Annotated in this window: 50 protein-coding genes and 1 tRNA gene (1 of these 51 running past the window's edge); 18 read left to right on the forward strand and 33 right to left on the reverse strand. The window is 46.7% G+C overall.

Annotation, left to right across the window (positions count from 1 at the left end):
• On the reverse strand, nt 1-682 hold a 682-nt coding region (locus VM802_RS28990), incomplete at its 3' end, for a Fe(II)-2OG oxygenase family protein (protein ID WP_524537106.1).
• Nucleotides 683-1,030: 348 nt separating this feature from the next.
• The gene (locus VM802_RS28995) at nt 1,031-2,155 is read right to left on the reverse strand and encodes a Fic family protein (RefSeq protein WP_325537400.1); all 1,125 of its coding nucleotides are present in this window, start codon (nt 2,153-2,155) and stop codon (nt 1,031-1,033) included.
• A 225-nt stretch (nt 2,156-2,380) separates the two neighbouring features.
• Here VM802_RS28995 and VM802_RS29000 point away from each other — a divergent pair, with 225 nt between their 5' ends.
• Nucleotides 2,381-3,424, forward strand: a complete 1,044-nt coding sequence (locus tag VM802_RS29000) for a Fic family protein (protein WP_325537402.1) — start codon at nt 2,381-2,383, stop codon at nt 3,422-3,424.
• A gap of 116 nt (nt 3,425-3,540) precedes the next feature.
• Here VM802_RS29000 and VM802_RS29005 read toward each other — a convergent pair whose 3' ends face one another.
• Both VM802_RS29005 and VM802_RS29010 read right to left on the reverse strand, forming a co-directional pair.
• Nucleotides 3,541-4,389 (reverse strand): formylglycine-generating enzyme family protein, encoded by an 849-nt coding sequence (locus VM802_RS29005; protein ID WP_325537404.1) that lies wholly within the window; start codon nt 4,387-4,389, stop codon nt 3,541-3,543.
• Complete coding sequence (locus tag VM802_RS29010; RefSeq protein WP_325537406.1) at nt 4,389-5,135, reverse strand: hypothetical protein; 747 nt, start codon at nt 5,133-5,135, stop codon at nt 4,389-4,391. The genes VM802_RS29005 and VM802_RS29010 overlap by 1 nt, the downstream gene beginning before the upstream one ends.
• Before the next feature lie 144 nt (nt 5,136-5,279).
• Between VM802_RS29010 and VM802_RS29015 the strand changes: the two genes are divergently transcribed.
• Nucleotides 5,280-6,386 (forward strand): serine hydrolase domain-containing protein, encoded by a 1,107-nt coding sequence (locus VM802_RS29015; protein WP_325537408.1) that lies wholly within the window; start codon nt 5,280-5,282, stop codon nt 6,384-6,386.
• 51 nt (nt 6,387-6,437) lie between these two features.
• Here VM802_RS29015 and VM802_RS29020 read toward each other — a convergent pair whose 3' ends face one another.
• Nucleotides 6,438-6,956, reverse strand: coding sequence for a hypothetical protein (locus VM802_RS29020; protein WP_325537410.1), 519 nt, complete (start codon nt 6,954-6,956; stop codon nt 6,438-6,440).
• Between the two features lie 308 nt (nt 6,957-7,264).
• Nucleotides 7,265-8,365: an alkene reductase gene (locus VM802_RS29025; RefSeq protein ID WP_325537412.1), complete on the reverse strand. Its 1,101-nt coding sequence runs from the start codon at nt 8,363-8,365 to the stop codon at nt 7,265-7,267.
• Nucleotides 8,366-8,522: 157 nt separating this feature from the next.
• On the opposite strand from VM802_RS29025, the gene VM802_RS29030 reads away from it, so the two are divergent.
• On the forward strand, nt 8,523-9,290 hold the full coding sequence (locus VM802_RS29030; RefSeq protein WP_325537415.1) for a type 1 glutamine amidotransferase domain-containing protein: 768 nt from the start codon (nt 8,523-8,525) through the stop codon (nt 9,288-9,290).
• A gap of 56 nt (nt 9,291-9,346) precedes the next feature.
• Here the strand turns inward: VM802_RS29030 and VM802_RS29035 are convergent, their stop codons facing one another.
• From VM802_RS29035 to VM802_RS29050, 4 genes are read right to left on the reverse strand one after another with little or no spacing between them, the layout of a single operon-like run.
• On the reverse strand, nt 9,347-9,913 hold the full coding sequence (locus VM802_RS29035; protein ID WP_325537417.1) for a Crp/Fnr family transcriptional regulator: 567 nt from the start codon (nt 9,911-9,913) through the stop codon (nt 9,347-9,349).
• 42 nt (nt 9,914-9,955) lie between these two features.
• Nucleotides 9,956-10,675 carry a Crp/Fnr family transcriptional regulator gene (locus VM802_RS29040; protein WP_325537419.1) on the reverse strand — a complete coding sequence of 240 codons (720 nt, stop codon included), beginning with the start codon at nt 10,673-10,675 and terminating at the stop codon, nt 9,956-9,958.
• 48 nt (nt 10,676-10,723) lie between these two features.
• Nucleotides 10,724-11,455: a YoaK family protein gene (locus VM802_RS29045; protein WP_325537421.1), complete on the reverse strand. Its 732-nt coding sequence runs from the start codon at nt 11,453-11,455 to the stop codon at nt 10,724-10,726.
• 20 nt (nt 11,456-11,475) lie between these two features.
• Nucleotides 11,476-12,072: a class I SAM-dependent methyltransferase gene (locus VM802_RS29050; protein ID WP_325537423.1), complete on the reverse strand. Its 597-nt coding sequence runs from the start codon at nt 12,070-12,072 to the stop codon at nt 11,476-11,478.
• 150 nt (nt 12,073-12,222) lie between these two features.
• Here VM802_RS29050 and VM802_RS29055 point away from each other — a divergent pair, with 150 nt between their 5' ends.
• Nucleotides 12,223-14,232, forward strand: a complete 2,010-nt coding sequence (locus tag VM802_RS29055) for a hypothetical protein (protein WP_325537425.1) — start codon at nt 12,223-12,225, stop codon at nt 14,230-14,232.
• 6 nt (nt 14,233-14,238) lie between these two features.
• On the opposite strand, the gene VM802_RS29060 is transcribed toward VM802_RS29055, so the two are convergent.
• Nucleotides 14,239-15,354, reverse strand: coding sequence for a suppressor of fused domain protein (locus VM802_RS29060; protein WP_325537427.1), 1,116 nt, complete (start codon nt 15,352-15,354; stop codon nt 14,239-14,241).
• Between the two features lie 262 nt (nt 15,355-15,616).
• On the opposite strand from VM802_RS29060, the gene VM802_RS29065 reads away from it, so the two are divergent.
• The 4 genes from VM802_RS29065 to VM802_RS29080 all read left to right on the forward strand — a co-directional run bounded on the left by VM802_RS29065 (nt 15,617) and on the right by VM802_RS29080 (nt 19,134).
• Entirely contained in the window at nt 15,617-16,540 is a 924-nt protein-coding gene (locus tag VM802_RS29065; RefSeq protein WP_325537429.1) for a family 2A encapsulin nanocompartment shell protein, read from the forward strand.
• Nucleotides 16,527-18,212, forward strand: coding sequence for a family 2A encapsulin nanocompartment cargo protein cysteine desulfurase (locus tag VM802_RS29070; RefSeq protein ID WP_325537431.1), 1,686 nt, complete (start codon nt 16,527-16,529; stop codon nt 18,210-18,212). The genes VM802_RS29065 and VM802_RS29070 overlap by 14 nt, the downstream gene beginning before the upstream one ends.
• Nucleotides 18,213-18,404: 192 nt before the next feature.
• A tRNA-Met gene (locus VM802_RS29075) sits at nt 18,405-18,476 on the forward strand.
• A 193-nt stretch (nt 18,477-18,669) separates the two neighbouring features.
• The gene (locus VM802_RS29080; RefSeq protein WP_325537433.1) at nt 18,670-19,134 is read left to right on the forward strand and encodes a group II truncated hemoglobin; all 465 of its coding nucleotides are present in this window, start codon (nt 18,670-18,672) and stop codon (nt 19,132-19,134) included.
• Nucleotides 19,135-19,202: 68 nt separating this feature from the next.
• Here the strand turns inward: VM802_RS29080 and VM802_RS29085 are convergent, their stop codons facing one another.
• The 4 genes from VM802_RS29085 to VM802_RS29100 form a co-directional block, all read right to left on the reverse strand.
• Complete coding sequence (locus VM802_RS29085; RefSeq protein ID WP_325537435.1) at nt 19,203-21,665, reverse strand: BamB-related PQQ repeat family beta-propellar protein; 2,463 nt, start codon at nt 21,663-21,665, stop codon at nt 19,203-19,205.
• Nucleotides 21,666-21,734: 69 nt separating this feature from the next.
• On the reverse strand, nt 21,735-23,522 hold the full coding sequence (locus tag VM802_RS29090) for a RagB/SusD family nutrient uptake outer membrane protein (protein WP_325537437.1): 1,788 nt from the start codon (nt 23,520-23,522) through the stop codon (nt 21,735-21,737).
• A gap of 18 nt (nt 23,523-23,540) precedes the next feature.
• A complete protein-coding gene (locus tag VM802_RS29095; protein ID WP_325537439.1) occupies nt 23,541-26,939 on the reverse strand; it encodes a SusC/RagA family TonB-linked outer membrane protein in 3,399 nt (1,132 codons plus the stop codon).
• Between the two features lie 249 nt (nt 26,940-27,188).
• Nucleotides 27,189-28,265, reverse strand: coding sequence for a FecR family protein (locus tag VM802_RS29100; protein ID WP_325537441.1), 1,077 nt, complete (start codon nt 28,263-28,265; stop codon nt 27,189-27,191).
• Between the two features lie 219 nt (nt 28,266-28,484).
• Between VM802_RS29100 and VM802_RS29105 the strand changes: the two genes are divergently transcribed.
• Nucleotides 28,485-29,048, forward strand: coding sequence for an RNA polymerase sigma-70 factor (locus VM802_RS29105; protein ID WP_325537443.1), 564 nt, complete (start codon nt 28,485-28,487; stop codon nt 29,046-29,048).
• Nucleotides 29,049-29,173: 125 nt separating this feature from the next.
• On the opposite strand, the gene VM802_RS29110 is transcribed toward VM802_RS29105, so the two are convergent.
• The 4 genes from VM802_RS29110 to VM802_RS29125 form a co-directional block, all read right to left on the reverse strand.
• Entirely contained in the window at nt 29,174-30,745 is a 1,572-nt protein-coding gene (locus VM802_RS29110; RefSeq protein WP_325537445.1) for a RagB/SusD family nutrient uptake outer membrane protein, read from the reverse strand.
• 28 nt (nt 30,746-30,773) lie between these two features.
• Nucleotides 30,774-33,932 carry a SusC/RagA family TonB-linked outer membrane protein gene (locus VM802_RS29115; RefSeq protein ID WP_325537447.1) on the reverse strand — a complete coding sequence of 1,053 codons (3,159 nt, stop codon included), beginning with the start codon at nt 33,930-33,932 and terminating at the stop codon, nt 30,774-30,776.
• A gap of 622 nt (nt 33,933-34,554) precedes the next feature.
• A complete protein-coding gene (locus tag VM802_RS29120; protein ID WP_325537449.1) occupies nt 34,555-34,746 on the reverse strand; it encodes a hypothetical protein in 192 nt (63 codons plus the stop codon).
• Between the two features lie 88 nt (nt 34,747-34,834).
• Complete coding sequence (locus tag VM802_RS29125; RefSeq protein ID WP_325537497.1) at nt 34,835-36,862, reverse strand: alpha-ketoacid dehydrogenase subunit alpha/beta; 2,028 nt, start codon at nt 36,860-36,862, stop codon at nt 34,835-34,837.
• Between the two features lie 180 nt (nt 36,863-37,042).
• On the opposite strand from VM802_RS29125, the gene VM802_RS29130 reads away from it, so the two are divergent.
• Nucleotides 37,043-37,477 carry a MarR family winged helix-turn-helix transcriptional regulator gene (locus tag VM802_RS29130; protein ID WP_325537451.1) on the forward strand — a complete coding sequence of 145 codons (435 nt, stop codon included), beginning with the start codon at nt 37,043-37,045 and terminating at the stop codon, nt 37,475-37,477.
• A 151-nt stretch (nt 37,478-37,628) separates the two neighbouring features.
• Here the strand turns inward: VM802_RS29130 and VM802_RS29135 are convergent, their stop codons facing one another.
• The 4 genes from VM802_RS29135 to VM802_RS29150 form a co-directional block, all read right to left on the reverse strand.
• Nucleotides 37,629-38,240, reverse strand: coding sequence for a fumarylacetoacetate hydrolase family protein (locus VM802_RS29135; RefSeq protein ID WP_325537453.1), 612 nt, complete (start codon nt 38,238-38,240; stop codon nt 37,629-37,631).
• A 59-nt stretch (nt 38,241-38,299) separates the two neighbouring features.
• Entirely contained in the window at nt 38,300-38,878 is a 579-nt protein-coding gene (gene pth / locus VM802_RS29140) for an aminoacyl-tRNA hydrolase (protein ID WP_325537455.1), read from the reverse strand.
• A 74-nt stretch (nt 38,879-38,952) separates the two neighbouring features.
• Nucleotides 38,953-39,543 carry a 50S ribosomal protein L25 gene (locus tag VM802_RS29145; RefSeq protein WP_325537457.1) on the reverse strand — a complete coding sequence of 197 codons (591 nt, stop codon included), beginning with the start codon at nt 39,541-39,543 and terminating at the stop codon, nt 38,953-38,955.
• Between the two features lie 38 nt (nt 39,544-39,581).
• Nucleotides 39,582-40,532: a ribose-phosphate pyrophosphokinase gene (locus VM802_RS29150; RefSeq protein WP_325537459.1), complete on the reverse strand. Its 951-nt coding sequence runs from the start codon at nt 40,530-40,532 to the stop codon at nt 39,582-39,584.
• Between the two features lie 251 nt (nt 40,533-40,783).
• Between VM802_RS29150 and radC the strand changes: the two genes are divergently transcribed.
• On the forward strand, nt 40,784-41,491 hold the full coding sequence (gene radC, locus VM802_RS29155; RefSeq protein ID WP_325537461.1) for a RadC family protein: 708 nt from the start codon (nt 40,784-40,786) through the stop codon (nt 41,489-41,491).
• Between the two features lie 124 nt (nt 41,492-41,615).
• Entirely contained in the window at nt 41,616-42,602 is a 987-nt protein-coding gene (locus VM802_RS29160) for a Gfo/Idh/MocA family protein (RefSeq protein ID WP_325537463.1), read from the forward strand.
• On the opposite strand, the gene VM802_RS29165 is transcribed toward VM802_RS29160, so the two are convergent.
• The 4 genes from VM802_RS29165 to VM802_RS29180 form a co-directional block, all read right to left on the reverse strand.
• Nucleotides 42,599-43,282 (reverse strand): 2-C-methyl-D-erythritol 4-phosphate cytidylyltransferase, encoded by a 684-nt coding sequence (locus VM802_RS29165; protein WP_325537465.1) that lies wholly within the window; start codon nt 43,280-43,282, stop codon nt 42,599-42,601. The genes VM802_RS29160 and VM802_RS29165 overlap by 4 nt on opposite strands.
• A gap of 105 nt (nt 43,283-43,387) precedes the next feature.
• Nucleotides 43,388-44,437 (reverse strand): tRNA preQ1(34) S-adenosylmethionine ribosyltransferase-isomerase QueA, encoded by a 1,050-nt coding sequence (gene queA, locus VM802_RS29170; protein WP_325537467.1) that lies wholly within the window; start codon nt 44,435-44,437, stop codon nt 43,388-43,390.
• Between the two features lie 100 nt (nt 44,438-44,537).
• Nucleotides 44,538-46,286: an ABC transporter ATP-binding protein gene (locus VM802_RS29175; protein ID WP_325537469.1), complete on the reverse strand. Its 1,749-nt coding sequence runs from the start codon at nt 46,284-46,286 to the stop codon at nt 44,538-44,540.
• A 20-nt stretch (nt 46,287-46,306) separates the two neighbouring features.
• Entirely contained in the window at nt 46,307-47,077 is a 771-nt protein-coding gene (locus tag VM802_RS29180) for an AMP nucleosidase (RefSeq protein ID WP_325537471.1), read from the reverse strand.
• 89 nt (nt 47,078-47,166) lie between these two features.
• Here VM802_RS29180 and VM802_RS29185 point away from each other — a divergent pair, with 89 nt between their 5' ends.
• A complete protein-coding gene (locus VM802_RS29185; protein ID WP_325537473.1) occupies nt 47,167-47,616 on the forward strand; it encodes a type I restriction enzyme HsdR N-terminal domain-containing protein in 450 nt (149 codons plus the stop codon).
• A gap of 216 nt (nt 47,617-47,832) precedes the next feature.
• Here VM802_RS29185 and VM802_RS29190 read toward each other — a convergent pair whose 3' ends face one another.
• From VM802_RS29190 to VM802_RS29205, 4 genes are all read right to left on the reverse strand, one after another.
• On the reverse strand, nt 47,833-49,251 hold the full coding sequence (locus VM802_RS29190; RefSeq protein ID WP_325537475.1) for a Glu/Leu/Phe/Val family dehydrogenase: 1,419 nt from the start codon (nt 49,249-49,251) through the stop codon (nt 47,833-47,835).
• 49 nt (nt 49,252-49,300) lie between these two features.
• A complete protein-coding gene (locus tag VM802_RS29195) occupies nt 49,301-49,540 on the reverse strand; it encodes a CcmD family protein (RefSeq protein WP_325537477.1) in 240 nt (79 codons plus the stop codon).
• Nucleotides 49,537-50,199, reverse strand: coding sequence for a cytochrome c biogenesis protein CcsA (ccsA, locus tag VM802_RS29200; protein WP_325537479.1), 663 nt, complete (start codon nt 50,197-50,199; stop codon nt 49,537-49,539). The genes VM802_RS29195 and ccsA overlap by 4 nt, the downstream gene beginning before the upstream one ends.
• A gap of 143 nt (nt 50,200-50,342) precedes the next feature.
• Complete coding sequence (locus tag VM802_RS29205; RefSeq protein WP_325537481.1) at nt 50,343-51,011, reverse strand: heme exporter protein CcmB; 669 nt, start codon at nt 51,009-51,011, stop codon at nt 50,343-50,345.
• Between the two features lie 139 nt (nt 51,012-51,150).
• Between VM802_RS29205 and accC the strand changes: the two genes are divergently transcribed.
• Nucleotides 51,151-52,641, forward strand: coding sequence for an acetyl-CoA carboxylase biotin carboxylase subunit (accC, locus tag VM802_RS29210; protein WP_325537483.1), 1,491 nt, complete (start codon nt 51,151-51,153; stop codon nt 52,639-52,641).
• Between the two features lie 86 nt (nt 52,642-52,727).
• Nucleotides 52,728-53,213 carry a GtrA family protein gene (locus VM802_RS29215; protein WP_325537485.1) on the forward strand — a complete coding sequence of 162 codons (486 nt, stop codon included), beginning with the start codon at nt 52,728-52,730 and terminating at the stop codon, nt 53,211-53,213.
• 4 nt (nt 53,214-53,217) lie between these two features.
• On the opposite strand, the gene VM802_RS29220 is transcribed toward VM802_RS29215, so the two are convergent.
• Nucleotides 53,218-53,787 carry a thymidine kinase gene (locus tag VM802_RS29220; protein WP_325537487.1) on the reverse strand — a complete coding sequence of 190 codons (570 nt, stop codon included), beginning with the start codon at nt 53,785-53,787 and terminating at the stop codon, nt 53,218-53,220.
• Between the two features lie 89 nt (nt 53,788-53,876).
• Between VM802_RS29220 and VM802_RS29225 the strand changes: the two genes are divergently transcribed.
• Nucleotides 53,877-54,692, forward strand: a complete 816-nt coding sequence (locus tag VM802_RS29225) for a DUF8457 domain-containing protein (RefSeq protein ID WP_325537489.1) — start codon at nt 53,877-53,879, stop codon at nt 54,690-54,692.
• Here the strand turns inward: VM802_RS29225 and VM802_RS29230 are convergent.
• Nucleotides 54,662-55,924 carry a 3-deoxy-D-manno-octulosonic acid transferase gene (locus tag VM802_RS29230; RefSeq protein ID WP_325537491.1) on the reverse strand — a complete coding sequence of 421 codons (1,263 nt, stop codon included), beginning with the start codon at nt 55,922-55,924 and terminating at the stop codon, nt 54,662-54,664. The two genes, VM802_RS29225 and VM802_RS29230, sit on opposite strands and share 31 nt — an antisense overlap.
• Nucleotides 55,925-56,034: 110 nt before the next feature.
• Between VM802_RS29230 and VM802_RS29235 the strand changes: the two genes are divergently transcribed.
• Together VM802_RS29235 and VM802_RS29240 are read left to right on the forward strand one after the other, a co-directional pair.
• Entirely contained in the window at nt 56,035-57,174 is a 1,140-nt protein-coding gene (locus VM802_RS29235; RefSeq protein WP_325537493.1) for a DegT/DnrJ/EryC1/StrS family aminotransferase, read from the forward strand.
• The coding region annotated (locus VM802_RS29240) for a UDP-glucose dehydrogenase family protein (RefSeq protein ID WP_325537495.1) crosses the window boundary (this coding region is incomplete at its 3' end): on the forward strand, nt 57,171-57,671 show 501 of its 865 nt. 364 nt of the annotated region lie beyond the right edge of the window. The genes VM802_RS29235 and VM802_RS29240, both read left to right, overlap by 4 nt.

The following is a 57,671-nucleotide window of genomic DNA, read 5'->3' on the forward strand; positions in this document are numbered from 1 at the left end:
GGCACTTATAAATAGGGTCTAAAAGTTTTCGCATAGCCGGCGACATCGCGCCATGCGAACGGATAGAATACAACATTGAGGGCACTTGCTCTTCGTTGCGGAGGTACATGAAACTCAGAAAGTCCGCTGCATTGAACAGGAAGGCATCCTCTGTATGTACAAACAATTCTGTTTTTGAACCGGAACCCGTCTGCGAATAAGCCATATTCTCATCCGGAATGATAGCATGCAGAAGGCCGCCGCCTTTGCGTTGTGCAAAGTACTCCACCGGTTTGGAAGGTACCGCTCCATGTAAAAGCGAAGAGATAAAACCATATTCAACAACACGCGCAGCATCCAGGTCCCGCCAGTTAGACGGCGTTGGGCCCAGTTCTTCCTGATCTACCTCCACAAGCCCTTTCAGCACAATAGCACCGTACTGTTGCAGGGAAAAGTCGCTGCCCAGGTTGCTCAGCGTCCTCGCAATGCGTTCCGGTAATATCTTATATGCGTTGAGATGCAGCATGCTGACATACTCCGGGTTGTCGCAGCTACCATAAACTTTTTTCAGTGTTCTCCCGATCTCTGTGATCGCACGGCTTTCAGACCTGGTTACCTCTACTATGACTGGCGCCATCGGAGGATTAAGTGCTGCTCGTATATTCAAAGCCTGGGAAGCTTCTGTCAGGACTTCAGTTTTCATTTGCTGATAGTTAAAGATGAATGAATGAATCAGATGGGCATAATAAACCCATTGCCGCGTCACATAACAAAAGACAACGACGCTACAGTGAATTGATCAGATCCACATTTGTATAAATGAAACAGGAAGTTGATGATCAGTAGACGCATGTCCGGAATAAACGCACGCGCTATTCCGACAGGATAACTGAACTGGGTTTTAAGTATTCTTACGGCGGAGTATGTAAGAAGACATTAATTTCGATGTGGAAGCAAAATTATCAGAAAGAGGGTTCCGTCACTACTCGAAATGGGAAATTAATTTATAGATTACGGAAATAGCAGCAGGGGTATGGGATACAATGGTTTTCTATTTTTTGAAGAATGCTTCGTTGATACTATATGCGGTACTTCTTCCTCCGCCAGGTTCTTTATTCAGTATCTCACGGTTCACGAGGTCTTGTATATCGCGCGTTGCAGTGTCCTGAGAACATCTTGCAATTTTCGTCCATTTGGATGATGTTAACTTCCCGTCAAAACCATCCAGTAATTTATTCAATACTTTTTTCTGTCTGTCATTGAGCGATTGAGTCACAGGGTTTTCCCCAAACCTGGCTTTTCGTATAACCGCCACAAGTGTCTGATCTACGGTGCCTATTGCTTTGTCGAGGCATTCAAGAAACCATTGGAGCCATTCTGTGATATTAAGAGAACCTTTCTGTGTGTGCTCCAGTATTTCGTAATAGGCTTTACGCTCAGTCCTTATTTGGGCAGACATGCTGTAAAAGCGCCTGGTACTCTGATCTGCGCGGGCCAGTTGCATATCTGTTATAGCTCTGGCTATCCGGCCATTACCATCATCAAAAGGATGTATCGTTATAAACCAGAGATGCGCAATAGCAGCTTTGAGCACTGGGTCAATTTGAGATGCTGTATTGAACCAGTCTTTAAACTGCTTCATTTCATTATCTACCTTATCAGCATCAGGCGCCTGAAAATGTATTTTCCTTCTTCCCATAGCACCGGATATAACCTGCATAGGATCATCCTTGTCGTTATCTCTCCATTTACCTACCGCTATCTTGTACATACCGCTATAGCCCGTAGGAAACAAAGCTGCATGCCATCCGGACAAACGTTTCTTAGTAAGGGAGATTTCATAACGCTGGGTGGCATCCAGCATCATTTCTACCACACCATCCACATACCTGTCTGCTGGCGCCAACCCTGCCAGATCCATACCCAGATGACGGGCTATCGATGACCTCACCTGGTCAGGATTGAGTATTTCACCTTCAATTTCGCTGGATTTTATAACGTCAAGTGTGAGTGTACGTAGGGTTGCTTCTTCCTGTAGATTAAATCCCAGTACTTCCATCCTTCCCAATAACCGGCCCTGACGATGCCGTACGCTTGCCAGTAAAGGAGTGATTATATCTGCATCCCACCGAAAATGCGGCCACTGCTTCAATTGATATATATCTCCTTTACTCATCTCACTAATTTGAAGTGAATATAGGGCTTATTTCGCAAAGCCGGCATTTATTCTCCGCATTTTTGCGGAGAATAATTATATTAATCTCCGCAAATCATTACATCCCTAATCCAGAATGAGCCACAAATTATTGAGCTATATTTTTAATTGTAGCTCAACAAAACCTTAAATGTAGCTCAAAAAGATACTATTTTGAGCTACATTTGACATTAAAATGAGCTACAAATGAAGTTTGATTTAATAGAGAAGGAAATACTGGAGCGCGTTAAAGCCAATCCTTTACTTTCCTCTAAAGAAATATACGATGAGCTCAAATTAGAAATCGGGTATGCAACAGTTAAGCGAGTTTTAAATCAGCTTATTGCCGAGGAGCTTATAACCATCAAAGGGAAAGGGAAAGCTACGAAATATTTAATAAGCCCATACTATGAATTACTATATCCAGTTGACATGGATAGATACTTCGCGGAAGAGCAGGACGAGAGAAAGATTAAGGGCAATTTTAATTTATCCCTCATTACAGATGTACTTAAAAACGTTAACCTGTTTACAAAAAGGGAGCAGGAAATACTTCGGGCACTTCATGTAAAATTTAAAGGAAATATTGCGGAGTTATCTGTGACTGAATACAATAAGGAGCAAGAACGGCTTGCTATTGACCTCAGCTGGAAATCATCACAGATTGAAGGGAACACCTATTCCCTTTTAGAAACGGAACGTTTGCTAAAAGAAAAAGAAACAGCTGAAGGTAAACCGAAAGACGATGCCGTTATGTTACTAAACCATAAGGAGGCATTGAATTTTATTATTGCCAACCCTGACTATGTTGTACCGCTAACTGTTCGTGGAATAGAAGATATTCACAGTATTCTTATTAAGGACTTAGGCGTTGATCGGAATATCCGACAAAGGAGGGTAGGCATATCAGGAACAAACTATAGCCCCTTAGATAATGAACATCAGATCATGGACGCCTTAAACGATATGTGTTCTTTAATCAACGATAAAGAAGATATATTTGAAAAGTCTTTACTGGCTCTTGTACTGTTATCATATATACAAGCATTTGCAGATGGTAATAAAAGGACAGCACGTATCATAAGTAATGCTATATTAATTGCTAATCAATATTGCCCACTATCATTTCGGACAGTTGATTCTATTGAATATAAGAAGGCTATGTTAATATTCTATGAACAAAATAATATTAGTGCCTTTAAAGAAATATTCATAGGACAATACGAATTTGCGGTAAATACTTATTTCTAGCTAGTAGATCGTTGGAACTGGTAATTTACTTCCCATTACAGAAACAAATAGTATACATATAACAGACTTCAGCTCCCGAAGGGGTATTGAACAAACAATTATAAATTTAAGTACTTCTAATCCTGCAACATTACTTTCACCACTCTGAAACCCTGATTACTAAAGGATGCGCGTGGACTCACCCTTCCTATATCCACAGAATTAAAAAAGTGACAGGAATTCTTACTGCACCACCACGATCCTCCACGTGCATGGGCAGTTCTGCGGCCGGCAGCATCTGTAGCGAGGCGGCCTTCGCAGAATTCAAATACATTACCGTACATATCGTAAAGGCCCCAGGCATTAGGTTTAAAACTGGCTACCGGTGCGGTGTACATATAGCCGTCGCTGGTGTCTGCCTGCAGGTGATTGCGGCCGTGCCATACATTGGCGTAAGTTCCTATCTTATCTATTGCGCTGCCCCAGAAATAGGTAGTAGTAGCACCGGCGCGGGAAGCAATCTCCCATTCATCCAGTGTGGGGAGTCTTACCTTTGCCCAGGTACAGTATTCCTGGGCATCGTGATAGCTGATGGTAGTAACAGGATGATTCATTTTGGCTTCAATGCCGCCACGGGATATGCCGTTGGGGTAACGCCAGTTGGCGGTGCTGTCTTCCTTCCATTCAAATTCCGCTAACCCGGGCGTGAAAACCAGCGCATTCTTAAACCGCTCTGCATCCGTAACATAACCTGTTGCCTGTACAAATACCTGGAATGCAACGTTGGTAAGCTCAGTAGTCGCAATATAAAAACTGTCTGTTTTCAGCTGGCGCTGTGGATTAAGCAGATGTCCTTTCTGGCCGATGGTATACGTACCGGCAGGGATCAGCACGAAGCGCTCCACGGATTGCCCGTGGGCGATCCCTGCCGGCAACAGCCATAAAACGGCCAGGTAACGTTTATGTATATACGTTAACAGGTGCATTAGCGGGCGTTTTTGTAAAAATCAGTAGCACGCTGTATGATCAGCTCTTCATTGGCCTTATTGAAATCGAGATAAGCACGGTAGTTGGACTCATCGCCATTCGGTTTATCGCTATATAGTTTGCGGAAGGAAACTGACGACATAAACGGCTTGTATTCATTGTCTTTCATCAACAGCATCAGTACCGTAAGAATATCATGATCTTTTTTATCGATATTGTAGGTATCAATCAAAAACGGAATCATCTCTTTTCCATTGATCTGCACAATAGCGGATTTATAATTCACACCCATCCTCTTACTGCGGTTCACAGATTCTTTGATGAGTCCCATTACAGAGTCGCGGTTGCTTTGCAGGAACTTAACCTGGCGCTCGCTCCAGCTGTATTCATCAAAGTCGTCGGGCAGGAAGCCGAAGATCTTCTTATGCTCCTCCTGCAGGGGCGGCATGGCATCACAATTCTGGCTGAAACTTTCCGGGTTAATCATGTGATAGGTGAATTTCTCACGCAGCGAAAGCGACATATAATCTTTATTAGACAACTTCAGCTGATCAGTTTCATCGAAACCGGTTTTGTTGATAAGCGCTTTTACTTTCGCAAGTCCATAGGGAGGCGCCGTTTCTTTTATACGATACTGATGGTAAGCCTGACTTTCTTTACTGGCTTCTTTCCATTGGGTTTCTTCTTCCTGTGCAAAAAGGGAAAGGGAACTAAACAAGGTGACAGTGAGAAATAAGTATTTCATTGATATAAATATTTGCCGGCAAAATTAATCTTTAATTATTGATGACGGCATAACTCTTTCATCTGTACATAGGGGAAAACAGGTTCATAACCGTCGTATGCAGAGGCCTCCAACTACTATCCATAAACACAAAATCTTCACAACATGAAATATCTGTTTTTAATCATGCTTATTTCGTTATGCGCGTGCAGATCTAACGACAATAATCCTCAGCCATCAGGTGAAATACCTGTCAGCACACTTAAAGAGGCCCGCATCGACGAAAATAAAATTGCTACACTGCAAAAAGAAATCAGCAGCGGTAAATATAATATCCACAGCATACTGCTGTTGCGTCACAACAAGCTGGCATACGAACATTATTTCCCGGGAGAAGATGCCGTTTTCCCGCTGCTGCCGGTAGGCAGGGTGGAGCATGCCCATGACAGCCTGCACGATTGCATGAGCGTTACTAAAAGCGTGGTATCTGCTTGCATCGGCATGGCCATCGCCGAAGGAAAGATTAAAAGCATCAACGACAATATCTTCAATTACCTGACCGGATACGAAAAATATCAGACAGGTACTAAGAAAGATCTTACTATCCGCCATCTGCTCATGATGAGCTCCGGCCTGGAATGGCATGAGGATGTTGATTATAGAGATCCGGGGAACAGTGAGCGGCAAATGTCGGAACGATCTGATGTAGTTGACTTTGTACTCAGCTATAACCAGGTGGCCGCACCGGGTTCCACCTGGAGCTACAGCGGTGGTTGTACCATGCTGCTCTCTAAAATACTGCAACGGGCTACCGGAGAAAGAATCGATTCCTTTGCCCGTAGACGTATATTTGAACCGCTGGGCATCAGCAAATTCAACTGGGCTGTAAGAGAAGACGGCACCGTATGGGCGACTTCGGGGCTGCGGCTTCGCTCCATCGATATGGCAAAATTTGGTATGCTCTACATGAACAAAGGCCGCTGGAACAATCAGCAACTGATCCCCGTCAGCTGGGTACTCGAATCAACAAAGTGGCAGATCAATACAGACGATCCCATCGCCCAGGGTTATGGCTATCAGTTCTGGTGCGCCAGACCCACTATCGGCCAACCCGTGGATGTAGTGATGGCCGTTGGTTTCGGCGGACAACGCATCTGCCTCATTCCGTCTCTCGATGTTGAAATTGTAATGACAGCAGGCAATTACAATGAGCTCAGTGATACTTCTGATAAACTATTGGAACAATATATCTTCCCTGCCATTCAACCGTGATAGAAAATGAATAGCGCTGACCCAAAAGTAAAGGAATGCTTTTGGGTCAGCCTAAGTATCATCTATTTGCCGGATACAGGCAGATCTGTTATATAAATGCCCACGCACATATTTATGCCCGATTCGTCTTTTTCTGCGATCAGAAAAGGCCGCCTTATTGCCAGATTGCCATATAACAGGCGCCTCACTTCGACGCACAACAGGCTCACCTACAGGCTTTACAGCCCTCACAGGCCGGCATATTTCCATCAGTTCTGTAATGACAAGGTCAGGGTGTTTACCTGCCCTTAATGAAAGCAACGCCTTACCGGTCAACTGACGGTACAGCGCATGTTTTTTATGTTGCTGAGGTAACTGACGGTATACGCCGGAAGCCATCTTTGACGCTGTTGCCAGCAGCCCGGCATTTTCCATCGTTCTGCGGAAAGCGGGATCTTTCTTCACCCTTTTGCCCGTGAGAGAACTTTTAAGGCGAATATAATAGCTCCCATACATCTCGTAGATGCAAAGATGCTGAATAGTACCCATAAACGGCGGCTTAACGCCTGCACCTAAATCTATCTTTGCCATGGGATAAGGGTTTAAACAACAATGCTTTACCTAAATTTACCACTATCGTCTAAAAGCGCCAAGTTTTTAACATCATGCTTTCTCAGGCTTCTCATTCGATTCTCATAGGCATTAAAAGCGCATAAGGAACGAAGGGTTAACTTCCAGGCATCCCCCAGTCATCCCCCAGGCAAAGCCCACCCAAAGCCCTGTTAAAAGCGCACTCTAATAATTTCATCTAGTATCTCAATTACACCACGTTCCTTCCATCTTGACAAAGAAAAAGGCTGACTAAACAGGTCAGCCCCATACGCCTATCTTCCCTCTTATTAATCCGCAAAGGCATAATCTGTATATCCCACATGCGTACCCCCGAAGTAAGTATTGGGGTTGCCCTGTGCCAGCGGCAGATGCTGTTGCAGCCGGTGAGGCAGATCCGGATTGGCGATGAAGGGTCTGCCAAAACCGATCATGTCTGTCCAACCCTGTTGCAGCGCTTCTTCTGCACGCTCTTTGGTATACTTGCCCGCATAGATGAAAGTGCCGGAGAAAGCGGCTCTCAGCACCTGTTTGAAAGACAATGGCATGTGAGGCGCATCATCCCAGTCAGCTTCAGCTATGTGGATGTAGGCAACGCCAATATCATCCAGGAGCCGCGCAGCGGCCACGTAAGTTTCTTCCGGGTTGGCGTCTACTGCACCCTGTTGTGTGGTGAGCGGGGCTAACCTTACGCCTATACGATCTTTCCCGGTTACAGCCGTAACTGCAGTTACCACTTCCTTCAAAAAGCGAAGCCTGTTTTCCAGCGATCCGCCATATTCATCTGTGCGGTTGTTAGCACCGGAATCAATGAACTGATTGATAAGGTAACCATTGGCGCCGTGCAGCTCTACTCCATCGAAACCTGCATCCAGTGCATTCTGTGCGGCATAGGCATAATCATCTACAATATCTTTTATCTCTGCCACAGACAAAGCCCTTGGCATAGAATGCTGTACCATAACACCACCACCATGCTCAGGACTATTACCTTCCGGAGCTATAAATACCTTCACACCTTCCGCCAGCAATGCAGATGATGACACCGGTGGGCGACCACCTTCCTGCAGAGAAGTATGCGATACCCTGCCCACATGCCACAGCTGCGCAAATATCTTCCCTCCTGCCTCGTGCACCGCCCGGGTCACCTTCTTCCATCCCGCTACCTGCTCCGGTGTATAGATGCCCGGCGTCCATGCATAGCCCTTTCCCTGACGGCTGATCTGTGTGCCTTCAGAGATAATCAGCCCCGCTGATGCACGCTGGCTGTAATAAGTAGCCATCAGGTCTGTCGCCACATCGCCGTGTGTTGATCTTGCGCGTGTCATCGGCGGCATAACGATCCTGTTCTTTGTTTCAATCTTTCCGATTGTATGTTTCGAAAATAACATGTCCGTATTTTTTATGTACACAAAGTTCCCGCTACTACGCTCCTTACTAAAGGATACATGTCACTAAATAAACGTGATCTATGTCACAACCAGAAAGTGACCCATGTCCTTACGCCACATGCATTCATTCATCAACTTTGTTGGAGAAAATCATCATATGAAAAGGATATTCTCCATTATCGCCGCAGGCATCATCACGATCGTCTGCACCAGCGGAACCAAAGCACAAAACAAAAAATCAGCAATCATGAAAAAAGTATTGTTCGTTGTAACCAGTCACAATGTAAAAGGCAGCACTGGCGAGCCTACCGGCTTTTACCTGTCTGAAGCCTCTCACCCCTGGGAAGTACTGAAAAATGCAGGTTATGAAATGGACTTTGTAAGCCCACAGGGCGGCAAAGCCCCGGTAGATGGTTTTGATCTCACCGACAAAGTGAATAAGGAATTCTGGGAAGATAAAACCTATCATGCCAAAATTGAAAACACACTGAACCCTTCGCAGGTACACCCGGATGATTATGCCGCCATCTTCTATGCCGGCGGACACGGAGCAGTATGGGACTTCCCCGAGAATAAAGAATTGGCAGGCATTGCAGCTAAGATCTATGAAAATGGCGGCATAGTAAGTGCCGTATGCCACGGCCCGGCCGGACTGGTGAACATAAAACTGAGCAATGGGAAATATCTTGTTGATGGGAAAAAGATCAACAGCTTCACTAACGAAGAAGAAGTACAGGTAAAGCTGGACAAGGTGGTGCCCTTTCTGCTGGAGGATAAGCTGAAAGAAAGAGGTGCCCGCTTTGAGAAGTCAGGTTTATGGCAGCAGCATGTAACCAGTGACCAACGCGTAGTTACTGGTCAGAACCCGCAATCAGCCAAAGCAGTGGGCGAAGCCCTGCTGGCTGCGCTTCATCAAAACAAGTAGTATTAGATCATCCATATATCCGTTGCTGTTATAGCGGCAACGGATATTTCATTTCATCAGCTCTTATTCAGTCTGCTCAGCGTTTCCCTGGATACGCCCAGGTAGGAAGCAATCAGCGTCTTCGGAACCCGTTGGAACAGCTGCGGGTATTGCTGTAGCAACAGCTCATAGCGCTCTTTGGCAGTACTGCTCAGCAAAGACAAGACCCGTTGCTGCAATGCGATATAGCCGAAGAGCGTTTTCTTGCGGAAGAAATATTCCATCTTATGCAGATCGCGGCAAAGCCGCTCACGGCTCTCCATAGCCAGACACAGCATCTCGCAGTTCTCCAGTGCCACCACATTGATGGTAGCAGGCGTCTGCATCGCCAGGGCCTTGAAGTCTGAGATCCACCATTCTTCCAGTGCAAACTGTAATATATGATCCTTGCCTTCTTCGTCTGTCTTATAGGCTTTCAGACAGCCTTTCATCACAAAATACTCATCAAATACCAGGTCGCCCTCACGGATCAACGTATGGAACTTCCTTATCTTCTTCGGAATAAAATGTGATCTCACCTGCTCATATTCGCTGTCGGTAAGCGTTACAATCTGTTCTATGTGTTGCCGGAAAATATCAGTCATGATTACTGTAAGCCTTTGGGTCTTCAATATGCAGCAGCATTCTCACGGGAGGGCGTTGCTGTAGCCCGACAACCCGATCAGCCGTTTTACATCTGTGATAAAAATCTTTCTGCCCTGTGTGTGCAATATACCCGCCATCCTGAATTCTTTCAGGAAGCGCACAATGTTTTCGCTGCCCGTACCCACCATATTGGCAAGATCCGCTCTCGATATATTGATCGTAATCTCGCTGCCGGCCACTGTTTCGGCCTTAAACTTCTCCCTTAATACAATCAGGATAATGGCCAGTCTTTCCTTTACAGATCGCTGTGCAAATACAGAGATGCTGTTACTAAGCACTGCAAACTCGTGGCTCAGCGCTTTCAGCAGCCGCCGTGGCAACACCTGCGATTGCTCCACTACGTTCAGAAAATCTTCTCTGGGAATAAAGGTAATAGCGCATGCTTCCAGGGCGGCAGCAGAGTCAGTGTAGCGTTCTTCTGCCAGTACCGCATGATAGCCCAGCAATTCGCCGGTATTCGCTACATAGATGATCTGCTCTTTCCCTTCCTTATCTACCTTATACTTTTTTACTTTCCCTTTCTTAATAAAGAAAATACCCGATGCCACGGCGCCTTCACGGAAGATGCTTTCTCCTTTCTGGTAATGCTGTTCCAGCATATGGGCGTGCAGGCGCTCGTACTCGTCATCAGGAAGATTAGTGAGTATGGACTGTGATTTGAAGTTCCATTTATCAATAGGAAATAAGCCTGTCAAGCTCATAAAATGGCCATGTAACTGTGAACAAAACTGTACTAAAGGTAGAAAATATCAGGTATTTCCGGGCCTCATCTGCCGCAGCATACGGTAAAATCTTACCCGGAAGGTATCGTAAAAGATGGTAATAACCAGTATACCCGCGGGGAGATAGAAGGTTTGGTATTGGAGTTTCAGGAAAATGTATCCACCGAAAATACCACCGGTGAGAAAGAAGCAGATAATAACCAGACGAAGAATGATTTTCCGGTGGATAGAGCTTCTGTGCTGCAATGGCAGTGATACTACCGCATAAAGATCAATGCCGAGATCTGTGAACATGCCTGTAAGATGAGTGGTGCGCACCACAGAGCCCGAAATGGTTGATACCAGCGCATTCTGCATGCCCATTGCAAAAAGCAGGCTGCCGGCAAAATATTCTGTTTTGATAATGGAATGATCAAAAGTATGCCCGAACATCGCCACAAAAACCAATATAACAATCTCAATGATCAGCGGAAGCAAATAAGCATACTTCCTTCCCGGCGACAACCGTCCGATACAAAAGCTGGTAAAAAAGGCGCCACCCAGGAACAACAGCAACCAGAGTCCAACCATCCTGGCAACCCGGAAATCACCGGTGGCAAGCTTCTGTGCCAGCAGCGCTGCATGACCTGTTACATTGGTTGTCAATACCGAAAAAGCCAACAGGCCGGCAGCGTTTACCATACCCGCTGTGAGGCACAGTAACACTGCCAGTCGCAGGTTATGCTTATAGTTTCTCTTTCTTCCGGTATGACGCAGCATATAGTCTGACCAGGTGTAGGTTATCGTTTAATCCACATCTTCAGCATAAAATCCACTGAAGCATCCACCAGCTGATAACTGGGCGGCACCTCATCTTCGAGGCTGTGGAAAGTAACCAGCCGTGTTCCGCTGGGCTTATTATCCAGCGCTCTGGACAGGTATCGGGAATAATAGGTATATAAGCTCGTGGAATAGGCGATCTGCTTGTCAATATGTCCTTCGCTGGCAAGATTTTCAAAGAAGGCATTGTAAAAATAGAAGTGATCATATTCTTCCAGGTCAATCTGTGTGAAGTTGCCATGGATGAAATCCACATTCTGTGCACCTGTAGCTTCTCTGGCCGCCATGGCAAAATGATACAGCTCCCGGCGTTGCTCTATGCCACAAAAGCTGGCCTCCGGAAAATAATGCGCAGCTGTAAGACAGAACTTACCTACTCCGCTTCCAATGTCGAGTATCCGCGTGCCATTGCCTGAAACCAGGAACTGTGCTGCCCTCCGGGCTATTGACAACGGAGTCCAGTGCTGCCTTGATAATTGTTGTATACGCTCCGGGTATAGCCAGTCAAACGCAGCATCATTCAGATACCATCCTCTTCTCTCAGTAATTTTCTCCATGTATGGACCTTCGTAATAAACTACAAAGTTACGCCGGTATATCGCTCCGTTTGTTGATACTTTTCAATAGAAAAACTGAAAAATATCAATTTTAAAGCCGCATAATATTTTCTTTATCTTCACGCATAACTATTCCGAAGATCAAGACCGATGAGATATATTCTTTTATTGATTGCCATTGTTAGCCACTTTGTTTCAAATGCCCAGCAGCTACCTATTTCAAGCGTTTCACAAATTGCACAGTCACTTACTGACCAGCAGCTACTTACTCCTTACGGCAGGGATGAGCTGATCCGTTTTGCCCAAGGGGAACCGTTGCGCGCGTACGAAAACCTTGATACTGCAAAGCTATCGGGTTGCAAAATAAGTGTAATGATAGCTGAGTCGCTGGTAGATATGTTGCCGGGGTATACCAATCCTTCCAGGCAGCTGCTGGACGCTCTCACTGCTGCTGACCGCTACCCGCCTGATGAATATATAGAAAAACTGGCAGAAGAACGTTTTCTGCAGGAGCAGTTCCCTTGCACAAGAGACCTTTTTTCATTTATTGCCCATATTGCTTTCTTCTACAACGCCAATCGCGGCAGCGACTTGTCTTACGACAGCAGTAAAGCATTGCTGGTGAAGCGCTTCGGGAACTATTTCGGAAAAGCGATGATACCCTACCTTCAGGACAGCACTATCGAGTTTCACGTTGACCCTTTTACTGATACCCGTGAACAACAACAGGAAAGAGTGAATACCTGCAGGCCCTATCTGCAATGGCTATACGCTTTTCAAAAGAGTGGCCTCCTGCCTTCACTGGATCAGGCGATCACAGCATATTACAGTAACGGTGAAAATATTTACGGCAGCATTAGCTACACTGATATGGTGAGGCTGGCAGGCCTGCGCATCGCCTACCTGGATAAATACCCGTATTATAAAGAGCAGCAACTACGTATGCTGGACAGCCTCCAGGACGCTGGATTAATAGATGCTGCCGGGAAGGCGCAGATTATTGCCCGTTTCACGCCCAATACCTTACTTGCTTCTACAGACATATTCCCTTATTGCAGCACAGCTGTGCCGCTATGCTATGAAACGGATATAAAGCCATTCGACCTTATCCCCCGGGAAGATTACGGCCAGATAGATACCTCATCTCTCCGGTCATTCTACCAACTGGTCATGACCAAAGTGTCTCACGCACTGCTGCCAATAACTGTAACGGACATACGTACTCACAAGTTGCAGCCAGGTACAGACGGACAATATCCTTACCAGCGGGAGCTGGCGTTAGGCAGTTCTGCGAAGCTGCTGTCCGTAACGCTGAAGATCAACGACCGGATGTATAAGGAAGTGATAGATGAGAAGGAATTTGAATCCTGGATAAGGCCGGAAAATCTCCAGTTCCTGAACCATTTCCTGGAAGACCGCCACGACAACCGGCGCTTTTTCCTCATACCTTCCAGGATCTTCACTGGTCTTGAAAAGCAACAGGCCGATACAGTATACCTCGCGATGCTTACTGAAAAACAATGGCTGCTACTACAAACCCCCTATCTCTTTGAACGCGTGGAAGGCTGCTACAACGGTAGCCCCGGCGACTATGATAACGCCGTATATCCGGGGGACTATTATACAGTGCAGTCCCGCCTGAACAGGGAGCAGATAGATTCGTTCCTGACGCTTTGCCGTCAGCAGCGCATTATACAGGCCAGGGACACCGCATTCCAGCTCGCCGGCATCCGTGAGCAGAACCCGGTACTTTATCAGGATGTGTTGAAGTCCACCCCTTTCTTCTTCACCTCAGACAAACAAGCCAACAATATGCTGGCAAACGTGCAGCAAACGCTAAGAGCCTGCATCCCCGGGAATAAAATGTCTTTCAAAGAAATATCGTCTGCTGTTGACAAAGGCCGCATGGTATGGACATTTACATTTAACAACAAACCATACCGCTTCGTTGCCGGAGATGAACGGGTTATGTTTGATGAAGGAACACTGACAGATGCCATCAACAGGGCATTGACCGAAAATGGCCTTCCTTACAGGGTTTACGCACTACAAAGCAGTTACGAGTCAACGCTTGACGGAGAACGTTACCTGTTATTGAAACCAGCTGCTGCCAATGCACTGAAAGAAAAATACGGAAAGATATTCCATAAAGAAGAGTAGCCGTTGTTAACCGGCTACTACTTCGTCTCTTTGTTGTACAATATGATTGATACCGCTGTTGATCATTTTCTCCAGCAAATCATAACCTGCATTGGGCTTGTGATGTGCAAAGAAGCGTTCCTGCTGCGTAATGGGCTGCAGCCAGTAAAGATTCACGTCATCGCCGTAGAAGCTGGGCATCTCAATAACAGGTCCATTGTATACAGCTGACGAGAATATAATGCTTTCGTAGGGGGCTGGCAGTTCAGATGAACTGACCGTATGACCTTCCCCAAACCATGTAATTTGCGTCCACGGCCGGTCTGCTATACCAGACATTATTTCTGCAAACTTCATGATTTCCGCATCACTATAATCGTTCTTGTTCACGGCCATTGCCAGTTCCATCCTACGGAAGCCCGGCGCCTTGTCATTGTAGAGAATCTCTACCCAGGGCATCGGCCTGATCCCTACACCCATTGTGAGCAGGTATACGATATCGTCTTTCTCAAATTTGCCCAATGCCATAGGAGGCCATTGTCCTCCGTCGATGGAATAATACTGCTGTATTTTGCCGAACTGTGCTTCGTAGGCATTGATATATTGTTCCTGCAGTATGCTCCATGTCTGGCCGGCTTCGTTAGTCCATTCGTTCCAGAAGGCAGCTGCCTTCGCCACACGCCGGTGCAGTTGGTTTTTGCCGGGGGCGCCCAGCGGGAACATCGTGCCATCATCATCGGCGCCGGTGCAGTCAGCTGCATAGGCTACCGCACGTTCGTCTGAATACAGGGTCCATCCGGGAATGACGCCGAGCAGTGCACCATCGTACATTATAGCAGCGCCATCGCCTTCTTCCAGCCACACAATGGAAATGAGTTCGCGTTGTAGCGGTTCTTTTCCTTCGGGATGATTGCAGTATTTTGCTTCCAGCATAGGCGCCATGCCTTCTTTCATGGCAGCGGTATCCTTTTTTTCGGGCGCAGGTTGCAGGTTACGCAACCAGCACGGGCGCGGAGAATATTTACTGCTAAAAAGCTCTGAAGGATACAGATAAAAATAAGCCACTCTGTCATCCTGTTCCACCACCGCGTACATGGTACCGCGGTTGTTGGGTTGTTCTATCAGCATTACCGGATCTGTCATAATATTTTTGAATTTAGGTATTTTGTGATGTAGGAATTTTAATGCAGCGAAGATAAATCTGGAAATATAGATTGAATCATGATGACTCATTTTCGCCGCATAAAATTCCTACATCACAAAATACCTAAATTCCTAAATCACAAAAAAAGACTTAATTTAAATTATCATAGCACCTACCGATCGGCTGAGAGATATACCACCACATTCTCTTAAAGATTCAAGACTACAGCATTCATTACTCACATCAAAAACCGTCCCCATTATGGCTGAAAGCAAACAAAAGCCTAATCAGACAGCGCTCGGCGATGTAGCAGCGCGGCAACTCGCCATCGCCACCCGTACAGTGCCGCAAATGTCCACCATTAGCCCAAGGTGGTTGACCCGCTTGTTAAGTTGGATTCCCGTTGAGTCAGGTGTTTATCGTCTCAACAAAGTAAGAGATGAAAGTAATGTCGCCGTAGATTGTTCTGCCAGAGATGAAAGAGAACTACCGCAAACCTACGTGGACTACATTGAAAGTCCGCGCGAGTACAACCTCAGTGCAGTAAACACTGTACTGGACGTGCATACCCGCGTATCCGACCTCTACAGCAAACCGTATAACCAGATTAGCGAGCAGCTGAGGCTGATCATCGAAACCATTAAGGAACGTCAGGAAAGCGAACTTATTAACAACAAAGAATATGGACTGTTGCACAGTGTAGTACCTTCACAGCGCATCACGCCCCGGACCGGCGCCCCTACTCCTGATGATCTCGATGAGCTGATTACCAAAGTGTGGAAGGAACCAGGGTTCTTCCTGCTCCATCCTGCAACGGTAGCTGCTTTTGGCAGGGAATGCACACGCCGTGGCGTACCTCCTCCTACGGTATCGTTATTTGGTTCTCAGTTCCTGACCTGGCGCGGCATTCCACTGATTCCTTCAGACAAAGTGCCTATTGAGAATGGCAAGTCCAAGATTCTTTTATTACGTACCGGCGAAAGCAGGCAGGGCGTGGTGGGCCTTTATCAGCCTGATCTTCCGGGAGAACAATCTCCTGGCCTGTCCGTGCGTTTCATGGGCATCAACCACCAGGCCATCGCTTCTTACCTGGTATCGCTGTACTGCTCCCTTGCAGTATTAGTAGACGACGCTATTGCAGTACTTGATGATGTAGAAACAGGAAAGTATCATGAATACAAATAATTTTCAACCGGAAGGACTGCCGGATGAAGCAGCGCTGGAACACCTCGCCAATGAGTTGTTCCGCGCCATGCAGACCGGCAACAGCACTTCTGCGCCATCATATGCTCCCACTACGCCCACTGGCAACGGCGTATCACCGCAGCCTTACAATGGGCCTGCTCCCATCCGCGACCCTCTGCTGCAGCAAGGGAGTGTAACGGATGTAAGACAGGCGCCTACAAGCCTGCCTGATCCGCACTTCGCCGGCAGCGGCCTGGTACCCGCATCTGTGGCCGGTAGCGGCATATCACCTTCCGCAGCGCAACAACCGTATCCCGGCATCCGGGAAAGCAGCCTCGAACAGGAGTTGCAGAAAGCGCTGAAACAAATACACACACCGCTGTTCTCAGGCCAACTGCCCGGACAAAGCCCATCGTATTATTTCCTGGATCATTCCGCGCTCTCAGGTATCCCAACGCCGCCGCTGGATATAAACAGGATCAGGGCCGACTTTCCGATACTGCAGGAGCATGTGAACGGCAAACGGCTGATATGGCTCGATAATGCAGCAACTACACAAAAGCCCATACACGTTATTGATCGCATCAGCCATTTTTACAAACACGAAAATTCCAACATCCACCGTGCAGCACACGAGCTGGCAGCGCGTGCTACAGATGCCTACGAAGATGCCCGTGAAAAAGTACGCGCTTTCCTCAACGCATCTTCCGTCAACGAGATCATTTTTGTAAGAGGCGCTACCGAAGCCATCAACCTGGTGGCCAAAAGCTGGGGAGAGCAATTTCTGCAAAGCGGAGACGAGATAATCGTCAGCCATCTCGAGCATCATGCCAATATTGTTCCCTGGCAACAGCTGGCATCACAGAAAGGACTTTCCATCAAAGTGATACCTGTAGATGACGACGGACAAATCATCTTAGAAGAATATGCCAGGCTGCTCGGTCCCAAAACAAAGCTGGTGGCCTTTACACAAGTATCCAATGCACTGGGCACCATCACGCCCGCACAGCAGATAGTGGAAATGGCACACCAGGCTGGCGCTAAAGTATTAGTAGACGGTGCTCAGGCCGTATCTCATATGCGCTCAGACATGCAGTCGCTAAACCCTGACTGGTACGTATTTTCAGGGCACAAAGTATTTGGCCCCACCGGCATCGGAGTGCTCTATGGCAAGGAAGCTTTGCTTAATGAAACACGTCCCTGGCAGGGCGGCGGTAATATGATCAAAGATGTCACCTTTGAACATACCCAATACCAGCAAGCCCCCGCGCGCTTCGAAGCTGGCACCGGTAATATAGCTGACGCTGTTGGACTAGGCGCCGCCATCGACTATATAAATCATATAGGCATTGAGGTTATCCACCAGTATGAGCACTACCTGTTGCAATATGCAACCAGCCTGCTAAAAAATGTCCCGGGGCTGCGCCTTATCGGGACCGCGCCTGATAAGACGAGCGTGTTGTCCTTTGTAATGAAAGGACACTCCACAGAACAGGTAGGAAGTGCACTTAACCAGCAAGGTATTGCTGTGCGTTCAGGTCATCACTGCGCACAGCCTATTCTGCGCCGCTTCGGCGTGGAAAGCACCGTGCGCCCTTCACTGGCGTTTTATAATACCTGCAGTGATATTGACGCACTCGTGCAAACGCTCTACAGACTTGGATCTGTGTGATGGATTTGATGGCGTGGATAAACGAAGATAGAAATTGAAAGGGCTGTTTAGAAATCACTCTAAACAGCCCTTTCAATTTCTATCTTCAGTATCTTACTTCATCTTCGCTCACCAGAAAAATCAAAATAATCATAAAAAAATCACAGCTAAGATTTGGTGGTTTAATTTATTTACCTACATTTGCAACCTCATTGCGAGGTAGAGCAGAGGTAGCTCGTCGGGCTCATAACCCGAAGGTCAGTGGTTCGAATCCGCTCCTCGCTACAAACAAAGAAGTCCTGGACATACGTTCAGGACTTCTTCATTATAAGCCATCGCAGAAAAGACAATATTTAAATTCTCTCAAAAAATACTAACTTCTCCCCGCTAACAATAGGTCACAATCAATCTTCTCTCATCACAACAATTACGGAAATCAATATCAGTCACAGTCCAAACATTCATTTAAATCACCGTTATGATTCCATCACTCTACACCTGGGCCGGTGGACAAGCAGCCCTGGAAAACCTAACAACAGTTTTTTATGCTAAAGTGCTGAAAGACGAGCTCCTGTATCCCGTGTTTAAGAACATGAGCAGCGAGCACACGCGGCATGTAGCACATTTCATCGGAGAAGTTTTCGGCGGCCCCAAAACCTATACGGAGGAAGATAAAGGCAGTCACGCTAAAATGGTAGCGCACCATTTAGGAAAAGCCCTTACGGAAGCCCAGCGCAGGCAATGGATCAAATTGCTGCTCGACAGCGCCGACGAAGTAGGTCTCGCTGATGATCCGGAGTTCCGCTCTGCACTGGTAGGCTATCTTGAATGGGGTAGCAGGATAGCAGTGCTGAATTCCAACTCCACAGAAAATCCGGTGAAAGAAGATGAACCTATGCCAAAATGGGGATGGGGCGAGCCTGGCGGCCCTTATCAGCCGTAAATAGGATTTAGTTGTCAGGATTCAGCTGTTAGTAATCAAACTAAGAACTAAATCCTGACAACTAATCACTATATCACATAGGCGTTCACGTTACCCGAAAAGTCAGCTACATACAACATCCCGTTATATACCGCCATCTCTGCAAATACTGGTGCGCCAACATTTACACGCGACAATACTTTCCCGTCTTCTTTATCGAGTACATATACATATCCGTCTGAAGCGCCCACGAATATCCGGTTGCCGGCACAAAGCGGCGTGGACTCAATAGTTGCTGAGGATGGCGTTGTATAGGGCGCCGTATAGAATAAGGCTTCTCCCGGTACAAAGCGCCATGACAGTTGCTTCGACTGCTTGTTATATGCATACATCCCTTCAGAAGCTGTACAGATGATAATATGCTTATCTGTGACAAGCGGTGCAGTCATTGTTTTCTGCGCAGCCTCTGTTGCAATGCTGTCGATCGTTTTGCCGGTAGAAGGTTCGATAATGTGTAGTTTATTAATCCCATGAACGTACAGGCGGCCATCGTAGAAAGCAGGCGTACCACTGCGGAAACGGATACCTTCATCGCTGCGTTTCCATAACAGCTTACCAGTGGCGGCATCATGCGCAAACAGGTGATTCCAGTTAGAAGATGTTACCAGCAGGCCATTGCTGATGGTCATAGCTGCGGGGGTCCCCTCTCCGCCGGACCAGTCGCGGTTAGTCCATTTCACAGCGCCGGTGTGGATATCAAACGCCTGCAGATAGTTACCCGCACCAGTGTAATAAATACCCTGCTGTATAATACCCCCCGAATTGTAGGATGGTAAATCTTTCAATGCACCCTGGTGCTGCCAGCGGAGCTTACCGGTAGCGGCATCCAGCGCATAGGTCATACCTTCTGCATCGGTGGCCATCACAATGCCATCATTGTAGCTGATGCTATGCTTGATGGAATTGCCGGTGGAATACTGCCACAGTTTACGGCCAGTAGCGGCATCCAGCGCAGTGATAGCACAATGCCTGTTACCTTCATCGTCAATGGTAGCAGTGAATATCCTGCCGGCTACACAGATGGGAGACGATTTCCAGATATTACCACCTATGTTGGAAGACCAGGCCAGCCGCGGATCTTTCAATGCAGTATAATGAATCACCCCTGTGCGCTGCGCATTCTGCAATACTTCCGGCCACTCCTGCCCTGCTACCGCAAAAATCTTTGTTTTGGCAAGCGTAAATGTATCACGGCGGAAAAGGACCTTACCCGTACCAAGTGATGCCTCTACCGTTGACGTATACACGTTATTCTGCCAACCAGCCGGAACAGCGATGGCTGCGCTCCAGTTCCAGTCGGTGCGTGGTGCGAGCGACACTTGCTGCAGGCAGTTACCTTTCTTATCATACATGCTGAACAATACCGATTTTACAGGAGAACTGGTATGATAGGTATTCACACTCACCAGCATTTTATCCTGCTCAAAGGCGACACCGGCCGAGGATGGAGACACCTGCACAATATGATCAGATACATAGGTATAGCGGCGTTGTACAAACGAAACACCGTTTTTGTCCACCCCTATTGCATCGAAATTGGAGGCGGAGTTGTCGATACCTCCGTCAGGCGCAGGAGCAGAGCACAAAGAGCGGATACCACTGTTGCCATGCGTGCGGGCAAAGTTGATATGCCAGTGACCATATATCCAGGCTTTCAGATTGTGGTCGTTGAGCCGGATGCTGTCTCCCCTGCCGGTACGGATAGCAAAAAGGGTATCATAGGTAAGCAGATCGTGATTAAAGATGATAACTGGTTTAGCTGGATCCGTCTGTGCCAGGTCGTTCTTCAGCCAGCTGACAACATCGTCAGCTGTGTAAGATGGCTGATAATCTCCATAGCGCATAGGTGTTGCAATGAAGTGCGCAGGACCCGCCTCAAAGGAATAGAACACCGGGCCAAACAGCGATTCGTATAGCGCCTCCCCATAGGCGCCTTTCACGAGATCGTGATTACCAACACAGTAATATACCGGCACGCCCATCGTCTGGGTATTCACATGTTGTGCATGGAACTGTAATCCTTTCTCATAGCAAATATCACCGGTATGCACAATGAAATCGGCGTTCTCGTTGCGCGCATAATCTTTTGCTTCCGTGATCCAGTTATTGAACTGATGGGTTTCCGTATCAGTGAGACGAACAAATTTTGCAGTTGATGACGATGCACGTTTTACCGGTTGCAGACCGAAGTTATAGACATGAACGGCGGTATCTGTTTTGATGTAGAAGTTTTTTGTAAAACGGTAACCAGCCGGCGTCGTGATAAATATAAACCGGGCCTTTGCATGGCCCGGCAGGCGATAATCACCATTACGGTCTGTAACAGCCACCTGCAAACCATCAGACACCCGCACGCCGGCCTGTCCGTTCTCCCCGGTATCGCAAACACCATTGGCATTGTTGTCAATAAATACTTTACCGGAAAATCCCTGGGCTTTGGTCATGTGCGAAAAGAGAAGAGCCGTACACGTTAGCAGCAGTAATTTTTTCATAAAAAAATTTTGAAATAAAAAGTCTTACCCGGTTAAACCCCGGGTAAGACACCAGATATAATCAATACACTATTGTTTCCAGCCGTACAGTTGTTCCAGCTTAGGATTCAGCACGGTTTGCTGCAGCGGGATCGGACGGTAGTAATATTTAGGTTCGATAAACTCACGGCCATTGCGGTTAACAGTGAACATGATGTGACCGCTCGTTCCATTCTCAAGGTAGAAGTTATTCTCTTTACCATCTTTATCCGCCAGATAGAAACGGGACATTTTAGCCCTCACATCCGCCGGCAGTCCGGCGATGGAAGATGTATCGCTGGGATTGGGCAGGATAGCAATATCAGCGTTACCGTCGCCACTCATATCAATACCCCCAAATGCTGGCACATACATACCCTGTGGCATTGCCTTGAGGTTGGAACCGGCATACCATCTGTTCAGATCGTTCAGACGCAGACCTTCACAGGCCAGCTCTACCCGGCGCTCACGACGGATTTCCAGCAGCACGCCTTTATTAGGATTGTTGATGTTCTTATACTGTGCATCCAGGAAAGGATCTACAGCTATGCCCATAGCAAGAGCGGGCAGTTGTACACGGCTACGCAATTGGTTGACCGTATTGTCCAGATCAGTTTGCGTGATTGTTCCCAGCTCTGCTTTAGCTTCAGCCAGTGTCAGCAATACTTCCGCATAACGGTATACCGGCAATCCTGTATAGTTAGCTCCCCAGCCCTGGCGCTGCTTCGGATCGCGGGGATAGAACTTCAGCTGATCATAGCCCCCCAGGTTAGGTTTGGGAATGTACAGGTTAGCATCCTGATTAGTAGAGAATCCGGGATAGCTAACGGTTTCGGCTAAACGCGGATCGCGGTCTTTGAAAGTAGCTACGAAGTCCAGCTTATCCCAGTTAGGTACAGAAGAGAATGGTTTGCCATCTTTTGTCAGGTAGCTGTACACAAGGCTCTGACTGAGCGACCATGTCCAACCGAGTACAGAGTGCGTATCGTTACCTACACCCAGGCTCTGTGGATAATCTCGCCACTGGATGATCTCAGGATTACCTGCCAGTGTGGGGCCACAGAAAAGTGCGCGGTAGTCTTCACCACCTTTACCGGTAGAGTAGATGCGGTATTTACCACTGTTCATGATCTGCTCACAGGCCCATACAGCTTTGTTAAGCAGCGCATCCACATTCTGCTGAGGCGCTTCCGGATGGTATTTCCTGAAGGTGCCTTCAAACAGGCAGAATCGGGCCATCAGTGCCAGTGCAGTGTATTTGTTCACACGGGTACCGTTACCGGCATCTGCTTTAATGTTCTCCGCAGCGTAGCTCAGATCAGCCAACATGGAATCTGCCACATTGGCGCGTGGATCACGTGCTTTATACATAGATTGGTCTACATCACTCAGTGCTGTAGAGTACCAGGGCACATCACCATAAGTAGCTATTTTACTGAAATAGAATCTCGCACGGAAGTAGCGTGCAATACCAATATAGTGTTTAATAAGCGCTTCATCGCCCTGTGTTTTGCGAACGTTATCCAGCATGAAGTTCACACTGCGGAGCTGCGACCAGTTGTCCCAGCCACCTACCGTGGCAGGCGTAATGTTCTTTTGTACCAACAGTTCCATAGTACTACCAGGATAGTTCGAGATATTGTCGGAACTTTCATCATTGGTAGGTGCAGTTACCTGTTTGTCGTACAGGCTATTGATGTAAGTATCCAGGTCTTTCGGCGTATTAAAATAAGCTTCCGGAGAAATTTCCGTCTGCGGGTTGCGCTGCAGGAAATCCTTGTTACAGGAAGACACAACCGACCCCAGTGCGAGTAATATGAAGAGCTTCGTATTTTTCATGTTGCACATTTTAAATCATTAAAGGTTCAGGTTCAGGCCAAACGAATAAGTCTTCTGATACGGATACAGGGAACCTTCCAGTCCTTCAGGATCGATGTTTGCCTTGAGATGCGAAATGGTAAAGAGGTTTTCAGCGCTGAAGTAAATGCGGAGACGCGTGATCTTTGCTCTCTCTGTTAGCGTCTTAGGCAATGTATACCCCACAGTCAGGTTCTTCAGGCGGGTGTAGGCGGCATTCTGCAGATACCTTGTCTGCGGAGCGCCCAGCTCAGAAGCATCTTCTGCTATATATGACTTCACACGGGGGAAGTAAGCATTTGGATTCTCCGGTGTCCAGTGATCCAGGTTGTGTTCCTGTATGTTTGTCCACGGCTGTGCATAAACGCCCCAGAAGTAGTGGTTGCCAGCGTTGGGATACCAATCTCTTTTACCAATACCCTGAATGAAAGCGCGGATATCAAATCCTTTGTAAGAAGCAGTAAGATCGATACTATATGGGAAACGCGGCATGTTGTTACCGATGATCCTTCTGTCACCGGGTTTGCTGAGTGTGTTATCACCGTAATCAATCACATGATCACCATTGAGGTCTTTGAACTTGAGATCGCCGGCATAGAATTTATAGTTCTGGTCATCAGAACCAACTTTACTTTGATTGTAGTATTCATCTACTTCTTTCTGGCTCTGGAAGAAGCCTAGTGTTTCAAAACCCCAGATATCGCCTACTTCCTGACCTTCGTAATAGTTACGGTTGGCAGGATCAGTGGCGTCTATGTTAGCCAGTGTTCCTGTCGGGTTGGCATAACGGGTAATGAAAGAGCGGCTGTCTGCAAGAATAAATCTTACGCCATAGCCAAAATCATCTTTCCCGATCTTGAACTGATCACGCCACATCAGACTCATTTCCCAACCACGTGTTTTCAGGTCAGCAGAGTTTGTTGGCGGAGGAGGAGCACCGAAAACAGCAGGCAGTTCACGGCTCTTGGCAAACATACCGAGTGTATAGCGGGTATAGCGATCGTAGCTAAACGAAAGTTTTTCTTTGAAGAACGACAGATCGATACCACCGTTGACAGTTTTAACAGATTGCCAGGTATAAGTGTCCGTAACAGGTTGAGGGTCATATACAGCTACCGGCTGTGCTCCATCCAGCACAGTGGAGATATTCTTCCTGTTCATCAGCGGCATGTAACCGTAGGCGCCCCATTGCTGATCGCCGAGGGAGCCATAGGAGGCACGCAGTTTCAGGAATTCCACACCTGCATCTTTTGCTCCGCTGAAGAACTTTTCCTTAGACACCACCCAGCCTGCAGATGCGGATGGGAAGAAGCCCCAGCGGTCATCTTTGCGGAAACGGGAAGAACCATCATTACGGCCGTTCAGCTCTACAATATATTTATCATTGTATGTATACCCTACACGATAGAAAATACCTCTCACCGCCCAGTCCTCAAAGCTCTGTTTCTGGGTGAGCGTACCAGTGCTCAGCTGCGGAGTGGGATAATCAGGGCTGATCAGATTCTGGCCCCTGGTCCAGAAGTTATTCCAGTAATGATATTCCTGGTTGAAACCCGCCAGCGCGCGTATATCATGCTTTTTATTGAGTACTTTATGGAAATCAGCATAAGCATTATACACATTGTATTTCACTTCAGTACTGCCATTCATTGCCCATGACTGGTTACCTCCGGTATATTGTAAAGGCTGATTGGGGCCTGTACGGTAAGCCACCGGCAAGCCGAAACCACTATTGGTATTATTGCCTCTGCGGTAGGTAGCATCAGCCTTCAGGGTAAGCAGGTCTTTCACCAGGCCCAGCTCTGCAAATACAGTGGTCATAAATTCACTCCAGGTGTCAACTCTGCGGCCGCCGCTCTGCAACATTCCTAACAGCGCAGCACCATCTGAAGTCCATGTTCCGTCCGGGTTACGGGGAACTGACAGAGAAGGCGTACGGTTGGCATTATGGAAGAAGAGATAATCGTTGGTACCGGAAGGCTGATTATAGGTAGTGTTGCTATACATGGTATTGGTACCTAACTTGAAACGGTCGTTAAAAGTATAGGTAGCTTTTGCACGCATGTTATATCTCGTATAAGTATCAGGATTATATCGCAGCATACCATTGAACGACATATATTCTCCGGAGAGATAGTAGTTGAGCTTTTCGTCACCGCGGGAAATGCTCAGGTTCGCAGTATAGGTAGGTGCCGATTTCTGATACACCTCGTGCAGCCAGTCAGTAGTGCCGTAGTAGGAATATTTATTTTTATCGTTCGGATTCACGATCACTCTTGGCAGTGATGGATCTTCCGCAAGACGTTTAGCGTAAGCTCTTTCGGCATCGGGATACAGGTCATATAAAGGAGTGGCGGCATCGTGCTTGTACTGCATTACAGTCAGCGGATCGGTAACCACTTTGGGCACCAGACCGAGTGTACGAACAGAATAGTTGGTATTCGCACTTAACACAAGACGTCCGTCCTTACCGGATTTGGTAGTGATCAATACCACGCCGAAAGCAGCGCGGGCGCCATAGATAGCTGCGGAAGCAGCATCTTTCAGCACGGTTACGCTCTCCACATCCGCAGGGTTCAGGCGTGCTACTTCTTCATTAGTGAAAGGAATATTATCAACAAGGATGAACGGATCACCGCCATTGATGGAGGTCATACCGCGCAGGTTGAATTTAGCGGCGGAAGATACACGACCATCAGAATTGGTGATGTTCAGGTTGGGAATAAGCCCCTGTAAACCCGTACTGATATTGGTGATCGGTCTGCTTTCCAGCTCTTTCCCGGAGATAGCGTCCACGGCGCCGCTGAGGTTGACCCTTTTCTGTTTGCCATAACCTACTACTACTACTTCATTCAATCCACTGGCATTGGCTTTCAGGGCGATATTATAGGATTGTCCGTCTTTGGCGGTCATCTGCTGCGCTTCATATCCCACATAAGAAAATTCTATAATAGCATGATCCGGCACTTCCAGTGAGAAACGGCCTTCTGCATCAGTTTTAGCACCCTGTGTGGTACCTTTTACCAATACAGTAACGCCAATAAGCGGATTGCCAGCTTCGTCTGTAACGCGGCCTTTTATTTTCACATCAGCCACCACATCGCCAGCTTCCACTATCACTACAAGGTTGTCTTTCATTACCTTATAGCTCAGCCTGGTGCCAGCCAGCGCCTGATCCAGTACCTCCGGTACCAGAGCGTCTGTCATCCTGATAGCAATCTTTTTATCAGGGATGATCGCATTCTTGTACAGGAAAGTGTAATCACTCTTCTGGCCGATAATGTTGAGGAGCTTACCAATATTAATACTGCTGTAATTAACACTGATCTTCTCCTGGGAGAATCCATGCGCGCTCAGTTGTAAAAAACCAGCACAAAGCAATACGGAAGTTAGTTTCATACGCAGTAATAGTTTCCTCGTATTCCGCCGCGGAATATTCGAAAGCCACCAATAGCTTTTTTTCATAAATTTGTTTCGTTAGGTTAAATAATTGGCCATTACCAGATCGTGGTGAATTGGTTTAAGTTGTTTTAACCAGCAATTCAGAAGGGGAATGTTGCCGCATTTCCCTTTTTTTATTTGCTGATCACCATAAAATTTTTGTGTGATAACTACCCTATCATAAATAAGTTCATATTAAAAAGGATACTACCATATGTATACAGCATTCTCTTTTTCATTCACTTCATAATGAAACCCAGACATCAGCTGCAATGCCCGCAAAACCTCATCCAGGCCTTGTTTTTTGAATGCCCCGGTAAACACCTCCCGTTTGTATTTGTTATTCCTGAAAGTCACGGTTACATCAAACCAGCGCTCCAGGTCGTGTGACAGCTGTTCGAAAGTGATATTGTCAAATTCAAAACGATCCTTTATCCATGCGGTTTCTGGCTTTGCCGCTTCCGCAGGATTTTCGCCGGCGATGTTTTTCACCGGCGTAACTACATAGTCAGCCAGCTTTTTGTTGATGGACACAGGTTTTTCATTATTTAAAGCGATGGTTAGTTTTTGTTCCGGCTTCAGTTGTATCACTCTCATTTTATGGTTGTTTCCTTTCTCCGGGAAACTTACTTCTACTTTGCCGCTTAGCAGTGTGGTTTCAACGATAGCATCTTCAGCATACGCTTTTACATTAAATACGGTTCCCAGTACCTTGATATTCACATCTCCCGTCTGAATAGTGAAAGGATGGGCCGGATCATGCTTTATATCGAAATAACCTTCCCCGGCAAGGGTTACCGCGCGCTCTCCCTCCAGGAAACGGGATGCGTCATATTGAAGGCGGCTGCAGGCATTCAGTACCACCGTGGAGCCATCAGGCAAAACCATAGATGTTTTGGAACCGGTTTTAGTCACTACTTCGTTACGGTAAGTTACCTTCCCAGGTTGTTGCAAGACGCTGTAAACCGTTACCAGAACAGCAATACAAGCCGCAACACCGATTATCATTCTCCAGGGGACCACCCGCTTTACCACCGTCGGTGCGGCAGGTTGTTGCATCAGCTGTTCCATGCGCTGCCATCCTTCGCTGTGCAAGCGGTTCTCTTCTTCCGCTGAAAAACCATTACTGTCTTGAACTGTATCGATATCAGTTACAATATTAAAGGCATAATGCTGCTCAGGAAATTGCATCAGCAAAATGTCCAGTTCTTCCAGTTCGGCAGCAGTAGCCTCCCCGGATACCTTCCTGGCCATCAGTATATTTATCCGGTCGCGTTCGATCATTTACTTTTTTATCCGTATTTCATGGGAAGGACGAAAGGAATATTAAAAACCCCCAAAGCCTCCCAAAAAAATTTTATAAACCATCGTAAAAGCATAAATACTATTAGTATTCTCCCAAAAACTATCAGCATTAAAAAAACAAGACAGATAAAATATTTTGTTAACTTTAGCTTAATCTGCGTTATTTATTATTGCAACCAATATCAGTGGCTTACCGGGATGGATCAGTGTACAATCAATGAGCTATTCAAAAACATCTCAGCGAACAATGACCAGGCAGCCTTCAAGGCTTTCTACAATCATTTTTTCATAAAGCTGTTGCGCTTTTCCTTCACCGTTACCCGGTCAAAAGAGGTAGCAGAGGAAATAACAAATGATGTTTTTATGCATTGCTGGCAAAAAAGGCAATCATTGACGGACGTAAAAAATCCGCAGGTATACCTGTTTGTAATGGCGAGAAATAAAGGCATTGATTACTTGCGAAAACAGGCAACATCCAGGCAGGTTCCTTTACCTGAGAATGACGATAAGATAGAGATATCTTTTGAAAGCGACCCAGAACAATTAATGATCACTGCTGAGATGGTACGCAAAATGGAATTCACTATCCATCAGCTTCCTCCCAAATGCAGAACGATATACATACTGATAAAACAGTACGACCTGAAATACAAAGAAGTAGCCACTATATTAAACCTCTCCGTTAAAACGGTGGAAAATCAACTGGCAATTGCCATGAAAAGGTTAACACAAGCCGTGAACTTCACACTCGAAAAGATTTAGGGATTTGTTTATTTTTTTATGTAGCTATTTTAAATGCAGCGAAGATTAATAATTGTTGTTCAACATAACAAAATCTTCGCTGCATTTAAAATAGCTACATAAAAAAATAAACAAATCCCTAGATATTAATACCCCTCGTTCTGTGGCTTCAGGTTAGGATTGTTCTTCATTTCCGATACCGGCAGGGGGAACAGCAGGTGTTTCTTTGCCAGCGTAGCGCCAGAGTTCTTGTTTACATGGCCGATGAATTCATCAAAGCCGTTGTTGTCTTCATTATATGCTTTACGCAGACGAACCATGTCAAACCAGATGATACCCTCAAAGCACAGTTCATGCCAGCGTTCACGCCAAACTGCCTGTTCAAAAGCACTCTGTCCCAACCCCGCAAGGGCAGGCAGGTTAGCCCTTTTACGTACAGCATTAACTGCGGTGTATGCATCAGCATTAGCATTACCATCTGCACGGTTTTGTGCTTCTGCATAGATCAGCAATACTTCTGCATAACGGATCTGCGGCAGGTTCAGATTACTTACGCCTGTACCTTTCACGCCTTGTGTGCCGTGGCATTCCCTGTCGAAATGCTTGAAGATATAAGGTGCGCCCAGCGGGAACGGATCACCCATACCATCTACATAATAAGAAGTGAAGAAGTATTGCTGCTCGTCTGTACGCTTGTCTGTAGGTTCAAATTTTTTGAACGACGCATAGAATGAAGGAGATACGATCTCACTACCGATACCACTTCCCTTTGCAGAGATGTTCTTGGGTAGAGAGTTGTTGGGCAGCATTACTGTCTGCAGTGGGTTCTCAGCCACACCGTTCAGGTATTGTACTTCAAACAGGTGTTCAAGTTTATTATTATTGGATGTTTTATGAATGTCATTATAATCAGCAAAAAGACCAATTTCGTTTGTATGCGCATTGGCATAATCAATTACTTCCTTTGCCTTGTCTGCCGCCAGTTTATAATATGCCTGTCCTTTGTTAAGCGGGAAGCCGGCCATAGTAAGATATACCTTTGCCAGCTGTGCTTTGATAGCAGCGGTGCTCACTCTGCCGGTGGCATCCATCCAGGGCAGTCCGGCAGCTTCAGCAGCTTGCAGGTCTTCTACGATAGCCTTATATACATCTTCCGTAGTGGCACGGTTAGGAGAAAAATCCGGCGATTGAGGCGTCTGTGATTTGAGTACCAGCGGAACATCTCCCCATAATCTTACCGCATAAAAATAAGCCCAGGCACGCAGGAAACGCGCTTCGCCCATTACACGTTTTCTTCTGTTCTCATCCATCGGGTTGATACGGGGCACGTTGTCCAGCGTCAGGTTCGTTTGTGCAATAACGCGGTACAGTCCTCTCCACCACTGGCCTATATGCAGGTTATCCCCATCATATACAAGTCCCAGCAGGTTGTTCAGATCTGAGTTCTGCGCAGTACCTGTAGTCATAGTCCCGGTGGGTGCATCCAGCATTTCGAAGTTGTTGGAGAAGATACCGGCGCCGTCACCGATTATTCTCAGTCGCGCATAGGCTGCGAACACCGCAGCGTCGGCATGTTCCGGCAGTGTGAAGTAGCTGTCGGGGCTGAGGTTCGAAGGATCCTGCTCATCCAGGAACTTTTTACAACCGCTGCCCGCACCTACCAGCATAGCGCCGCATAATACCAGCTGCCATGTTTTACGAATGATATTTCTCTTCATGATTGATCTTTTTTGAATACTGAATAAATTAGAAACCCACACTTAATCCTACCATATAGGTGGTTGGCTTGGGATAATCGAAGAAGGTCTGTCCTTGTGCAAATGCATTGCTGTAGGTAGTTACCTCCGGATCGTTTCCACTGAATTTGGTTTTGAGGAAGAAGTTCTGCACAGAAGCGAATAACCTCAAACGGCTCAGGTGCCATTTCTGTATCATGTCCTGTTTGAAAGAATAACCCAGCAACAGGTTCTTGCCGCGCAGGAATGAACCGTCTTCCACCCAGCGTGTATCCACATTTGTTACATACTGTGCATCAGGATGACGAACAGCCGCTATTGGTGTATTCTGGTTGGTAGGTGTCCAGTAGTTGAGCACGGAAGTAAAGCTGTTGGCCAGTCCTGTACGGTCTTCACCAGAGTGGTGTGTCATATTCAGCACATCGTTTCCATACATATATTGCAGCTCAACGGTAAGATCAAAGTTTTTATACTTGAAAGTGTTGATGAAACCTCCCCAACCTTTCGGGTTACCGTTACCAATGATGGTACGGTCAGCATCATTGATGATGTGGTCTCCGTTCACATCACGGTATTTGATATCGCCGGGCAGAATGGGTTTACCACCACGATAGCTCTGGAATTTAGCAGCTTCTGCTCTTTCAGCTTCACTCCAGGTACCTTCACGTATCAGCCCCCAGAAGGAACCTACGGGTTCGCCTACACGAAGAATGTTGGTCTGGTTAGTAAAGTTGGGACCACCCACACCGAAGATGTCTGCCGGTGTTGCAAGCGACAGGATCTTGTTCTTGTTGAAGGAAATGTTAAAAGTAGAGTTCCAGGAGAAGTCTTTCTTATCCAGGATCAGCGCGTTCACAGACAGCTCCAGACCTTTGTTCTCCATAGAACCGATGTTCTTCCTGATAGTAGTGTAACCGCTGGTAGTTGCTACCGGCGCATCCAGGAGCATGTCTGTTGTTTTACGGTAATAGATGTCCGCTTCGAGGTTGATTCTGTTTTTCAGCAATCCTATTTCAGCTCCGAAGTCGTACTGCGCAGTCTTTTCCCATTTAAGGTCCGCGTTGGCTAGTCTGTTGGTACCGACACCCTGTACTTTGGCGCCGCCGATAACTGCCGCATAGTCATTGTTAGCAGCCAGTGACGGAAGCGACTGGTAAGGAGGTATTTCTGAGTTACCCGTAACACCATAACTGGTGCGGAGTTTCAGATTTGATAATATTGTATTGCCTTTCAGGAAATCTTCTTCAGATACTCTCCAGGCCAGTGCTGCAGAGGGGAAGAAAGCATATTTGTTGTTGGCGCCGAAGCGGGAAGAACCATCACGACGGCCCGTTAAAGTGAGCAGGTAGCGGTCTTTGTAAGCATAGTTCACCCTGGCAAAGTAAGAGTTAAATGCAAAACGCTGACGGTTAGACCCTGCGCCGCTCGCGGGTATTACTGATCCGGCTCCGATATTATTGGTTTCAAAGTAGTCAGTGGAATAAGTTTCACCACGGACGTTGAAAGTAAAGAAGTTATTTTCCTGCGAGCTGAGACCAATCATGCCTGTGAAAGAGTGATCAGCTCCGAACTTGCGGGTATAGGTCAGGTAGTTTTCAAAGGACCAGTATGTTTCGCGGTCATTCGCAAGGATACCTATACCCTGCTGGCTGGCGGAAATATCGAGCAGGGATCTGCCATTCCATTCACTGCGGCCACGGGTAACAATGTTGGCACCCAGTACGCTGCGCAGCTCGAGGCCTTTTGCCAGGGTAATATTGGCATAGGCATTTCCGAGCGTTGTCTGTGTGTTGAGTACATATTTCCTGTCAGTAAGCAGCTGCACAGGATTTGAACCGCCTTCAGCGCCGGGATACACCTTATTGTTGGTCCAGCTACCATCAGCAAATTTTACAGGCAGGAAAGGCAGAGCCTCTGTGATCATACGTACAGAGTTAAGGCCTCCTGTTCCAATGTCGACCAGGTTTTCCTGCTGGTTGTTATAGCTCAGCGAACCACCTACTCTCAACCAGTCTTTAATCTTTGTATCGATCGTAAAACGTGCTGAATAACGTTTGAGATAAGAGTTCAGCAGTAAGCCGTTATCGTCGAGATAGCCGAGGAACAGGCCATACTGTGTATCTGCGTTACCGCCAGTGAATCCAAGCTGGTGGTTCTGGGTGAGCTTATGCTGCACAGATTCTTTCATCCAGTCTGTATCATAAAGCGGATTACCATCCTTATCGAAGAGACGTGGATCTGTTCTTTTCAGTGCGGGGTTTCTGGATACATAGTAACCGGCATCCCATCTTTCTTTATCGTAGATCGCCGCATTTTTCCATGCCTGGTCTTCTACCGCCATATACTCCCTTGCATTCAGGCTTCTCACACGATGAGGCCCAATGGTGTTCATGCTGAAATAGTTGTCGTAAGTAACACGGCCACCCGTGGCAGAGCCCTTCTTGGTGGTCACGATCACAACACCGTTAGCACCGCGCGCACCGTAGATTGCAGTGGAGGATGCATCCTTCAGCACTTCGATAGATTCGATATCACTGGGATTGATAAAGTCGATCGCATTACTGCTTTGTGTTTGCGAACCAACCGGCAGCGCCACACCATCTATTACATACAGCGGGTTGTTGGTAGTGTTGATGGAGCTGAAACCGCGGATACGGATACTGGTCTGGCCGCCGGGGCGTCCGGAGTTGGTATTTACCTGCACCCCAGGGATACGTCCGCTCAACGCCTGATTTACAGAAGGCGCCGGGCGTTCCTGCAGGGTGGCCGCTCTTACTGAAGCTACCGCGCCGGTGAGATCTGATCTCTTCTGTGTACCATAACCTACCACCACAACGTCCTGAAGTGATTTAACATCAGTGGTTAATGCAACGTTTACAGTGGCGCCACTGCCCACTGCTTTTTCTGTTTGAGTATAACCTACAAAGGAGAAGATGAGTATTGCGTTGTTTCCAGGCACAGTCATCGTAAAGCTACCATCAGGCCCGGTTTGTGTGCCGCTGCTGAAACCTTTGATCTGCACAGTCACACCAGGGAGGGGTATGTTGTCCCGTGCATCAAATACCTTTCCGGTAATCTTTTTTCCCTGGGAAAAGGCCAGCAAAGAGAGCAATAGCAACAGGATGCTTTGCAGGCCAGTTCGCATCAGAAAGGTTAGTTTTTTCTTCATACGTTTTGGTTTTTTGGTTTAATAAAAGCTTTAATGCTAAAACGATTTTGCAAAAAGAGCTCACAATCCCTTCACGGGTGGTGAAAGGAGGCAGAAAAAATGAATAAATAATCAGTCACGTTGAGCAGCCCGCAGGTGCATCCGATTGCAGCTACGTATATCCGTTTACGTTAATAACAAGTGTCCATGTTTTCAATCTGGTATGACAATAAATAATCAGCAGTACTGTTGCGTTCAGACATGACGACTGTGTTCCATAACGTGAATAACCTTCCAGAAAGCTTCCGTTTTACCATTACTACAGCGGCTATACCAGGGGTATCCGCAGGATGGTATACTTCTGAATGCGCTTAAAAATATGGCTTCATGCTAACGTGAAATACGCTTAGGCTCAATCGATCTAGCGTTTAGCCGGCGTTATACATTTTCTGGTGAACGACTTTGGTGAATAAATTTTAGATTTAGAAACAATTGAGCTGGCACAAATATAGATTCCAGTTTTTCCACTATAGCTCGCTATAAAAATAGTACTATTTCCAAATAACTAAAACGTTTTTGCAATTTTTTTAACGGCTGATGAAATATTATCACCAACTCGTCCTCTTCCTGCTGAATAGCGGCATTATATTCCCAGCAACCCCGGCAACCCTTCCCGTTCGAAGATCATGCGGCCAATTTTCAGGTCAGACCAACCTTCCCATAGTGTATACAGAAACTGTGGCCTGTGGCCCTCCAGCTCACAATGAGCATTACGGGTAAAATCAAACAGCGGTAATAGTTTCGTTACTATTTCCAGGTCTTTAACATCTGTCATTCTCCTTTGATTTCATATTAATAAACAGGGATTGCCATAAAGACAATCCCTGCTAAAATCATGCTCAATCACTCGGGAGACAATAAAATCAATAAGCCAGTAATGCTTCAATTGCAGCAGCTACTTTATCTGGATTCGGCAACATAGCAGCTTCCAGCCCCATGTTAAGCGGTACTGCGGGCAAGTCGAGTGCACCCAGCATTTGCACGGGTGCATCCAGCTGTCTGAAGCAGTTCTGTTGTATTCTTCCTGCCAATGCCTGGATAAAAGAATTATTCAGTTGCTCTTCCGTCAACAACAGGCACTTCCCATGTTTTCTGACTGTATCAAACACTAATGCTTCATCCAATGGGAACAACGTACGCAGGTCCACTATTTCCACATTGCCAGGAAACGCCCTTCCTGCGGCTTTCGCCCAGTATACACCCATGCCGTAAGTAATGACGCAAACGGAATTTCCCCGTTGCACATCCTTAGGATGCGCGTGCTGAACAATGTTAGCTTTTCCCAGCGGCAATATATAATCAGCCGCCGGCTCTATCGTCATGGCTTCCTGTGTGCCTGGTACTTTGCTCCAGTAAAGCCCTTTATGCTCCAGCATCACCACCGGGTTCGGATCCATGAAGGCCGCCTTCAACAAGCCTTTCATATCAGCGGCGTTGGAAGGGTACACTACTTTTATTCCTTTGATACTCAGCAATGTGGATTCAATACTACCAGAATGGTAGGGGCCACCACCGCCATAAGCGCCTATAGGCACACGTATCAGCGTTTGTACCGGATATTTGCCATTGCTCAGGTAACAGGATTTGGAAATCTCCGTTACCAACTGGTTAAAGCCCGGATATATATAATCAGCAAACTGCACTTCTACAACGGGCTTCACGCCGGTTGCAGACAAGCCCGCCGTAGCGCCTATAATATAGGCTTCCTGTATAGCTGTATTGTAAACACGATGATCCCCAAATTTGTCACCAAGCGTGGCCGCTTCACGGAAAACACCACCCAGCCTGCGTCCTACATCCTGTCCAAAGAAAATGCATTCAGGATACTGCTGCATAATCTCTTCAACCGCATGCAGGGCAGCATCTACCATTACCACTTTTTGTCCGCCGGCAGGTACCCGCGTACCTTGCTCTTCCGTTACAGGGGTAGGCGCAAACATGTGCTCCTGCACTGTTTCAGGCTGCGGATCAGCAGCATTCACTGCTTTATCAAAAGCGATACTTATCATTTCTGCAGCGGCCCTTTCTATGGAAACCAGCGTTTCTTCAGTAACTCCGTGTTTCAAAAGCAACGTCCTGATCTTCGGAATTGGATCGTTAGCCACATGCTTTGCCAGATCTTCAGCGGAGCGATACCACTCTTTCCGCACACCGGATGTATGATGCCCCAGCAAAGGAACTTTTGCCTGTACCAGTATAGGCCGGCGCTCCTGACGCACGTAACCGATAGCAGTTTCTATAGCGGCATAGCTGGCGGTGAAGTCACTGCCATCCACACGCATACGTTCCAGTCCTTTAAATCCTGCGGCATATTCATATGCGTCCATTGCCCTGGCTTCTGCCGCCGTTACCGATATACCCCAGTCGTTATCCTGCACCAGGTATATGATTGGCAATTGCTTGAGTACCGCGAACTGCAGCGCCTCACTCACTTCTCCTTCTGTTACACTGCCATCGCCCAGCGAACATACCACTACCGGCAGTTCTCCGGAAGGTCCTTTCTTCTCTAAGGGAGAATCGATATATTCAAGATATTGAACACCCTGTGCCATGCCTGTGGCAGGGATCACTTGCATGCCCGTAGCGCTGCTCTGGTGGGGAATAATGGGGCGGTCACTGCGCCGGCTGCTGGGATGGCTATAATATGACCTGCCGGCAGAAAATGGATCGTCAGCTTTAGCCAGCAGCTGCAGCATTAGCTCATAAGGTTCAAAACCCATGGCCAGCAGCATGCTTTCATCCCGGTAATAAGGGCTTACAAAATCCCACGGCCTCAGCTGCATACCAGTTGCAATCTGGATGGCTTCATGCCCGCGTGATGTAGAATGCACATATTTACATATAGCCCTGTTTGCCTCGTAAATATCTGTCATGTTTCTCGAACAACACATCAGCCTGTAGGCTGTAAGTAATTCATCCAATTCACGCCCCCTTTCATGCTGGCCGTTAGCCGGCGTTTTTAAAGTTGAAACGCTTGTACTATCTTTAAACACGTAAAATTGTTTTGGTGGTGAAAATGGTAAAAGCAAAATAGTTGCTAATGCAACTGTTGCTAATGCAAATTAATTAATATGACTGATACTTTCGTCAGTAATCCCTCTTTTTTTAAGTTGGATGCTACCCTTAAAAAATTGCGCAATTATTGGCAAAAAATGTTCGATGCCCACCAGATGGACATCACTGTGGACCAATGGCTATTGGTAGAAAATCTGTACAAGCATAAAAAGACTACACACAACGAGCTTGCCCGGAATACATCCAAGGATATCACCACAGTCTCCCGTATTATTGAATTACTGGTAAAAAAAGCCCTGGTAAAACGGGAAGCAGATACCTACGACCGGCGCAAAGTATACCTGCAACTCACTCCCGAAGGAACAGAGAAATATAAGCTGGTAAAACCACTTGTACATGAGATGCGTAAGATCGGCTGGAAAAACCTCACCGAAGCCGATTATATGGAGTTAACGAGAATATTGGATACTATTTACGGTAACATCCCCTGATGGTAGTTTTTGATTGGTTTGATGCAGGTGATGGATGAAGATAAAAGTGAATAACCCGCTGGAAATACTTCCGGCGGGTTATTCGCTTTTATAAAACGTTATGATCTCCGCTCATCAGGAAAATCACAAAAAATCAAGAATAATCACAGTCTTATTTAACGGAGAACTCCAGCAGGCTGTCATTCTCAATAAACGCTTCAAAGCTGTCTCCAATTACCGCGGGCCCAACGCCAGCAGGCGTTCCTGTGAAAATGAGGTCACCGATATTGAGCGTAAAGAACCTGGAGATATAAGCCACCAGGACATCAAAGGAGAACAACAGATCTTTGGTATTACCCTGTTGTGCCAGGGTTTTGTTTTTATAGAGACAAAAGTTAATATCTTTCTTATCCATTTCAGGGGTGATAGGAATGAAGTTCCCCACCACAGCTGAGTTATCGAATGATTTAGCTATTTCCCAGGGTAGACCTTTTGCTTTTTGCTGATCCTGGAGGTCCCGCGCCGTAAAGTCGATCCCAACTGAGATCTGGTCATAGTACTTCTCCGCAAACTTTTCCTGGATGTGTTTCCCGTTTTTACTCACGCGCAGCACCAGTTCACATTCGTAGTGCAGATTATTGGTAAACTCCGGATAGTAGAACGGGTGGTTATTCTGCAGAAGGGCACTTTTGGGCTTCATGAACAGCACCGGTTCTGTCGGGACTTCATTCTTCAACTCTCTGGCATGATCGGCATAGTTTCTGCCTACGCAAATAATTTTCATAGCGCGTTTGTTTTAAAAGTAATTAAGCAGATAGTCTTTATTCATCTGATCTCTAAACCTCACTTCATAGGAAAAGTGATCTTGTTGTATTCATTCATTGTACGGGCTAATCCTATACTGGCGAAACTTTCAATAATTTCCACACATTTCGTAATCTTTTCCTGCACCACTGGTTCTTCTGTATTTTTCCATTTACTCAACACAAATTCTGCTTGTCTGCCTTTAGGGAAGTTATTACCAATGCCGAAACGCAGGCGCGGATACTGGTTACTACCCAGCGATTCCTGGATACTTTTCAGTCCGTTATGGCCAGCGTCGCTCCCCCCGGGACGCAAACGCAATACATCGAGTGGCAGAGCCAGCTCATCTACAATTACCAGTAGCTGCTCAAGTCCGATCTTCTCCTTATCCATCCAGTATTTGACAGCGCGGCCGCTGAGATTCATGTAGGTTGTTGGCTTGATCACAATAAACACTTTGCCCTTCCAGCGGCACTCTGTCACGTCAGCCAGCCGGTCATTGCTGAAAGTTGCGTTGTGCGCACCGGCGAATGCATCTGCTACATCAAACCCAATGTTGTGGCGCGTGTGCCTGTATTCCTCTCCTATATTGCCTAATCCTGCTATTAAGTATTTCATGACAGAAATTATCTCACTAAATTAAAAAGCCCTCCGCAAAGCGGAAGGCTTTTTTGAAAAATATTTCTAAAAGATTATTTCTTTTTACTGTCTTTTTCAGCAGTTGCCTCTTCCTGACGCAGCTGACGGGTCATTACCACAGAAGCGATAGGAATACGTGGAGAGTTGGTGATTTCGATACCTTCCACTTTCACGTCTTCAACACGGATGTTCTCATTCAGTTCAAGGTTATCGATGTTCACTTCGATATTCTCAACCAGGTGCTTAGGCAGAGCTCTTACTTTCAGCGCCTTCAGTTTGCTAACCAGTTTACCGCCGGCTTTAACACCAACAGACTGGCCTACCAGCTTAATAGGCAGGGTTACAGCTACAATTTTGTCATCAACCAACTCCATGAAATCCACGTGAGCCAGTTCATCTGTAACTACGTCAAACTGCAGATCTTTCAGTACGCATTTGTAAGTTTTATCACCCAGCTTGATTTCAGCGATCTGGAAATCTGGAGTGTAAACCAGATCTTTGAACGCTTTAGCAGGTGCTGAAAAGCTTACAGTATCTGCACCCCCGTAAATAACGCAAGGCACTTGCTCCTCAGAACGGATCTGGCGGGTGGCTTTTTTGCCGAATTCGCTCCTGAGTTGTCCTTCGATGGTTATTGTTTTCATTGTTTAAACAATTTATATTGATGATTAAAAATACTTTGTTAGTCCTGCCTGCGGTGACTGTGGATAAACAGGTTGGTAATGGATTTGTTCTCATGCATATTGCGTATCGCTACAGCAAACAAATCAGCCACAGTTATCACTTTCACCTTTGAGCTCTCCTGTCTGAGTGGAATGGTATCACATACTACCATCTCTTCCAGTACAGAGTTTTCGATATTCTCATACGCCTTACCACTGAAAACCGGGTGGGTACAAAATGCGCGGACACTTCTGGCTCCTTTTTCCTTCAGCAGGTTGGCTGCTTTAGTCAGTGTTCCTGCCGTGTCGCAGATATCGTCAATGAGCACAATGTCTCTATCCCTTACATCACCGATCACTACCATGGATGCTATCTCGTTGGCGCGCTTACGATGCTTATCGCAGATTACCATTTCAGCATTAAAGTAGGATGCTACCTCACGTACCCTATTGGTACTTCCAACATCAGGGGACGCAAAGGTAAGATTTTCCAGCTTCAATTTCTCTATATAAGGAATAAAAACTGCAGAACTGTCCAGGTGGTCTACCGGAATATCAAAGAAGCCCTGTATTTGCGGTGCGTGCAAGTCCATAGTAATCACCCTGTTAGCTCCTGCCGATGTCAGCAGGTTAGCCACCAGTTTAGACCCGATGGCAACACGGGGTTTGTCCTTCCTATCCTGACGCGCAAAGCCAAAATACGGGATTACAGCAGTAATATAGCCGGCTGATGCTCGTTTGGCCGCATCTATCATTAGCAGTAGTTCCATCAGGTTATCCGAAGGCGCATTGGTGCCTTGCACAAGAAAAACATAGTCCCCACGGATACTTTCCAGGAAAACCGGCTGAAACTCGCCATCACTGAACTTCTGAATTTTTACTTTACCAAGGCCGTTACCATATCTTCTGGCTATTTTCTCTGCCAGGGCCGGATTACTGTTGCCTGTGAAGATTTTTACTGAAGGTTGCATACTAGATACTAGTGGAAAAGAGGTGCGAAATTATGATTTTTGGGAGTACCAGCAATAATTTATTTTTCATTCAAATGACATATCACATAATAGCATAAATCATATTTTATTATTAACAAATAGATTAAATACAACTAAAAGCAAGACTAATTTTTTCTCAGCGCAACGGTTTCTAAATATAATATTAAAATGGGGGAAAGAGAAAAGAGAATAACTTGGTAGTTGTATATTTGGAGTAAACGGAACTGATCATGTTTGTTAACACCTCTCCCCTGCCACATATCGCCATTCATAAATGGGCTGAAGATGATCAGCCCCGCGAAAAACTCATCAGCAAAGGAGCCACTGCGCTCAGTGACGCCGAGCTGCTGGCCATCCTCCTGAATACAGGCCATAGGAGTAAGTCCGCTCTTGACCTCGCCAAAGAGATCCTGCGAATCGCAGATAACAACCTCTCCGAGCTGGGAAAAATAAGCATAAGACAACTCCAGAAACTACGGGGCATAGGATGCGCCAAAGCCGTAACCATCATGGCTGCCATGGAACTTGCCCGCCGCAGGCAAGCCGGTAACATACATAAGAAAACCGTGATCAGAAAAGGCGCCGACGCTGCGCTCTTCTTCAAGCCCCTGCTCGCCGATCTGGGCTTTGAAACATTTTACGTGATGTTCCTCAACAATGCCAGCAAAGTACTGCATTATCGCTGTATCAGCAGCGGCGGCATGACCAGCACCGTTGTGGACCCCAGGATCATTTTCAGGGAAGCACTGGAAATACAGGCCTCTAAACTGCTGCTCTGCCATAACCACCCTTCCGGCAGCCTGCGCCCCAGCCAGGCAGACATCCGGATCACACACCGGCTAAAAGATCTTGGGCAACTGCTGGACATCGAAGTACTGGATCATATCATTGTCTCTGAAAGTGGCTATTACAGCCTCGTTGAAGAGGGCATCATGTAATATCCATCGGCCGGATTCTTTCCGGACACCGTGCTATATCTCAGAACATAAATAAATTTCCACATACGAAAATCCGGAAATCCCTAAATGTGTTTACTTTCGCATTTATTTATTCAGATCCGGTATGCTCAAAATAGGACTCTTCGGGGTAGGACATCTAGGCAAAATACATCTTTCACAACTCGCGACCATGAAAGATGTAGAAGTTGTCGGCTTCTATGACCCCAGCAATGCAAATGCGGAAAGTGTAAGAGAGCTATACAATATCCCGCGCTTCACCGTGGCGGAAGAGCTGATACAAGTCGTAGACGCTATCGATATTGTAGCCCCCACTACCCTGCATTTCAAATTATGTGAGCTCGCCATCCGTAATGGCAAGCATATTTTTGTGGAAAAACCCATGACCAATACGATGGATGAGGCCAAAACACTGGTAAAACTGGTGGATGAGGCTAATATCAAATTTCAGGTTGGCCATGTAGAACGCTTCAATCCCGCATTCCTGGCCCTCAAAGGCTATGATCTCAATCCCATGTTTATTGAGGTGCACCGCCTTGCCGAATTCAATCCGCGTGGCACCGATGTCAGCGTGATCCTGGATCTTATGATCCACGACATCGATATTGTGCTGAGTATCGTGAAATCAACCGTAAACCGTATCTCTGCTAGCGGCGTAGCCGTTATGAGTGATACGCCGGATATTGCCAATGTGCGTATTGAATTCCACAACGGATGCGTAGCCAACCTCACTTCCAGCCGCATTTCCCTCAAGAAAATGCGTAAAATGCGCCTTTTCCAGAAAGATGCCTACATCGGGATCGATTTCCTGGATAAAAAATCCGAAATCATCAAACTCAAAACACCCGAAGACGAAGGCCTCTTCACACTCGATATCGAAACCAACAGCGGTAAAAAAACCATCGCTATCGATAATCCTGAAGTAAAACAATCTAATGCCATCCGCATGGAGCTGGAACTGTTCCGCGACAGTATCCTGCACAACAAACCAGTAGCCGTTAACGCTATTGACGGCCTCCAGGCACTTGACGTGGCACACCAGATATTACAGAAAATAAATAAGGGACTGAGCGAAACCGCCAAAAGCGTTTAATGGCTTTCACGCAGTGTCAGTAATTTTTCAGCGATCACCAGGTCCAGCGGCCTGGTGATTTTTATATTGGCTTCTTCACCGGGAATCAGATACACAGCGTGTCCCAGGCGTTCCACCACCGTTGCCTCGTCCGTAAACAACGGATCATAAGGAAGTTCAAATGCCGGCAGTATTAATTCCGACAGGAAAGTTTGCGGAGTCTGTATAATCTTAAAACGCTCACGGTCTACCGCCCTGTTCTTTTCTCCCTCTACTTCCCGTATACTATCTTTCATATCAATCACAGGAATGGCGCTACCATAGCTCAATGCAGCATCATAACAGTGACGGATCAACGACGCTGAGGCCAGCGGCCTTACACCATCATGTACAAACACAACTGCATCGCCACTCACCTGCTGCAGACCATTCTTTACTGAATGGAAGCGGGTTTCCCCCCCATTCACCACAATGATGTTCTGTCCGGTGAAATGTTGTAATACATTGCTGATGTGATCGGAATAGGCATCAGCAGATACCAGCACAATGCTTATATCCGGGAAAGCAGCTATAAAGGCTGCAATGCTGTGATATAATACGGGACGGCCAGCCAGGTCCAAAAACTGCTTGGGGACACTGCTCTGCATCCTTGTCCCGGTGCCTCCGGCCACGATAACCGCTACCTTGTTACGTTTATCCATATACTGTCGTGATACAGCTTTAATATATAAGATTACTACTTGTAGGTGAAGGGGCAAAAAAAATCCTCTGCCAGGCGGCAGAGGATCAGTAATGTACTAAGATCATCAGACAATCAGCATAGCATCGCCATAGCTGAAGAATCTGTATTTCTCTTTGATAGCCTGCTGGTATGCTTCCATGATCAGATCATAGCCTGCAAATGCACAGGTCATGATAAGCAAGCTGGTTTTAGGCAGATGGAAGTTGGTCACCAGCGCATTGGGAATAGCAAAGTCGTAAGGCGGATGAATAAAGGTGTTAGTCCACCCTTCAGCAGCCTTCAGCATGTTCTGCGCGGTTACAGAAGACTCAACAGCACGCACCGATGTAGTACCGATAGCACACACCTTGCGGTTCTCTTCTTTCGCTTTGTTCACCACTTTCACAGCATGCTCTTCAATGTGGAAATATTCAGCATCCATTTTGTGTTTGCTGAGGTCTTCCACTTCGATAGGACGGAATGTACCCAGCCCCGTATGCAACGTTACTTCAGCAAACTTAACACCTTTGATCTCCAGGCGTTTGATCAGCTCCCGGCTGAAGTGCAAACCTGCAGTAGGTGCAGCCACAGCGCCTTCGTATTTTGCATACACTGTCTGGTAACGCTCTTTGTCTTCTTCCTCTGGCTTACGCTTGATATACTTAGGCAACGGCGTCTCGCCCAGTGCATCCAGCACCTGCTTGAACTCATCATCGTTGCCTTCAAACAGGAAACGGATAGTACGTCCCCTGGATGTAGTATTGTCAATAACTTCAGCCACCAGCGACTCGTCATCACCAAAGTACAGCTTGTTGCCCACACGGATCTTACGTGCCGGATCAACGATTACATCCCATAAGCGATTCTGTTTATTCAGCTCACGCAGCAGGAATACTTCAATTTTTGCGCCTGTCTTCTCTTTACGACCATACAACCTCGCAGGAAATACCTTCGTATTGTTCACAATCATCACATCCTTGTCATTGAAATAGCCAAGGATATCCTTAAATACTTTGTGTTCAATTTTTCCGGTATTACGATGTACCACCATTAAACGTGATTCATCTCTCGTCTTGGAAGGGTGCTGTGCGATCAGATTTAAAGGAAGATCGAATTTGAACTGTGATAGTTTCATATTACGGTATGAATGATTTTTTTAGAGGGTGCAAAGGTATCGATTAATATCTGTTTCATCAAAAAATGATTTAACATCATACCAATCAAATATTTATATATTAAATACCCTTCGGTATTGCTGCTATCAGCTGTTGTGTGTAGGGATGCACCGGATGGTTATACACCTCGTCAGCAGGTCCGGTTTCCACAATCCTGCCTTTCTGCATCACCATGATACGATCACTTATAAAACGTACCACCGACAGATCATGTGATATGAAGATACAGCTGAAACCAAACTCCTCACGCAACCCGATCAGCAGGTTCAGTACCTGAGCCTGCACACTCACATCAAGTGCAGCAACCGACTCATCGCAAATAATAAAAGAAGGATCAACTGCCAATGCTCTCGCTATCACAATACGTTGCCGCTGGCCCCCTGAAAACTCATGCGGGTAACGGTTATAGAACTCCGCCTTCAGATTCACCTTTTCCAACAACTCCAGCACTTTCTCTTTCTGTGTATTTTCACGGCCATGTAATCCATGTACCTGCATAGGTTCCAGTATAGCCGCACCCACAGTCTGCCGCGGATCAAGAGAAGCGTAAGGGTCCTGGAAGATCAGCTGCATATCCTTCCGCAGATCCCGCATGGCCCTGCCAGATAAACTCCGCAACTCCTGCCCTTTATAAACAATACTTCCCCCCGTTGGTTCTATCAGCCTTAATAAAGATCGGCCCAGTGTAGTTTTTCCACATCCAGACTCTCCTACCAGGCCTAATGTTTCCCCGGCAGTAAGAGAGAAACTCACATCATCTACCGCTTTGAACCATTGCTGCACCTTACCCGCAAAACTTTTCTTTACAGGAAACCAGGTCTGCAGATGATGAACTTCCAACAGCGGCAGGCTGTTCTCCAACTGCCGGCGTCGTGCCTGTAATGCTTCCTCGCTGATCACGAGCGAATTTATCAGGTCCTTTACAGCCCCTGCTTTTTCGTATAGCCGGCCATGTGAGTCGGTATCCATGAAGTCGCGGGTAACAGGCAGCCTCACCAACCGCTTATCCAGCGGAGGACGGCAGGCCAGCAGCCCTTTGGTATATGGATGCTGCGGTGCATGAAATACCTGGCTCACCTCCCCTTCTTCAACAATATCCCCCTTATACATCACGATCACCCTGTCGGCAATTTCGGCCACCACGCCCAGATCATGTGTAATAAACAATACGCTCATATCCATCTGCTGCTGTAATTCTTTCAGCAGGAGCAGGATAGCTTTTTGTACTGTTACATCCAGTGCGGTAGTGGGTTCATCTGCAATCAGCAGGCGGGGATTACAGGAAATAGCCATGGCAATCATCACACGTTGTTTCTGTCCGCCAGACAACTCATGCGGATAATGGTTCATGATGGATGGAGGATCAGGGAGCTTAACTTTTTCAAACAATGCGATAGCCTCTGCACGCGCGGCTTCACGGGATATATGCTTATGTAACCGGATGGCTTCGGAGACCTGCGCACCACAGGTATGCAAGGGGTTTAGGGAGGTCATGGGTTCCTGAAAAATCATCGCGATTTCATTGCCGCGGTAAGCCCTCATTTCAGCGTCAGTCAGTTGTAACAGGTCTGACTGGGATTCATCTTCATGCCGGTACAATATCCGGCCATGTGTGGCACTTCCTGGCGACTGCACCAGGCGCATGAGCGAGAGAGCCGTTACAGACTTACCTGAACCGGATTCTCCCACTACGCCGACAATTTCTCCCTTCCCGATTGTAAGGGAAATATGATTTACAGCCCTGGTTATTGTATTACGGGCATGGAAAGTAACTTCCATGTCCTGGATCTCTACCCGTGAAGAATGCATAACGGGAAGATACAACAATTCTAAAAACGCAGGTGCTTCACGGTCTGGTGGCTGTCGATCAGTTTCTGTAATGAATCGATACCTACCTTCAGGTGGCGTTCTACAAATTTAGTTGTGACCTTCTTATCGCTTTCTTCTGTTTTCACACCTTCCGGTATCATGGGCTGATCAGAAACCAGCAGCAGAGCACCGGTAGGGATCTTGTTAAAGAAGCCTACAGAAAAGATAGTAGCTGTTTCCATATCCACAGCCATTGCTCTTACACGCTCCAGGTATAGTTTGAATTCAGCGTCATGCTCCCATACCCGACGGTTTGTTGTATAACAAGTACCTGTCCAGTAATCATGTCCGGAATCACGGATAGTGGTGGAGATAGCCTTTTGCAGCGCAAACGCAGGCAGCGCAGGCACTTCAGGAGGAAAATAGTCGTTGGAGGTACCTTCTCCTCTGATAGCTGCAATAGGCAGAATCAGATCTCCGATAGCGTTCTTCTTCTTTAACCCACCGCATTTCCCCAGGAATAATACCGCCTTGGGGGAAATGGCTGAAAGCAGATCCATAACAGTTGCAGCACCGGGACTTCCCATACCGAAGTTGATAATGGTAATATCGCCAGCTGTTGCACACTGCATGGGCTTTCCAGCGCCAATAACTTCAACGTCATTCCACTCGGCAAATAATGTCAGATAATTACTGAAATTGGTGAGGAGGATGTGGGAGCCAAAATTCTCCAGCTTTTCACCTGTGTAGCGGGGCAGCCAATTAGCTACAATTTCTTCTTTTGTCTTCATAGCCTTTTGACACGCAAATATAAGGTTTTTGCCGCTAATCTCCATATTTAGGCCCTATCTTCGCAATATTCATAAAACCGTAACAAGTATTGATCGCGATTAACTTCCCGGCCCCGGACTTTAAAATAGTGAATGAAGCAGGCAAAGAACTGATCTTTGACCGCTTCCGGAAAAAGTATGTTGTGCTTACGCCCGAAGAATGGGTGAGACAGAATTTTCTGAATTACCTGGTGAAAACACTGTTGTATCCGCAATCATTAATAGGTATAGAGAAAGAGATATTACTGGGAGAGATGAAAAAACGATTCGATATTGTAATATACAACCGGGAAATGCAGCCCTGGATGCTGGTGGAATGTAAGGAGATGAACGTTCCCCTTTCTCAACAGACGCTGGAACAGGTAGTGCGCTATAATATGGTGATTCCTGCCGCTTTTCTTACAATTACCAACGGAGTAAATACATTCTGCTGTACCTACAGCAGCGGACAGCAGTGGCGCTTCCTGGAGGAATTGCCTGGATACCCGGAAAGATCTTGATAACTTTAAATAACTACACACCCCCTGTATACACCTCCGCATCAATTCCGCCTATCCCTATGTATTCCAGTACCGGCGCCGGGTCCACGGTGGTAATTTTCTACCAGGAACAACCCGATCCCGTAAAGACGAGCATAGAATATCAAGATAAAAAGGAAGCCTCGCGTAGTTATTACGCGAGGCTTCCTTTTTATCTTGATATTCTTTCGTTGCAAATCAAGGGAAGATACCCAATTGCTCGTAAGCAGCACCCACTTTGTTGATTGCGCATACATAGGCAGCAGTACGCATATCATGGATCTGCGGATTAGCGATCATTACATCGCGTACTTCGTGCAGTGCGGTGTGCATGGTTTCTTCCAGGCCAGAGTAAACCAGATCCACTTCATCAGCACCATGTGCAATGAATTTCCTTTCCTGGTCAGATACTTTCTTACCAGTCAGTTCTTCAATTGTCTGAAGGATGTGGATGTTCATGTTCTCATCGAAGCGTTTGCCGAGACGGCCATAACGTACGTGACTGAGGTTTTTCAGCCATTCGAAATAAGAAACGGTAACACCGCCGGCATTCAGGAACATGTCAGGCACTACGATCACACCTTTCTTGTTCAGGATTTCGTCTGCTTCAGGCGTCAGCGGACCATTGGCAGCTTCACCGATGATCTTGGCTTTAACGTTAGGAGCATTGTGTTTATCAATTACATTTTCCAGTGCAGCAGGAATCAGGATTTCGCATTCCAGTTCCAGACCGTCTGTGTTTTTATTGAGCAGTGTGGAGCCAGGGAAGTTAACGATAGAGCCGGTTTCTTTCTTATGCTTCATTACGTCTTCAGGATTGAGGCCATTTTCATTGAAAATAGCGCCATCCCATTCGATCAGGCAGATAACCTTAGCACCTGCTTCGTGGAAGTATTTGGCAGCATGATAACCCACGTTACCCATACCCTGAACAATCACTCTCTTACCTTCTATACCGGTAGTGAGGCCAAGGCGGTCCATGTCTTCCTTGATATTGCACAGTTCGCGCAGACCGTAGAACACACCCAGACCGGTTGCTTCAGTACGGCCACGCACACCACCCTGGGAAACAGGCTTACCGGTTACGCAACCATAGCCATCAATTTCGCCCGGACGGAGGCTCATGTAAGTATCCAGGATCCAGCTCATTTCCCTTTCGCCTGTACCGTAGTCAGGAGCAGGAACGTCTGTGCCGGGACCAATAAAGTTTTTCTTCACCAGTTCAGCAGTATAGCGGCGGGTAATAGCTTCCAGCTGGAACGGAGTATAATTGCGGGGATTGATTTTGAGACCACCTTTTGCACCACCAAAAGGCACGTTCACGATCGCGCATTTGTAGGTCATCAGAGAAGCCAACGCCATCACTTCATCCTGGTTCACTTCGTCACTAAAACGGATACCACCTTTACAAGGCAGTTTGTGATGAGAGTGCTGCACACGGTATGCTTCTATTACCTGTACTGAATCACCAATTCTTACAGGGAATTTAATCTGGTATACAGCGTTGCAGGCTTTGATCTGCTCAAGGATACCTTTGTCCCATTTGGTGAATACAGCTGCTTTGTCGAAACTTCTTTCCACACTCTGGAAAAAGCTATAATGCTGATCTTGCGACATAATATGGATTTGTTTTGGTATAATGATTAGAATGTTAGCTTATGTTAGCTCATGGATTGCTCTTTTCCCGTTGTTCCAGCCTGCTGATCTTTCTGTCGATACTGATGAGAAACAGGATAATGCCCAGGAAGATGATCACTAAAACACCTACTATCACATAAATTTTACCGTTGCTGCGGAAAAACTCATTAACAGGCCCGGACTCAGTGTTCTGCTGTTGCGCATTTGCCAGCACTGATACCAGTAACAGTAGCAGCGTTAGGCAATATGAAAATGCTTTATTGATCATTTAAAAATATTTTTAAGCTCTAGTTTTTTATAACGCACCACCAGTGAAAAGATCCATACGCTCAGCAGCGTCCATCCGATAAAGGCAGGATACAATACCATTTTCATCGTGCCGCTCGTGTCCTTAGAAGCGAACCCCGGAGTGGAGGCACTGCCGGGATGCAGCGAGTCCACCATACGGGGGATAATATAGGTGAGCGGAATAAGCAGTGCAAATGCGAAGATGTTGAAAACTGCGGATATGCGTGCCCGTTTGTCCAAGTCATGAATGGACATGCGCAGCACAAGATAAGCCATGTATATCAGGATCGCGATAGCCGTGCAGATCTGCTTGGGATCATCTGTAAGGGTACCACCCCATGTGTAGGTAGCCCACAGCGATCCGGTGGCAAACCCCAGCACGCCAAAAAAGGTACCCACCCTGGCGGCGCTGGAGGCAATCACATCTTTCTTCAGATCGTATTTGGAAAGGAAAAGGAGAGAGTTAACAACAGATATGGTAAACATCGTATACATGCATATCCACATCGGCACGTGAAAGAACAATCCGCGGGATGACTGTCCGTTGGTTCCTATTATAGGTATCTCAATAGTAAACCCGGCGATAATTACATAAATCAGCAGCAGTATCGCTAATGCTTTCCACCAATGTCTGGCCATTTTTTAACAGCTATATTCGGGGGCAAACCTACACGTTTTATCCTTAATCACAAAGATTTTAGGGGATTTTAAGTTTATCAAACATCCCTAAATTCCTGTTAAAATTCGTTCATATAAGTGATGGATTTCTTTGATATTTCGAATCAGTCCTTCCAAAGGAAGGGGAAAAGAATCATAGTAAGACCAATAATAAGGACATCCATACCTCCTAACAGCAGAAACATTTTCGGAAGGCCAGGTTGATATACGGTTACAAATGCAGACAGGGAGATGTTGGCCAGCAGCATCAGCACAGGCAGCACCAACGGGAACCCCATTACAGCCATTAATGCCGCATTGTGGTTGGCCTGGGCCGCAATCGCGGCCAGCACAGTGAAGAGCAACGAAAGGCTGGTGCCACCCAGCAACACTATACCGGTGAAATAAGCCGCATTGTTGAGCGGATTACCGAGAAATACCATACTGCATCCCAGCGCAATCAAACTCATAATCACCATCAGGATCACATTGTATATCAGTTTGGCGGCAATAAAGTTACGCGGATGCACCAGGGAATAGAAATAAAGCAGGCGCCCGCGACTCTCCTGCATAAAGCTCTTGGCAATAGCATTCACCGCAACAAACAGCTGTATCACCCAAAACAGGGCATTCCATAGTTTATCTTCCGGCTTACCCATCATCAGGTTAATAACAAACACAGTAGACAATATATATAGCAATACCCCATAAAATGCATACTGCTGGCGTAATTCCAGCAGCAAATCCTTTTTAACGAGCGTCACTATCTGTTGAACGGAATTTCCTTGTTTCATGATCAGGGGCAAAGATAGACAAAAATGGAGTTAGCCGTGAGCGATTAGTCCGTTATGTATTTTTAAGTATATTAGCCCCCTGTTAAAAAATTGCTTTGGGCATATTGCCTAAAAGCAGCATGCTTAAAGCAGAAAAGCTATGAAAAAAATCCTGGTTGCCAATCGTGGGGAAATAGCATTGCGCATTATGCGCTCTGCACATGAGATGGGCATTAAAACGATAGCCATATATTCAGAAGCCGATCGCACCATGCCATTTGTGCAATATGCAGATGAAGCAGTGTGTATAGGACCAGCACCCTCCAACCAGTCGTACCTGTTGGGAGAAAAAATCATCGCCATTGCAAAAGAAAAAGGCGCAGATGGCATACATCCCGGTTATGGCTTTCTGAGTGAAAATGCCCGCTTCGCGCAACAGGTAACAGATGCGGGTATCACTTTCATAGGCCCTTCTGCCGCTTCCATTGAAGTGATGGGCAGCAAGCTCGCCGCTAAACAGGCAGCACAGAAATTTGGCGTCCCGATGGTGCCAGGTACGGAAACACCTCTCCGTAGTGTGGAGGAAGCCCGTGAAGTGGTGAAAAAAACAGGATTCCCAATACTGATAAAGGCTTCTGCCGGTGGCGGTGGTAAAGGTATGCGTATCGTTAATGCCCCGGAAGAACTGGATGAGCAGATCAGACTAGCTAAAAGTGAGGCACTGAACGCATTTGGGGATGATGCTGTCTTTATTGAGAAATATGTAGGTTCACCTCGACATATAGAAATACAAATCCTTGGCGACCGTCATGGCAACTGCGTATATCTTTTTGAAAGAGAATGTTCTATTCAGCGCCGGCATCAGAAACTGATTGAAGAAGCACCATCATCCTGTCTTACACCCGCTATCAGGGCTGCAATGGGACAATGTGCCGTGGACGTAGCCAAAGCCTGTAACTATTATGGCGCAGGTACTGTAGAGTTTCTGGTAGATGATCAGCTGAATTTTTATTTCCTGGAAATGAATACCCGCCTGCAGGTAGAACATCCTGTAACAGAGCTGATTACCGGGCTGGATCTCGTAAAAGAGCAGATTCGTGTTGCACGCGGAGAGAAGTTATCATTCACACAGGAAAGCCTGAAGATGAATGGTCATGCCATTGAGCTGCGCCTCTGTGCTGAAGACCCGATCAACAACTTCCTGCCTGATACAGGAAAACTGGAAACCTACGTACGGCCACAAGGCTACGGTGTGCGTGTAGACGATGGCTACGAACAGGGCATGGATATTCCTATATACTACGATCCTATGATCGCAAAACTCATTGCCTGGGGCAACGACCGTGAAGAAGCCCGTCACCGGCTTATCCGTGCGATCGATGAATACCAGGTAAAGGGAATACGCACCACGCTTCCCTTTGGCCGCTGGGCATTACAACAACCGGCCTTTATTGAAGGAAAGTTCGACACCCACTTTATCAGCAGGTATTTTACGCCGCAGGCACTACAGGAAACAGATCCTGATACAGAGAAAATGGCGGCGTTGCTGGCCGCACACATATGGCAGCAGGATAATTTAACTTTACAGCAAGCCCAGCGCAATTCGGCCCCACATTCATCTGCATGGAAAAAGCGCAATATGTTAAGATAAAAGTTAAAGTACTTCCGAAAAAAAATCAAAAGGGCTAACTTGCGGCAGTTTTTTTTCACACATGCACGCATGTTACTTTGTCATATATGATACGTAGTATTATATTACAGATACTTGATTTCTTCTATCAGCCGTTCTCCCGGTTTATGCCGAGACAGACCTTCCGTTATCTTGCCTGCGGAGGAAGTAATACGCTGCTGGATATATTCCTGTATTTCATTTCCTATAATTACATCCTGCGCCACCAGATCGTACACCTTCCCTTTATCGATATCAGCGCGCATATAGCAGCCCTGTTTATGGCGATGGCTGTGACGTTCCCAACCGGCTTCTTGCTCAGCAAATATGTGGTATTCTCTGACTCCAATATTCGCGGGCGTATTCAGCTGCTTCGTTATTTCATACTGGTAGCCATCTGCATCATGCTCAATTATGTGTTCATGAAGTTTTTTGTAGACCACCTGCATTTCTATCCTACCATAGGAAAGATCTGTACAACCGTACTGGTGGTTGCATTCAGCTATCTGACACAAAAGAAATTTACCTTTAAGGTGAAAACAACAAACAGCTAGCAACTTATTTCACTTCATAATAGCAATGCCTGCATCTTGGCTCGTACAGGTCTTTTTCTCCTAAAAGAAAAGTGTCTGTGGAAGAAGATTTACGATAAGAGTAATTAGCAATGTTGCCGCACTTCACACATATGGCGTGCAACTTGGTTATATAATCTGCCTTTGCGAGCATAAAAGGCATTTGTCCGAAGGGTTTACCCATAAAATCCATGTCCAGGCCAGCCACAATCACCCGTATGCCCCGTAGCGCCAGCTGATCGCATACAGCAGGAAGCTCCGCATCAAAAAACTGTGCTTCGTCTATCCCAACCACATCCGCCTCCTGCGCCAGCAGCAATATTTGCTGGGAATTCTCCAGCGGCGTAGATACAACGGCATTTTCATCATGAGATACAATACTGCCTTCATCATAACGGAGATCTACTGAGGGCTTAAAGATTTCTACCTTTAAATTAGCTATGCGTGCACGTTTCAGGCGGCGAATCAGCTCCTCGGTTTTTCCGGAAAACATAGAGCCGCATATTACTTCAATCCAGCCCCTCCGTCCTCCTGCAAGAGAAGGTTCAATAAACATATTGTATTATTTTGATTATTAATTAATTAAAATAGTCTAATTTTATGCAAATAAAATAATTTCTCTCACAAAGCGTTAACAATTAAGGCATGGAAAAAATAAGTGCATTAATTGACAAGTTACAGGAATTGAGAAATTCCGATGCTGACCTGCAGACCCTCTCGTATTACGTACAGTTGCTGCAGGCTGAAGTGTTGCATGCCCGTAATAAGCAGCATCAACAGCAAGTACAGCAGCGGCAAAGTAATATAGCGGTGATTATGCCGGGCCAGCAACCGGTGACCATTACACCACCGCAAACTACAACATTACCCGCAGATAAACCGGTTGTTCCTGTAAATGAATCTCCGGAGCCACCAGTTAAACCTGCACCGGTGGCCGCCCCACAACCAGAACCACAGCCCATAACTGCGGAAACACGACCAGATGTTGTGGAAAGTAAACCCGCTCCTCTTCCACCCCCCAAAGAAAAACCGGTGGCTGCAACACTCTTCGATCAGGTAGATGCACCTGCTGCTCCCGCACCAGCGCCTGCTCCATCTGAGCCACAACAAAATGTGAATGGCATCCGAAAGGAACTGAATGAGCTCGTGGGAAACAACGGGACCTCTCTCAACGACCACCTGCGTCAGCAACAGGTGGAAATAGCACAGAAACTGGGAGATATGCCTGTAAAGGATCTCAAGAGCGCTATCGGTATCAACGACAAGTACCAGTTCATCCAGGAGCTTTTCCGTGGCGACACTGACCTCTACGAGCGTTCTGTTAAAACGATCAACGAGTGCAGCTCCCTCCAGGAAGCTGATTACTGGATACAGCGCGAGATCAAGATCATACAGGGATGGCAGGATGACCATCACCTGGTGCAGCAATTTTATGCTTTGCTAAGGAAACGCTTCTCCTGAATATATTCCAGAATCTTCCCTGTAGCCCCTTTGCCGGTATCAACATAGTGGCCGGCAATTGTAGCCGTCGCTTCATAAAAAGCCCGGTCCTCCAACAGTGACTTCATATAGGCATTAAAGTTATCCAATCCATTAACCGGTAACGCTCCTTTCAGCGCCACCAGTTCTACGGCTTCGAAGTACTTGCTGTATTCCGGGCCAATAATCACCGGCTTGCTGTAGGCAGCCGGTTCCAGCAGATTATGTATTCCGTCTTTACCAAATCCCCCGCCTACATAGGCAATAAATGCATAACGATACAGGGCTGTCAGCATGCCGATGTTATCAATAATTAATACCCTCGCAGCTACAAAAGCTCCACTATCCAGCTCCGTATAGGTTATGGCATCCGGAAAGAGGCCCCGGATATGCCTGATGTGATCCTGGTGGATCTCGTGAGGGGCAATGATAAGCTTCACATCCGTATGAGATTGCTGACGCCACCAGGCGGCCAGCAGTTCTTCGTCTTCAGGCCAGGTGCTACCGGCTACCAGCAGCCTGTTGCTGTCCGCAAAGCTTTCCACAACAGGCAGATTCCGGTGTTCCTGCAAAAGCGCTGCCACGCGGTCAAAGCGGGTGTCCCCGCTCAGGCTGGCATTATGCAGGCCGATTCCTTCAAGCAGCTGTAGCGATGCTCTATTCTGTACAAAGATGTGCGTAAGCTGGCGTAACAGCTTCCTGAACATACTCCCATATCCTTTGAAAAAGACCTGTCCCGGGCGGAAGATGCCCGATACCAGCAGGGTAGGTATTTTACGTGTATACAACACCGTTAGGAAATGATACCAGAACTCATACTTGACGAATATAGCGAGGGCGGGCTTTGTGATCTCTATAAAATCACGGGCATTGGCAGCGGTGTCCAAGGGAAGGTAATACACATAATCAGCCCCTTTGTAGTCTTTCCGCACTTCATATCCCGAAGGGGAAAAAAAAGTTAACAGAATTTTATAGGTCGGATATTGCGACCTGATAGCCTCCAGTACCGGTCGTCCCTGCTCAAATTCACCCAGGGAAGCGGCGTGGATCCAGACAAGAGGCTGGCTGCCTGCTCCGTCCCGGGTCATGCGCAAGCGCCAGTCCTGCCTGCCTTTGAGCCAGCTGGCCGCTTTTGCTTTGCCGGTCAGGGCAGCGAGTTTTACGCCTGCCTGGTATAACCGGATTCCTGTATTATAAATGATCGTTGCTAACATCCGCTTCCGTACTTTTACTGAATTTTTTTGGCTACGTAAAGATAATCACCAGCCAATCCCAAAATTTGTAAATTTGCACACTTTAAACAAAATAAAAATATACATAGCATATGGTGCCTATTCAGATGGTTGACTTGAAACGCCAGTATAAGAAGATTAAACCGCAGGTTGATGAAGCCTTACTCGAGGTGCTGGAAAGCGCTGCTTTCATTAACGGAGGGCCCGTGCAGCGCTTTGCAGAAGAGCTTCAGCAATACCTGGACATAAAGCATGTGATTCCCTGCGCGAATGGCACCGATGCATTACAGATAGCCATGATGGCGCTTGGCCTTCAACCTGGCGACGAAGTGATCACACCTTCTTTCACCTTCATTGCAACGGCAGAGGCGATCGCATTACTGCAGCTGAAGCCTGTTTTCGTGGATGTAGATCCCAAAACATATTGCCTCGATATAGCCCAGGTGGAAAGGGCCATTACCCCCAAAACCAAAGCTATCGTGCCTGTGCACCTGTACGGGCATGTTGCAGATATGGAACCGCTGATGGCGGTAGCTGCAAAGCATAACCTGTACGTTATTGAAGATAACGCCCAGGCTATCGGCGGCGCCTATACATTCAGTGACGGCAGTATTAAAAAGGCCGGTACTATTGGCCATATCGGCTGTACATCTTTCTTCCCATCCAAGAACCTGGGATGCTACGGAGATGGCGGCGCATTGTTCACCAACGATGATGCCCTGGCAGCGCAAATCAGGATGGTAGCCAATCACGGCCAGTCAGCCCGCTACTATCATGATGTAGTAGGCTGCAATTCCAGGCTGGACACCCTGCAGGCAGCAGTATTGCGGATCAAACTGCCATTGCTGGACGAGTACATTAAAGCCCGCCGCGCCGTTGCAGACGCATACGACGCCGCTTTTGCAGAGATACCACAGATTACCACACCATACCGCGCACCAAACAGCCACCACGTGTTCCATCAGTACACGCTGCAACTGAATGGAGCAGACAGGAATGAACTACAGAAATTCCTCCAGGAAAAACAGGTGCCTTCCATGATCTACTACCCAGTTCCCGCCCACCAGCAGAAAATGTTTGAGCACTTTGGCAGCGCTTCCTTTGACTTACCCATAACCGATCAACTCACCACTAAGGTGATTTCCTTGCCAATACACACTGAAATGGACAGTGATCAACTGGATCACATTATTCACTCTGTCAAATCATTTCTAAACCAACACCCCGCATGAAGATTACAGTAGTAGGCACCGGTTATGTAGGTCTTGTAACCGGCACCTGTTTCGCAGAAACAGGTAATGAAGTGACCTGTGTGGACATTGATGCCGAGAAGGTAAAAAAATTATCCGCTGGTCAGATTACGATCTACGAACCAGGACTGGAAAAATTATTTGAGCGTAACCTGAAGGAAGAACGCTTGTTTTTTACCACCAGCCTGGAAGAAGGTATAAAAAATGCGGAAGTGATTTTCCTTGCCCTTCCAACGCCACCAGGCGCTGACGGATCTGCTGACCTTTCATTTGTACTCAAAGTGGCAGACCAGCTCGGCAGAATCATCACTGATTACAAAGTGATCGTGGATAAGAGCACAGTACCTGTTGGTACTGCGGAGAAAGTGATAGCGGCCATCGCCAAAAACAGCAAAACAGAATTTGATGTGGTATCCAATCCTGAATTTCTGCGTGAAGGCGTAGCTGTTGAAGATTTTATGAAACCGGACAGGGTGGTG

It is taken from the genome of Chitinophaga sp. (assembly GCF_035538455.1).
Taxonomy (GTDB): domain Bacteria; phylum Bacteroidota; class Bacteroidia; order Chitinophagales; family Chitinophagaceae; genus Chitinophaga.

What these genes read in the sequence shown, in the direction of transcription:
- VM802_RS29215 (WP_325537485.1), top strand. Translation starts at nt 52,728, where the DNA reads ATGATACGTAGTATTATATTACAGATACTTGATTTCTTCTATCAGCCG.
- VM802_RS29045 (WP_325537421.1), bottom strand. Translation starts at nt 11,455, where the DNA reads ATGCTGCGTCATACCGGAAGAAAGAGAAACTATAAGCATAACCTGCGA.
- VM802_RS29070 (WP_325537431.1), top strand. Translation starts at nt 16,527, where the DNA reads ATGAATACAAATAATTTTCAACCGGAAGGACTGCCGGATGAAGCAGCG.
- VM802_RS29080 (WP_325537433.1), top strand. Translation starts at nt 18,670, where the DNA reads ATGATTCCATCACTCTACACCTGGGCCGGTGGACAAGCAGCCCTGGAA.
- VM802_RS29220 (WP_325537487.1), bottom strand. Translation starts at nt 53,787, where the DNA reads ATGTTTATTGAACCTTCTCTTGCAGGAGGACGGAGGGGCTGGATTGAA.
- pth (WP_325537455.1), bottom strand. Translation starts at nt 38,878, where the DNA reads ATGAAATACTTAATAGCAGGATTAGGCAATATAGGAGAGGAATACAGG.
- VM802_RS29005 (WP_325537404.1), bottom strand. Translation starts at nt 4,389, where the DNA reads ATGCACCTGTTAACGTATATACATAAACGTTACCTGGCCGTTTTATGG.
- VM802_RS29190 (WP_325537475.1), bottom strand. Translation starts at nt 49,251, where the DNA reads ATGTCGCAAGATCAGCATTATAGCTTTTTCCAGAGTGTGGAAAGAAGT.
- VM802_RS29020 (WP_325537410.1), bottom strand. Translation starts at nt 6,956, where the DNA reads ATGGCAAAGATAGATTTAGGTGCAGGCGTTAAGCCGCCGTTTATGGGT.
- VM802_RS29025 (WP_325537412.1), bottom strand. Translation starts at nt 8,365, where the DNA reads ATGTTATTTTCGAAACATACAATCGGAAAGATTGAAACAAAGAACAGG.
- VM802_RS28995 (WP_325537400.1), bottom strand. Translation starts at nt 2,155, where the DNA reads ATGAGTAAAGGAGATATATATCAATTGAAGCAGTGGCCGCATTTTCGG.
- VM802_RS29015 (WP_325537408.1), top strand. Translation starts at nt 5,280, where the DNA reads ATGAAATATCTGTTTTTAATCATGCTTATTTCGTTATGCGCGTGCAGA.
- VM802_RS29165 (WP_325537465.1), bottom strand. Translation starts at nt 43,282, where the DNA reads ATGGATAAACGTAACAAGGTAGCGGTTATCGTGGCCGGAGGCACCGGG.
- VM802_RS29105 (WP_325537443.1), top strand. Translation starts at nt 28,485, where the DNA reads ATGGATCAGTGTACAATCAATGAGCTATTCAAAAACATCTCAGCGAAC.
- VM802_RS29205 (WP_325537481.1), bottom strand. Translation starts at nt 51,011, where the DNA reads ATGAAACAAGGAAATTCCGTTCAACAGATAGTGACGCTCGTTAAAAAG.
- VM802_RS29120 (WP_325537449.1), bottom strand. Translation starts at nt 34,746, where the DNA reads ATGACAGATGTTAAAGACCTGGAAATAGTAACGAAACTATTACCGCTG.
- VM802_RS29065 (WP_325537429.1), top strand. Translation starts at nt 15,617, where the DNA reads ATGGCTGAAAGCAAACAAAAGCCTAATCAGACAGCGCTCGGCGATGTA.
- VM802_RS29090 (WP_325537437.1), bottom strand. Translation starts at nt 23,522, where the DNA reads ATGAAAAATACGAAGCTCTTCATATTACTCGCACTGGGGTCGGTTGTG.
- VM802_RS29010 (WP_325537406.1), bottom strand. Translation starts at nt 5,135, where the DNA reads ATGAAATACTTATTTCTCACTGTCACCTTGTTTAGTTCCCTTTCCCTT.
- VM802_RS29125 (WP_325537497.1), bottom strand. Translation starts at nt 36,862, where the DNA reads ATGTGTTGTTCGAGAAACATGACAGATATTTACGAGGCAAACAGGGCT.
- queA (WP_325537467.1), bottom strand. Translation starts at nt 44,437, where the DNA reads ATGAAACTATCACAGTTCAAATTCGATCTTCCTTTAAATCTGATCGCA.
- VM802_RS29160 (WP_325537463.1), top strand. Translation starts at nt 41,616, where the DNA reads ATGCTCAAAATAGGACTCTTCGGGGTAGGACATCTAGGCAAAATACAT.
- VM802_RS29050 (WP_325537423.1), bottom strand. Translation starts at nt 12,072, where the DNA reads ATGGAGAAAATTACTGAGAGAAGAGGATGGTATCTGAATGATGCTGCG.
- VM802_RS29235 (WP_325537493.1), top strand. Translation starts at nt 56,035, where the DNA reads ATGGTGCCTATTCAGATGGTTGACTTGAAACGCCAGTATAAGAAGATT.
- VM802_RS29150 (WP_325537459.1), bottom strand. Translation starts at nt 40,532, where the DNA reads ATGCAACCTTCAGTAAAAATCTTCACAGGCAACAGTAATCCGGCCCTG.
- VM802_RS29040 (WP_325537419.1), bottom strand. Translation starts at nt 10,675, where the DNA reads ATGAGCTTGACAGGCTTATTTCCTATTGATAAATGGAACTTCAAATCA.
- VM802_RS29135 (WP_325537453.1), bottom strand. Translation starts at nt 38,240, where the DNA reads ATGAAAATTATTTGCGTAGGCAGAAACTATGCCGATCATGCCAGAGAG.
- VM802_RS29085 (WP_325537435.1), bottom strand. Translation starts at nt 21,665, where the DNA reads ATGAAAAAATTACTGCTGCTAACGTGTACGGCTCTTCTCTTTTCGCAC.
- VM802_RS29195 (WP_325537477.1), bottom strand. Translation starts at nt 49,540, where the DNA reads ATGATCAATAAAGCATTTTCATATTGCCTAACGCTGCTACTGTTACTG.
- accC (WP_325537483.1), top strand. Translation starts at nt 51,151, where the DNA reads ATGAAAAAAATCCTGGTTGCCAATCGTGGGGAAATAGCATTGCGCATT.
- VM802_RS29000 (WP_325537402.1), top strand. Translation starts at nt 2,381, where the DNA reads ATGAAGTTTGATTTAATAGAGAAGGAAATACTGGAGCGCGTTAAAGCC.
- ccsA (WP_325537479.1), bottom strand. Translation starts at nt 50,199, where the DNA reads ATGGCCAGACATTGGTGGAAAGCATTAGCGATACTGCTGCTGATTTAT.
- VM802_RS29175 (WP_325537469.1), bottom strand. Translation starts at nt 46,286, where the DNA reads ATGCATTCTTCACGGGTAGAGATCCAGGACATGGAAGTTACTTTCCAT.
- VM802_RS29035 (WP_325537417.1), bottom strand. Translation starts at nt 9,913, where the DNA reads ATGACTGATATTTTCCGGCAACACATAGAACAGATTGTAACGCTTACC.
- VM802_RS29030 (WP_325537415.1), top strand. Translation starts at nt 8,523, where the DNA reads ATGAAAAGGATATTCTCCATTATCGCCGCAGGCATCATCACGATCGTC.
- VM802_RS29130 (WP_325537451.1), top strand. Translation starts at nt 37,043, where the DNA reads ATGACTGATACTTTCGTCAGTAATCCCTCTTTTTTTAAGTTGGATGCT.
- VM802_RS29060 (WP_325537427.1), bottom strand. Translation starts at nt 15,354, where the DNA reads ATGACAGATCCGGTAATGCTGATAGAACAACCCAACAACCGCGGTACC.
- radC (WP_325537461.1), top strand. Translation starts at nt 40,784, where the DNA reads ATGTTTGTTAACACCTCTCCCCTGCCACATATCGCCATTCATAAATGG.
- VM802_RS29225 (WP_325537489.1), top strand. Translation starts at nt 53,877, where the DNA reads ATGGAAAAAATAAGTGCATTAATTGACAAGTTACAGGAATTGAGAAAT.
- VM802_RS29180 (WP_325537471.1), bottom strand. Translation starts at nt 47,077, where the DNA reads ATGAAGACAAAAGAAGAAATTGTAGCTAATTGGCTGCCCCGCTACACA.
- VM802_RS29055 (WP_325537425.1), top strand. Translation starts at nt 12,223, where the DNA reads ATGAGATATATTCTTTTATTGATTGCCATTGTTAGCCACTTTGTTTCA.
- VM802_RS29110 (WP_325537445.1), bottom strand. Translation starts at nt 30,745, where the DNA reads ATGAAGAGAAATATCATTCGTAAAACATGGCAGCTGGTATTATGCGGC.
- VM802_RS29100 (WP_325537441.1), bottom strand. Translation starts at nt 28,265, where the DNA reads ATGATCGAACGCGACCGGATAAATATACTGATGGCCAGGAAGGTATCC.
- VM802_RS29095 (WP_325537439.1), bottom strand. Translation starts at nt 26,939, where the DNA reads ATGAAACTAACTTCCGTATTGCTTTGTGCTGGTTTTTTACAACTGAGC.
- VM802_RS29145 (WP_325537457.1), bottom strand. Translation starts at nt 39,543, where the DNA reads ATGAAAACAATAACCATCGAAGGACAACTCAGGAGCGAATTCGGCAAA.
- VM802_RS29230 (WP_325537491.1), bottom strand. Translation starts at nt 55,924, where the DNA reads ATGTTAGCAACGATCATTTATAATACAGGAATCCGGTTATACCAGGCA.
- VM802_RS29115 (WP_325537447.1), bottom strand. Translation starts at nt 33,932, where the DNA reads ATGAAGAAAAAACTAACCTTTCTGATGCGAACTGGCCTGCAAAGCATC.